This is a genomic window from Chitinophaga vietnamensis, assembly GCF_902167635.1.
GTDB lineage: Bacteria > Bacteroidota > Bacteroidia > Chitinophagales > Chitinophagaceae > Chitinophaga > Chitinophaga vietnamensis.
This window is the reverse complement of sequence record NZ_CABHMS010000003.1, coordinates 461,373-519,043: the sequence shown is the minus strand read 5'-3', so window position 1 is coordinate 519,043 and position 57,671 is coordinate 461,373. Positions and strand designations below refer to the sequence as shown.

Annotated in this window: 51 protein-coding genes and 1 other RNA gene (2 of these 52 cut by a window edge); 26 read left to right on the top strand and 26 right to left on the bottom strand. The window is 50.2% G+C overall.

Annotated features, from left to right (window positions below; translation table 11 throughout):
- On the top strand, positions 1 to 699 hold the 3' portion of the coding sequence (locus FPG75_RS10250) for a DUF1338 domain-containing protein (RefSeq protein ID WP_143306682.1). It extends 192 nt beyond the left edge of the window; only the last 699 of its 891 coding nucleotides appear in the window; the start codon falls outside the window, past its left edge; its stop codon occupies positions 697 to 699.
- A gap of 23 nt (positions 700 to 722) precedes the next feature.
- The gene (gene amaB / locus FPG75_RS10245) at positions 723 to 2,252 is read left to right on the top strand and encodes an L-piperidine-6-carboxylate dehydrogenase (RefSeq protein ID WP_143306681.1); all 1,530 of its coding nucleotides are present in this window, start codon (positions 723 to 725) and stop codon (positions 2,250 to 2,252) included.
- A gap of 313 nt (positions 2,253 to 2,565) precedes the next feature.
- Here amaB and FPG75_RS10240 read toward each other — a convergent pair whose 3' ends face one another.
- The gene (locus FPG75_RS10240) at positions 2,566 to 3,096 is read right to left on the bottom strand and encodes a histidine phosphatase family protein (RefSeq protein WP_143306680.1); all 531 of its coding nucleotides are present in this window, start codon (positions 3,094 to 3,096) and stop codon (positions 2,566 to 2,568) included.
- A 322-nt stretch (positions 3,097 to 3,418) separates the two neighbouring features.
- Here FPG75_RS10240 and FPG75_RS10235 point away from each other — a divergent pair, with 322 nt between their 5' ends.
- Entirely contained in the window at positions 3,419 to 5,092 is a 1,674-nt protein-coding gene (locus FPG75_RS10235; protein WP_201747930.1) for a S8 family peptidase, read from the top strand.
- A 95-nt stretch (positions 5,093 to 5,187) separates the two neighbouring features.
- On the opposite strand, the gene FPG75_RS10230 is transcribed toward FPG75_RS10235, so the two are convergent.
- From FPG75_RS10230 to bioD, 10 genes are all read right to left on the bottom strand, one after another.
- Positions 5,188 to 5,604, bottom strand: a complete 417-nt coding sequence (locus tag FPG75_RS10230) for a DUF4870 domain-containing protein (protein ID WP_143306679.1) — start codon at positions 5,602 to 5,604, stop codon at positions 5,188 to 5,190.
- Positions 5,605 to 5,670: 66 nt separating this feature from the next.
- Positions 5,671 to 6,048, bottom strand: an RNA gene (gene rnpB / locus FPG75_RS10225) — RNase P RNA component class A.
- 88 nt (positions 6,049 to 6,136) lie between these two features.
- Positions 6,137 to 7,189, bottom strand: coding sequence for a Smr/MutS family protein (locus tag FPG75_RS10220; protein ID WP_143306678.1), 1,053 nt, complete (start codon positions 7,187 to 7,189; stop codon positions 6,137 to 6,139).
- 135 nt (positions 7,190 to 7,324) lie between these two features.
- Positions 7,325 to 7,789: a DoxX family protein gene (locus FPG75_RS10215; RefSeq protein ID WP_143306677.1), complete on the bottom strand. Its 465-nt coding sequence runs from the start codon at positions 7,787 to 7,789 to the stop codon at positions 7,325 to 7,327.
- A 49-nt stretch (positions 7,790 to 7,838) separates the two neighbouring features.
- On the bottom strand, positions 7,839 to 9,425 hold the full coding sequence (locus FPG75_RS10210; RefSeq protein ID WP_236652757.1) for an amino acid permease: 1,587 nt from the start codon (positions 9,423 to 9,425) through the stop codon (positions 7,839 to 7,841).
- Between the two features lie 212 nt (positions 9,426 to 9,637).
- On the bottom strand, positions 9,638 to 10,609 hold the full coding sequence (locus FPG75_RS10205; protein WP_143306675.1) for a polyprenyl synthetase family protein: 972 nt from the start codon (positions 10,607 to 10,609) through the stop codon (positions 9,638 to 9,640).
- A 55-nt stretch (positions 10,610 to 10,664) separates the two neighbouring features.
- Positions 10,665 to 13,082 carry a ribonuclease R gene (rnr, locus tag FPG75_RS10195; RefSeq protein WP_201747929.1) on the bottom strand — a complete coding sequence of 806 codons (2,418 nt, stop codon included), beginning with the start codon at positions 13,080 to 13,082 and terminating at the stop codon, positions 10,665 to 10,667.
- Positions 13,083 to 13,097: 15 nt separating this feature from the next.
- Complete coding sequence (gene lpxK, locus FPG75_RS10190; protein WP_143306674.1) at positions 13,098 to 14,168, bottom strand: tetraacyldisaccharide 4'-kinase; 1,071 nt, start codon at positions 14,166 to 14,168, stop codon at positions 13,098 to 13,100.
- Positions 14,169 to 14,174: 6 nt separating this feature from the next.
- Positions 14,175 to 14,753 carry a 5-formyltetrahydrofolate cyclo-ligase gene (locus tag FPG75_RS10185; protein ID WP_143306673.1) on the bottom strand — a complete coding sequence of 193 codons (579 nt, stop codon included), beginning with the start codon at positions 14,751 to 14,753 and terminating at the stop codon, positions 14,175 to 14,177.
- Entirely contained in the window at positions 14,750 to 15,394 is a 645-nt protein-coding gene (gene bioD, locus FPG75_RS10180) for a dethiobiotin synthase (protein WP_143306672.1), read from the bottom strand. Before bioD ends, FPG75_RS10185 begins: the two co-directional genes overlap by 4 nt.
- Before the next feature lie 148 nt (positions 15,395 to 15,542).
- On the opposite strand from bioD, the gene FPG75_RS10175 reads away from it, so the two are divergent.
- From FPG75_RS10175 to FPG75_RS10145, 7 genes are all read left to right on the top strand, one after another.
- Positions 15,543 to 16,904 (top strand): pyridoxal-phosphate dependent enzyme, encoded by a 1,362-nt coding sequence (locus FPG75_RS10175; RefSeq protein WP_143306671.1) that lies wholly within the window; start codon positions 15,543 to 15,545, stop codon positions 16,902 to 16,904.
- Positions 16,905 to 16,906: 2 nt separating this feature from the next.
- The gene (locus FPG75_RS10170) at positions 16,907 to 17,689 is read left to right on the top strand and encodes a helical backbone metal receptor (RefSeq protein ID WP_143306670.1); all 783 of its coding nucleotides are present in this window, start codon (positions 16,907 to 16,909) and stop codon (positions 17,687 to 17,689) included.
- Between the two features lie 54 nt (positions 17,690 to 17,743).
- On the top strand, positions 17,744 to 18,178 hold the full coding sequence (locus tag FPG75_RS10165) for a QcrA and Rieske domain-containing protein (protein WP_143306669.1): 435 nt from the start codon (positions 17,744 to 17,746) through the stop codon (positions 18,176 to 18,178).
- Positions 18,179 to 18,430: 252 nt separating this feature from the next.
- On the top strand, positions 18,431 to 19,501 hold the full coding sequence (gene fbaA, locus FPG75_RS10160) for a class II fructose-bisphosphate aldolase (protein ID WP_143306668.1): 1,071 nt from the start codon (positions 18,431 to 18,433) through the stop codon (positions 19,499 to 19,501).
- 177 nt (positions 19,502 to 19,678) lie between these two features.
- Positions 19,679 to 20,527: an acetyl-CoA carboxylase, carboxyltransferase subunit beta gene (gene accD / locus FPG75_RS10155; RefSeq protein WP_143306667.1), complete on the top strand. Its 849-nt coding sequence runs from the start codon at positions 19,679 to 19,681 to the stop codon at positions 20,525 to 20,527.
- 61 nt (positions 20,528 to 20,588) lie between these two features.
- Positions 20,589 to 21,026 (top strand): SsrA-binding protein SmpB, encoded by a 438-nt coding sequence (smpB, locus tag FPG75_RS10150; RefSeq protein ID WP_143306666.1) that lies wholly within the window; start codon positions 20,589 to 20,591, stop codon positions 21,024 to 21,026.
- A gap of 27 nt (positions 21,027 to 21,053) precedes the next feature.
- A complete protein-coding gene (locus FPG75_RS10145) occupies positions 21,054 to 22,208 on the top strand; it encodes a tetratricopeptide repeat protein (RefSeq protein WP_143306665.1) in 1,155 nt (384 codons plus the stop codon).
- Here the strand turns inward: FPG75_RS10145 and trxA are convergent, their stop codons facing one another.
- Positions 22,209 to 22,511: a thioredoxin gene (gene trxA, locus FPG75_RS10140; RefSeq protein WP_143306664.1), complete on the bottom strand. Its 303-nt coding sequence runs from the start codon at positions 22,509 to 22,511 to the stop codon at positions 22,209 to 22,211.
- Positions 22,512 to 22,608: 97 nt separating this feature from the next.
- Between trxA and FPG75_RS10135 the strand changes: the two genes are divergently transcribed.
- Complete coding sequence (locus tag FPG75_RS10135; protein WP_161596747.1) at positions 22,609 to 23,175, top strand: methyltransferase family protein; 567 nt, start codon at positions 22,609 to 22,611, stop codon at positions 23,173 to 23,175.
- A 59-nt stretch (positions 23,176 to 23,234) separates the two neighbouring features.
- The gene (locus FPG75_RS10130) at positions 23,235 to 24,065 is read left to right on the top strand and encodes a hypothetical protein (RefSeq protein WP_143306662.1); all 831 of its coding nucleotides are present in this window, start codon (positions 23,235 to 23,237) and stop codon (positions 24,063 to 24,065) included.
- Positions 24,066 to 24,187: 122 nt separating this feature from the next.
- Here FPG75_RS10130 and FPG75_RS10125 read toward each other — a convergent pair whose 3' ends face one another.
- The 5 genes from FPG75_RS10125 to FPG75_RS10105 form a co-directional block, all read right to left on the bottom strand.
- A complete protein-coding gene (locus FPG75_RS10125; RefSeq protein ID WP_143306661.1) occupies positions 24,188 to 25,690 on the bottom strand; it encodes a RagB/SusD family nutrient uptake outer membrane protein in 1,503 nt (500 codons plus the stop codon).
- Positions 25,691 to 25,700: 10 nt separating this feature from the next.
- A complete protein-coding gene (locus FPG75_RS10120; RefSeq protein WP_143306660.1) occupies positions 25,701 to 28,784 on the bottom strand; it encodes a SusC/RagA family TonB-linked outer membrane protein in 3,084 nt (1,027 codons plus the stop codon).
- A gap of 325 nt (positions 28,785 to 29,109) precedes the next feature.
- A complete protein-coding gene (aspT, locus tag FPG75_RS10115) occupies positions 29,110 to 30,816 on the bottom strand; it encodes an aspartate-alanine antiporter (protein ID WP_143306659.1) in 1,707 nt (568 codons plus the stop codon).
- A 61-nt stretch (positions 30,817 to 30,877) separates the two neighbouring features.
- Positions 30,878 to 31,339, bottom strand: a complete 462-nt coding sequence (gene rnhA, locus FPG75_RS10110) for a ribonuclease HI (protein WP_143306658.1) — start codon at positions 31,337 to 31,339, stop codon at positions 30,878 to 30,880.
- Positions 31,340 to 31,484: 145 nt separating this feature from the next.
- Complete coding sequence (locus FPG75_RS10105) at positions 31,485 to 33,122, bottom strand: acyl-CoA carboxylase subunit beta (protein WP_143306657.1); 1,638 nt, start codon at positions 33,120 to 33,122, stop codon at positions 31,485 to 31,487.
- A 51-nt stretch (positions 33,123 to 33,173) separates the two neighbouring features.
- On the opposite strand from FPG75_RS10105, the gene FPG75_RS10100 reads away from it, so the two are divergent.
- Positions 33,174 to 33,632 carry a DinB family protein gene (locus FPG75_RS10100; protein WP_143306656.1) on the top strand — a complete coding sequence of 153 codons (459 nt, stop codon included), beginning with the start codon at positions 33,174 to 33,176 and terminating at the stop codon, positions 33,630 to 33,632.
- Here FPG75_RS10100 and FPG75_RS10095 read toward each other — a convergent pair.
- Positions 33,629 to 34,564: a bifunctional helix-turn-helix transcriptional regulator/GNAT family N-acetyltransferase gene (locus FPG75_RS10095; RefSeq protein WP_143306655.1), complete on the bottom strand. Its 936-nt coding sequence runs from the start codon at positions 34,562 to 34,564 to the stop codon at positions 33,629 to 33,631. The two genes, FPG75_RS10100 and FPG75_RS10095, sit on opposite strands and share 4 nt — an antisense overlap.
- A gap of 146 nt (positions 34,565 to 34,710) precedes the next feature.
- Between FPG75_RS10095 and FPG75_RS10090 the strand changes: the two genes are divergently transcribed.
- Positions 34,711 to 36,171 carry a sodium:solute symporter gene (locus FPG75_RS10090; RefSeq protein ID WP_143306654.1) on the top strand — a complete coding sequence of 487 codons (1,461 nt, stop codon included), beginning with the start codon at positions 34,711 to 34,713 and terminating at the stop codon, positions 36,169 to 36,171.
- Between the two features lie 3 nt (positions 36,172 to 36,174).
- On the opposite strand, the gene FPG75_RS10085 is transcribed toward FPG75_RS10090, so the two are convergent.
- Positions 36,175 to 37,131, bottom strand: coding sequence for an ion channel (locus tag FPG75_RS10085; RefSeq protein ID WP_143306653.1), 957 nt, complete (start codon positions 37,129 to 37,131; stop codon positions 36,175 to 36,177).
- 206 nt (positions 37,132 to 37,337) lie between these two features.
- Between FPG75_RS10085 and FPG75_RS10080 the strand changes: the two genes are divergently transcribed.
- The 7 genes from FPG75_RS10080 (at position 37,338) to FPG75_RS10050 (ending at position 42,914) form a co-directional block, all read left to right on the top strand.
- Complete coding sequence (locus FPG75_RS10080; RefSeq protein WP_143306652.1) at positions 37,338 to 38,669, top strand: DEAD/DEAH box helicase; 1,332 nt, start codon at positions 37,338 to 37,340, stop codon at positions 38,667 to 38,669.
- 136 nt (positions 38,670 to 38,805) lie between these two features.
- Positions 38,806 to 39,384, top strand: coding sequence for an isochorismatase family cysteine hydrolase (locus tag FPG75_RS10075; RefSeq protein WP_143306651.1), 579 nt, complete (start codon positions 38,806 to 38,808; stop codon positions 39,382 to 39,384).
- A gap of 3 nt (positions 39,385 to 39,387) precedes the next feature.
- Positions 39,388 to 40,653, top strand: coding sequence for an MFS transporter (locus tag FPG75_RS10070; protein ID WP_143306650.1), 1,266 nt, complete (start codon positions 39,388 to 39,390; stop codon positions 40,651 to 40,653).
- Positions 40,592 to 41,128 carry a DUF1697 domain-containing protein gene (locus tag FPG75_RS10065; protein ID WP_143306649.1) on the top strand — a complete coding sequence of 179 codons (537 nt, stop codon included), beginning with the start codon at positions 40,592 to 40,594 and terminating at the stop codon, positions 41,126 to 41,128. The genes FPG75_RS10070 and FPG75_RS10065 overlap by 62 nt, the downstream gene beginning before the upstream one ends.
- A gap of 72 nt (positions 41,129 to 41,200) precedes the next feature.
- Positions 41,201 to 41,626 (top strand): MauE/DoxX family redox-associated membrane protein, encoded by a 426-nt coding sequence (locus FPG75_RS10060; protein ID WP_143306648.1) that lies wholly within the window; start codon positions 41,201 to 41,203, stop codon positions 41,624 to 41,626.
- Between the two features lie 12 nt (positions 41,627 to 41,638).
- Complete coding sequence (locus FPG75_RS10055) at positions 41,639 to 41,926, top strand: hypothetical protein (protein ID WP_143306647.1); 288 nt, start codon at positions 41,639 to 41,641, stop codon at positions 41,924 to 41,926.
- A gap of 694 nt (positions 41,927 to 42,620) precedes the next feature.
- Positions 42,621 to 42,914 (top strand): hypothetical protein, encoded by a 294-nt coding sequence (locus FPG75_RS10050; RefSeq protein WP_143306646.1) that lies wholly within the window; start codon positions 42,621 to 42,623, stop codon positions 42,912 to 42,914.
- A gap of 4 nt (positions 42,915 to 42,918) precedes the next feature.
- On the opposite strand, the gene FPG75_RS10045 is transcribed toward FPG75_RS10050, so the two are convergent.
- The 3 genes from FPG75_RS10045 to FPG75_RS10035 are packed head-to-tail and all read right to left on the bottom strand — an operon-like array spanning position 42,919 to position 49,235.
- Positions 42,919 to 44,322: a TlpA family protein disulfide reductase gene (locus tag FPG75_RS10045; protein WP_143306645.1), complete on the bottom strand. Its 1,404-nt coding sequence runs from the start codon at positions 44,320 to 44,322 to the stop codon at positions 42,919 to 42,921.
- 18 nt (positions 44,323 to 44,340) lie between these two features.
- Complete coding sequence (locus FPG75_RS10040; RefSeq protein ID WP_143306644.1) at positions 44,341 to 45,705, bottom strand: RagB/SusD family nutrient uptake outer membrane protein; 1,365 nt, start codon at positions 45,703 to 45,705, stop codon at positions 44,341 to 44,343.
- 11 nt (positions 45,706 to 45,716) lie between these two features.
- A complete protein-coding gene (locus tag FPG75_RS10035; RefSeq protein WP_161596746.1) occupies positions 45,717 to 49,235 on the bottom strand; it encodes a SusC/RagA family TonB-linked outer membrane protein in 3,519 nt (1,172 codons plus the stop codon).
- A 428-nt stretch (positions 49,236 to 49,663) separates the two neighbouring features.
- Between FPG75_RS10035 and FPG75_RS10030 the strand changes: the two genes are divergently transcribed.
- The 3 genes from FPG75_RS10030 to FPG75_RS10020 are packed head-to-tail and all read left to right on the top strand — an operon-like array spanning position 49,664 to position 52,372.
- On the top strand, positions 49,664 to 50,224 hold the full coding sequence (locus FPG75_RS10030) for an RNA polymerase sigma factor (RefSeq protein ID WP_143306642.1): 561 nt from the start codon (positions 49,664 to 49,666) through the stop codon (positions 50,222 to 50,224).
- A 32-nt stretch (positions 50,225 to 50,256) separates the two neighbouring features.
- The gene (locus FPG75_RS10025) at positions 50,257 to 51,369 is read left to right on the top strand and encodes a FecR domain-containing protein (RefSeq protein WP_143306641.1); all 1,113 of its coding nucleotides are present in this window, start codon (positions 50,257 to 50,259) and stop codon (positions 51,367 to 51,369) included.
- Between the two features lie 25 nt (positions 51,370 to 51,394).
- Positions 51,395 to 52,372, top strand: coding sequence for a helix-turn-helix transcriptional regulator (locus FPG75_RS10020; RefSeq protein WP_143306640.1), 978 nt, complete (start codon positions 51,395 to 51,397; stop codon positions 52,370 to 52,372).
- 3 nt (positions 52,373 to 52,375) lie between these two features.
- On the opposite strand, the gene FPG75_RS10015 is transcribed toward FPG75_RS10020, so the two are convergent.
- Positions 52,376 to 53,257: a LysR substrate-binding domain-containing protein gene (locus tag FPG75_RS10015; RefSeq protein ID WP_143306639.1), complete on the bottom strand. Its 882-nt coding sequence runs from the start codon at positions 53,255 to 53,257 to the stop codon at positions 52,376 to 52,378.
- A 116-nt stretch (positions 53,258 to 53,373) separates the two neighbouring features.
- Here FPG75_RS10015 and FPG75_RS10010 point away from each other — a divergent pair, with 116 nt between their 5' ends.
- Together FPG75_RS10010 and FPG75_RS10005 are read left to right on the top strand one after the other, a co-directional pair.
- Positions 53,374 to 54,609: an MFS transporter gene (locus FPG75_RS10010; RefSeq protein WP_143306638.1), complete on the top strand. Its 1,236-nt coding sequence runs from the start codon at positions 53,374 to 53,376 to the stop codon at positions 54,607 to 54,609.
- Between the two features lie 30 nt (positions 54,610 to 54,639).
- Entirely contained in the window at positions 54,640 to 55,458 is an 819-nt protein-coding gene (locus tag FPG75_RS10005) for an SDR family oxidoreductase (RefSeq protein ID WP_143306637.1), read from the top strand.
- Between the two features lie 204 nt (positions 55,459 to 55,662).
- On the opposite strand, the gene FPG75_RS10000 is transcribed toward FPG75_RS10005, so the two are convergent.
- The 3 genes in view from FPG75_RS10000 to FPG75_RS09990 are tightly spaced (at most 40 nt apart) and all read right to left on the bottom strand, a layout consistent with a single transcriptional unit that may run on beyond the window.
- The gene (locus FPG75_RS10000; protein WP_143306636.1) at positions 55,663 to 56,430 is read right to left on the bottom strand and encodes an isocitrate lyase/PEP mutase family protein; all 768 of its coding nucleotides are present in this window, start codon (positions 56,428 to 56,430) and stop codon (positions 55,663 to 55,665) included.
- 8 nt (positions 56,431 to 56,438) lie between these two features.
- Positions 56,439 to 57,293: a DUF5829 family protein gene (locus FPG75_RS09995; RefSeq protein ID WP_143306635.1), complete on the bottom strand. Its 855-nt coding sequence runs from the start codon at positions 57,291 to 57,293 to the stop codon at positions 56,439 to 56,441.
- A 40-nt stretch (positions 57,294 to 57,333) separates the two neighbouring features.
- On the bottom strand, positions 57,334 to 57,671 hold the final stretch of the coding sequence (locus tag FPG75_RS09990) for a PhzF family phenazine biosynthesis protein (RefSeq protein WP_143306634.1). 442 nt of this gene lie beyond the right edge of the window; the window shows 338 of its 780 coding nt (coding positions 443-780); its start codon lies beyond the right edge, outside the window — the gene reads right to left on this strand; the stop codon is at positions 57,334 to 57,336.

Genomic DNA, 57,671 nt, shown 5'->3' with positions numbered 1-57,671 from the left:
CACTACGGCTATACGAAAAGAGACCATTACCATTTCGCTGCCAAAAAGCTGGATGCCTGGTGGTATGCACCGCCGGCGCCACAATATCCGCGTATCTTCATCAGCGAGCTGCGGGTGAACGATCTCAGCAAAGCCGCACAGGATATCATTCACAGCTATACCAACGAAGTAACGGCCGATCCGGTAGATCAACTTGCATTAGACGATGCTGCTGCGGTAGATACTTTCCTGCACAGCGGTTTATGGCGTACCCCTACCCTGGCGGATTACAAGACGCTGGCAGCAGAAAGCGAATACGCGGCCTGGGTAATCTATAACCGTTACTACCTGAATCACTTCACGGTGAGCGTACATAACTTGCCCGCAGGATACAATACAGTGGCGGATTTCAACGCTTTCCTCGAACGCAACGGCTTCCTGCTGAATGATGCGGGCGGCAAGATCAAGACCAGCCCCGATGGCAACCTGCTGCAAAGCGCCACCGTAGCGCGCATGATCGAAGCGGAATTTGCAGGCAACGAGCATTACAAGATCGCAGGTTCTTATGTTGAATTCGCAGAGCGCAAAGTATTACCGGCCTTCATCCATCTCCCCCCGGGCGAGATCAGGCGCGAACATCGCCGCGAAGGCTTCGAAGCCGGCAATGCCGACAAGATCTTCGAAAGCACCTACGCTGCCCAAACAAAAAAAAGTTCCTAATTTAGTCAGTTCAATACACCACCATGGTAGAAGATATCTTAAAAGTATTCGGCATCACCGCCACGCAGAGCGGTGTGAGCACCGGCAAACACTGGCTGCCAGCAGGCGGCGCGGATATTGTTTCAGTATCTCCGGTTAATAACAAAACCATCGCTACGATCAAAAGCGCTACCCGCGAAGATTACGATGCCGTGGTTGCCACAGCGCAGGAAGCCTTCAAAGAATGGCGCCTGTGGCCCGCTCCACGCCGCGGCGAAATCGTACGCCAGCTCGGTGAAGCGCTGCGCAAACATAAAAAAGACCTTGGCCGCCTGGTATCCTGGGAGATGGGAAAGAGCCTCCAGGAGGGCTTTGGCGAGGTGCAGGAGATGATCGACATCTGCGATTTTGCCGTAGGATTATCACGTCAGCTGCATGGCCTCACCATGCACTCTGAACGTCCGGGCCATCGCATGTATGAACAGTGGCACCCCCTGGGCATCACCGGTATCATTTCCGCTTTCAACTTCCCGGTAGCTGTATGGAGCTGGAACTCCATGCTGGCCTGGGTTTGCGGCAATGTCTGCATCTGGAAGCCATCAGAAAAAACGCCGGTAACAGCGGTTGCCTGTCAGCGTATAGTGGAAGAAGTATTCGCCGCCAATGGCGTACCGGAAGGCGTTTGCTGCCTGGTTACCGGCGCCCGCGATACCGGTGAATGGCTATCGCACGATACCCGCATACCGCTGGTATCCGCTACCGGTTCCACCCGTATGGGCAAGGCCGTAGGCGCCGCTGTGGGCGCACGTTTGGGCCGCTCCCTGCTGGAGCTGGGCGGTAACAACGCCATCATCATCTCGCAGGATGCCGACCTTGATATGTCCATCATCGGCGCGGTATTTGGCGCAGTGGGCACTGCCGGCCAGCGTTGCACCAGCACCCGCAGGCTGATCATTCACGAGAGCGTTTACGACAGCTTCACATCCAAGCTGGTAAAAGCTTACGGCCAGTTACGCATCGGCAACCCGCTCGATGAGAACAACCACGTAGGACCACTGATCGATAAAGATGCCGTGAAGGCTTACCTCCATTCCATCGAGCAGGTGAAACAGCAAGGCGGCGCCTTCCTCGTGGAAGGCGGCGTGCTGGAAGGCCCGGGCTTCGAATCCGGCTGCTACGTGAAACCTTGTATAGCGGCAGTGGAGAACGTTTACGATATCGTACAGCATGAAACTTTCGCGCCCATCCTGTACGTGATGAAATACCAGACCCTCACAGAAGCGATCGCGATGCAGAACGATGTGCCGCAGGGCCTCTCTTCCGCTATCATGACGCTGAACCTGCGCGAGGCAGAGCAATTCCTCTCCCATGCGGGTTCCGACTGTGGTATCGCCAACGTAAATATCGGCACTTCCGGCGCCGAGATCGGTGGCGCTTTCGGCGGCGAAAAGGAAACCGGCGGCGGCCGCGAAAGCGGCTCCGATGCCTGGAAAGCGTATATGCGCAGGCAAACGAATACCATCAACTACTCCACCAAGCTGCCATTGGCGCAGGGGATCAAGTTTGACCTGTAAAAAAGTGTGTGAACAGTTTTGAGACTTTCGTAGCTCCGAGGCCCTTGCCTCGGAGCTTTTAATTTTCGTTTCAGGTTACGTGTCCCGATCAGATTTTTAAAAGCGGTTGATAAAATTCCTGTGTTAAATCGTTATAGCTACTTACCGTTCTGTCTATTACGATCCCTTCTACATACACCGACGAACATGGTTTTAAAATTTCAAAAAGAGTAGCGAGGTTAGAGAACCCCGCTTTTCGTTAAACGGAAACCATGCTTATGAGAAAAATATCTGAAGCAAAGAGTGCTTTCAAATACTCTTCCAGCTATAAATATTAGACATTTTTTTGAATATTCATATTCAACTTTTGTGCTACTACCGTGTTACGACCGGATACCTTGACAACCAAACCCTGCCCATATCCTTTATCATAAAGGGTTTTCAGGTCTTTAGCCTTCACCCCGAGTTGCCTTAACATGGCCGGAATATTTTCCGGGTCCCCGCAAATAACGATGGTTTTGCCGGCATTTTGCTTTACAAGACTGCCCATCATGGCTTCCAGGGCTTCCGCATCGGGGGCGGGGCGGTAATATTCCAGGTGGCAGTTTTTAGCAGTGGAAAGCGGTGTAACCGTTTGTACGCCGCGGTTCTGGAAGATGGTGTAGATCGCGTCTACCGGAATATCCCGAAGGGCGGAGGTAAGCGCCGCGGCCTCCTGCTGGCCCTCTGTGCTCAATCCGGGATCAGGCGAGGGCGTGGCTTCCGTTTCCGCCGCATTCACAAAAATAATAGTGGTTTCCGGCTCTGCCGCAAAGGCCCGGATGCCAGCCAGCAGCAGCACAGATAAAATAGCTGTTTTCAACATGATAATTTAAAATTAAAGATGATGCAATAAGGTGATTGACATTAATCCCGTGTAGATAATGGCAGATGGTTTTCCTGGTATAGAAGGAAGATGGATGTACTGCGAATGTAGCAGATGCAGGCAGTACAGAGAAATATTTTATGACGGCTGGTAAAGGAACTGGTTAATTGGTACGAAAATCGATAACACATAACCACCAAACCGGAAAGTGGTGCGTTTATCATTAATATGATCCGTGTTATACCGCTTTTTCATACCTTTAACTTTATCATGATATTAAAATCTTATAATAAAACGAAACATGAAATTGTTTAGTCGAGAGATGGCAGTCTTGGCAGGATGTGTTGCATTGATGACTGCATTTACCACACAAACCGTTGCACAAGGAAAAACCCCGCTTCCAAAGAACTGGCACTTGTTAAGCTACGACACCGACAGTGTTTACGGCACTGCTACCGAAAAAGCTTATAAAGAACTGCTCAAGGGCAAGAAAAGCACGCCCGTGATCGTAGCTGTGATCGATTCCGGCATCGATACGCTGCATGAAGACCTCCGCGGCATCTTATGGACCAACCCGGGAGAGATCCCCGGCAATGGCAAAGATGATGATGGGAACGGCTATGTGGACGATATCCATGGCTGGAACTTTCTCGGTGGTAAAGACGGCGGCAGCGTAAAGGAAGACTCTGACGAAGCTACCCGCGAATACTACCGCTACAAGCACCTCTACGGCAATCCAGACTCCGCACTGAACAAGGATTCCAAAGAATACGCTACCTGGCAGCAGCTGCAAAAGAAAGTAGAGAAACCTACCTCGCAGGATAAGGTCACCTACAAGAACATGACCAAGCTACAGGAGAACCTGAACAAATGCGAAACCATCCTCAAAGGATATTTACATAAAGATGATTTCACAGTAGCACAGCTGGACAGCATCCAAACCACCAGCCAGGACGTGCTGCTGGCGCGCAATTTCATGAGCCGCCTGCTGAAGAGCACCGGCGATGAGCCGCTGTCGTTCAGCGACTTCAAAATGGAATTCGACGAATACATGAACAGCCTGAAACGCAAGGCAGAAAGCGGTGACGTGCTGCCCAATGCCAACCGTCAGCGCATCGTAGGCGATAACCTCGAAGATATCAACGACAAACATTACGGTAACAACGACGTGATGGGCCAGTTCGGTTTCCACGGCACCCACGTATCCGGTATCATTGCCGCCCTGCGCAATAATGGCATCGGTATGGATGGCGTGGCCGACAATGTTCGTATTATGTTTGTAAAGGCCGTTCCTGACGGCGACGAACGCGATAAGGATATTGCCCTCGCCATCCGTTATGCGGTCGATAATGGCGCGCAAATCATCAATATGAGCTTTGGCAAGCCCTACTCCCCTCATAAGGACTGGGTAGACGATGCCGTGCGCTATGCCGAGAAGAAAGGCGTATTGCTGATACATGCTGCCGGCAACGATGGCAACAACAACGACTCTATCCCCAACTATCCCAATCCCTTCTATCTCGATGGTACCCGCGCCACCAACTTCGTGACCGTGGGCGCCAGCAGCACTGGCAGAGGCAATGATAAAGTAGCCAACTTCTCCAACTACGGCAAAAAAGAAGTAGACCTCTTCGCTCCGGGCGTACAGATCTACTCTACTATTCCGGGCGGTAACAAATACGGCAGCGCCAGCGGCACCAGTATGGCTTCGCCGGTAGTGGCAGGCGTAGCTGCGCTCGTGCTCTCCTACTACCCCGACCTGAGTGCACGCCAGCTGAAATATGTATTGGAAAAAAGCGCGCAGCCATTACCGGATGGCACTACCATGGTCAATAAACCTGGCAGCAGCGATGTACAGGTGCCCTTCGCCGATCTGTCGGCCACCGGAGGCATCGTAAATGCTTATGAAGCGCTGAAAGTAGCTGCAACGATCAAAGGAGAGAACGTGAAGAAGAAGCAGCACAAAGCAAAGATGAAATCAGTAAAGAAGAACTAGAGATATTTAGGAATTTTTTGATTTAGGGATTTTTTGATTTAGGGATTTTTTGATTTGATCAAATCAAAAAATCCCCAAATCAAGAAATCCCTAAATTATTTTACGATCCGCAAACTGAAGGGATATCTGTAGCTAACCCCGTTGCTTGCCTTCACGGCTCCCACAATAGAGAATACCAGGTTCAGTATCCACAATATGCCGTGTAAGCCCATCCAGCTCCAGCCCCAGTGAAAATCGAACATGTCGTGACGGTTGCTCCAGAACGTACCGAGCGACCATAAGCCGAAAGAGATAAAGCCGATGATACCGAGCAGAACGGAAATCAGGCTGAGCGTGATCTGGAAATTGATAGCTTCCTTGCCCTGATCGTCTACAAATGCGGATTCGTTGCGTTTGATCAGCCAGAGGATCAGCACACCGATGATGTTGCCCACCCCTGGTATGATCATCATACCAACGATACCTCCCAGGTGTATGAACGTTCCCCAGGTTCTTTCATCTTTTTGATTCATAAAAATAGAGATTAAGGATATATTGTTACCAATAGCCCCGGAGGGCCGATAGCCTGGTAGAAAGAAAAAAACTACAAACCTGTAAGCCGGATTCTGTTTCCGCCTTGCGACGGAATGCTATCATTTATCTTCGATGACGTTCGCACGCCACCTGTATCTGCCTACCCTCGGTCATCGGGCGAGCAGCCCTCAAACGACCGTTTACATGGCATTTCAGCACGCAAGGTTTACCCGCATCAACAGTTACCTGCCTATGCCGTGGGCGCTTACCCCACATTTTCACCCTTACCCCGCAGGAGCATGCCCCTGCGCGGCGGTTATTTTCTGTGGCACTGGCTGTACTTCCCGAAGGAAGCCCCACCCGTTAGGTGGTGCGTTGCTCTGCGCTGTCCGGACTTTCCTTCCCTGCGCTCAAGTCACAGGAACGATAGCACGGTTTGTAGTTGAACGACAAAAATACCGGAAATACTTGAGAATACAAGGGTTGGAAGCCCCTGAAGCGCTCAAAGCGCTTCAAGGGCTTTGAGCCTTATTACCTAAACGTAATTTCAGTAGCGCCATAGCCATACTTGCCATGGTATTGATTGACGAAGTTAGCTACTTCCGGCGTGCGGCGCAGGATGCTGTGTATTTCATCGCGCAGCTTGCCTTTGCCTACTCCGTGGATCACCACCATGTTGTGCTGATGGTGGGTGATGGCCAGATCAAGGTAACGTTGGAAGGCATTGAGCTGGATGGCCAGTATGGCGATGTTGCTAAGGCCTTTCCAGTTCTTTTCCAATGCTTCGATATGCAGATCCACTTCCTGTTTGGGTTCGAGGGTGGTTTCCGGCTGCAGTTCTATTTTGCTCAGCAGACTGGCGAAGTTGCCGGAGCCCAGTTTGGTGATCGCTGGCTTTTTGGCCGCCTGCTGCTGTGGCGCGACCGGCGGTTCCGGCGCTTTCTCCGGAAATTTATCGAACAAAGGGATGGACAGCGTGGCTTCAGCTTTGGTGCGCAGCTCTTCCAATTGTGTAAACATCTGTTTGGGCTTGATCTTCCAGGTCTTCTGTACAGACGCGGCCAGCTTGGGTTGCGGTTCTTTCAGGAAGAAGGTGAACTCGAAGCGCGGATTATCATTCAGCGATTCAAACAGCAGGTCGGCGAGGTAAAAATGATTGTAAGGCTGTATTTCGTTTTTGATCTCAAGGTCCAGCTGGTTGTTGAGCCATATCTGGAAATAGAAGCGCATGGCATGCGGCGTATCGTTGAACAGGTGAAACTTCATGAGCCGCACCGTTTCGTCGAAACCATCAAACTGGTACACGGGCAGCACGGAAAGGAACATGCCTTTATCTGTCTTAAATACTTCGTATTTGCTGCGGTCTACTTTTATCTCATCGCCAGGAATCAGCCTGGGCTTGGGTTGCACCAGTTTCTCCTTGGAGAAACGATGAAAATAAGGGAAGTCTATCTGATCGAGGTACACGGGGAAAGCTGTACCTTTTATTTCGATCATCACCATATTATCATTCACAAGATCCACTACTGTACCTTCTTCTTTAGAGCTCAACAGTAGTATTTTGTCACCTATTTCGTATTTCATAATTGCATTCTTCAACCTGCAAAATTATAATTTTTTTTAACAGGGAAGAAGAGTCGGGCGGGCACGCAGCTCTCCTGTGCCATAAAAAATGGTGATACTCACAGGTACGGCTATATGAAAGCGCGTCGTTAGCGGTCAGGGCGCATAGCGGTCGCGGTCTTTCTTTTCAGGATGGCGGCGCATGTATTCATCAACAGAAATGGGGCCGCTGCCTTCGATCAGGAAAAAGATCAACAGGAACAGCACAAGGATAGAAAGGCCTAACATAGGATAAACATTGAACAGACCCGTACGGGAGTGCACAAAAAACACGGCTCCCAGCAAAATAGGTATGTTGGCCGCAGCCGCCAGCCTGGTATACAGGCCTGCCGCCATGAACAACCCGCCTACAATATGCGCGAAAACGATATAGTGCGCAAGAAAGAAAGACAGGGTAGTAAGTGCTGGATTTTCATTGATCATCGTGGTGAGCGCATCCCTGTTCTCTACGAACAGCACGCCTACCCACCCCAGGAAGCCTCCGAGACCAATACGCAACACACTTAGCCATTTGGGATGATGTGCATCACCCCAACTTTCAATTCGTTGTAGCATGTTCATAAAATATGATTTTAAGATCAAAGAGCTACCCTGAAGTTACGAAGAATAATTATTTCCGCAGCTTGCTGTGCGTATAGCTGTAGAGGAAGTAGATGGTAAGCCCGATCACCAGCCATACAGAGAACACGATCCAGTTTTTGAGGGCGATCTCTGTCATGAGGTAAAAGCAGCTCAGCAGGCCGAGCACTGGTATCAGCGACAGCTTGCGGGTAAAGGAAAGGAAGGTTACGATTACGGATACGATCACAAAGAAGAAGAAGGGAATATTGTGTTTCCATACCTCCCAGCCACCGCTGAAAGAGAGCCTGCTGGCCAGTTCTCCACGGAATACAAGGATCAGCAGGATCACAAGGCCCGGCACGATATAACGGCTATTGATATACGGCAGGCGGAAACGTTTGTCGCCGGTATTTTTCTCCTGCTCCGGCAACATCAGTACGCCGCCGCACACGAGGATGAAGGCAAAGAGGGTACCTATGCTGGTAAGGTCTGTTACGATGGTGAGGTTCAGGAACAGCGCCGGCACACCTACGATAATACCGGTGATGATAGTAGCAAAAGAAGGCGTTTTGAAGCGTGGGTGTATCTTGCTGAAACGCTTTGGCAGCAGGCCATCGCGGCTCATGCTCATCCAGATACGGGGCTGCCCGATCTGGAAGACGAGCAATACGCTGGTGGTGGCCACCACTGCGCTCACCGAGATGAGGTAGCTGATCCAGGGCATGTGCACTTCGTTGAATACGAATGCCAGCGGGTCTTCCACTTTCAATTTGTAAAACGGCACCATACCGGTAAGCACAAACGAAACGAGGATATAGAGCACGGTGCAGATGATCAGGGAATAGATCATGCCTTTGGGCAGATCTCGTTGCGGGTTGGCGCATTCTTCGGCAGTGGTACTTACCGCGTCAAAGCCAATATAGGCAAAGAATACAGCGGATACGCCTTTCAGCACACCGGAGAAACCATTCGGCATGAATGGCGACCAGTTACCGGGATTCACATAAAAGAAGCCTACGACGATCACAAAGAGGATCACCAGTATCTTCAGCGCTACCATGAGATTGGCGCTACGCTTGCTTTCGCGGATACCCACATAGGCGAGATAGGTGATCAGCACTACTACGATAAAGGCCGGCAGGTTGAGGATCACGGGGATATTGCCAATATGCGGCGCGTTGGCAATCACGCCGGGCGTAGCGCTGTCGTAATTGCTTTGCAGCCAGTCGGGCAAACTGAGCCCCAGGCCTTTCAAGAGGTTATTGAAGTAACCGCTCCACGAAATGGCGACGGCAATATTTCCGATAGCATATTCCAGGATGAGCGCCCAGCCGATGACCCAGGCCGCCAGCTCCCCGAAGGTAACGTAAGAATAAGTGTAGGCGCTGCCGGATACCGGCACGCGGGAGGCAAATTCAGCATAACACAGGGCAGAGAAGCCGCAGGTGATAGCGGTGATCACAAACAGCAAAGACACGCCCGGACCGCCGTGAAAAGAGGCTTCCCCGATGGTGGAGAAGATACCTGCGCCAATCACCGCTGCAATACCCATCGCGGTGAGGTCTCTCACTTTCAGTACCTTATGTAATCCGCCTGTTTCATGGCCATCCGCCAATCCATCATTGGCATCTTTCAAAATTGTGGACAGGGATTTTTTTCGAAACAGCGAATTGGACATAAGTGGATTTTTGGATTTATGGATTTACAGATTTGCGAATTGTATGGTTGTTTTGTTGTAAAGTTTGCGAAGATAAACAACAAAACATCAATACAATCCGTAAATCTGCAAATCCATAAATTCATCAATAATTTGTGGTATGCGAATATATGGGATTTTAGAAATAAAAACTATTGCTGGCGGTCTAAAAGATAGTCTGCAAGTTCCATCAGCGGCTTTTTGCGGGCCGAGAGCACCGCGATGCTATCCAGGCTCTGGAAGGCCTGCTGCTGGAATCTTTCCTTCTCTTTTTCGGCCCATACATCGGCCTTGCAATCGCGGAACAGTTGCAGCACGCGGGCTACTTTATCATCCGGAGAAGAGGCCAGGAGCCGCTTCAGCTCTGTGCGCTGGGCGGGGTTGCAGAGTTCCAGCGCTTTGAGGAGCAGGAAGGTCTTTTTATTTACGAGGATATCTCCCCCCTGTTGTTTCCCAAATTTTTCCGGATCGCCGAAGGCGTCGAGCACATCGTCCTGTATCTGGAAGGCGATGCCGATATTTTTGCCGAACTGGTAGATATGATCCTGGTTGCCATCGCTGCCGCCGCCGATGATGGCGCCGAGTTGCAGGCTGGCAGCCAGCAGCACGGAGGTTTTCAGGCCGATCATATTAACGTAGTCGTGATATTGCACACTTTCAGGCTCCATGCTTTCGAAGTCCATATCCAGTTGCTGGCCTTCACACACTTCGATGGCAGCTTTATTGAAAACGGAGATGACTCTTTGTTTGTAGCGCGATTGCACCTTATTGAGGCGGTCGTACACGGAGATCAGCATGACGTCGCCGGCCAGGATGGCCGCGGGTTCGCCATAGATCGTATGCACGGTAGGCTGGCTGCGGCGCAGGGGCGCCTTGTCCATGATATCGTCGTGAATGAGCGTGAAGTTGTGGAACAGCTCCACTGCATTGCCTACCTGGAATGCGTCGGGGTGCAGCTCATCAAATAATTCATTGCCCATCAGGCAAAGCACAGGCCTGATACGTTTGCCACCGATCTCGAGGATGTGGGTTGCGGCATTGTACAAACGCTGCGGCGTTGCCGGAAACTGCTGTGGTTCAAACTGCTGGCTAAACTGTACTATTAACTCTTTAAATGAATGCATCTCTGGTAGATGGTTTTATACTGCCCCGCACCGATGGCGCGGGCAGTTTTGTCGTTTATTTCTTTTTCTTTTTGGTGGCGGCCTTTTTGGGCGTGGCTTTTTTAGCGGGCGGCGCTTTCTTCACCGGCGCTTCTTTAGCGGCGGCTTTCTTCGGCTTTGCAGCTGCCTTCTTCGGCACGGCTGCTTTTTTAGCCGTTGCTTTTTTGGCGGGCGCTTTTTTCACCGGCGCTTTCTCTTCTGCCACTACTTCTTTTTCTTTTTTCACCGCCTTCCTGGTTTTCTTTACCGGTGCGGCAGGCGCTTCCGGTACGGGTTCCAGCGGCGCTACCGGTTTAGCGGTAACAGTGGAAATCGGCAAGGCTGCTTCGGGCACTTCGGCAGGCGTGATCACGGAATGCGACAGCTCCGGCTGATCGGCCGCGACGATAACATGTTCCCGCTCAGGGCGCCATTGCTTTTTCGGCATCTGCTGTGCGCCACGTTTTTCTTTTTTCTTCTTGTGCGGCTGAGCTGTTGGCGCTGCCTGCAATTCATCTTCCAGCTCATAATCCAGCTGGCGTTTGGCGAGGTTGGCGGCCACCACGCGGATATTCACCTTCTCGCCTATACGAAAACGGCGACCGCTGTGAAGCCCTACCAGCGCGTATTCCGACTCATTGAAAACGTATTCTTCTTTTTTATTGAGGTTATGTACGCTCACAAGGCCTTCGCATTTAGTATCCACGGTTTCTACCCAGAAGCCGAAATGCGCCACCCCGCTCACCACCCCTTCAAAGGTATGGCCAATGAACTGCTGCATATATTCCACCTGTTTGTATTTGTTGGCGGCCCGCTCCGCCTCCATGGCCTTGCGTTCCATCTCGGAGCAATGCTTGCATTTCTTCTCCATCTGTTTGTCGGGATGAATATCGTTGGCCAGGCATTCGGCCAGCACGCGGTGTACCAGCACATCGGGGTAACGGCGGATGGGCGATGTGAAGTGACAGTAGTCTTCAAATCCAAGCCCATAGTGCCCTACGTTATCTACCGTATAGACGGCCTTGGCCATGGTGCGGATCCCCAGGGTTTCCAGCACATGTTGCTCCGGCTTGCCCTGCACCAATTGCAACATTTTGTTGAAAGAGCGGGCAATGCCTTCCGGCGAGCTCAGGTCGAACTTGTAGCCGAATTTGGCAGCAAAGGAAGAGAATACTTTCAGCTTCTCTTCGTCCGGCGTATCGTGCACGCGGTACGGGAAAGGCACCGGCTGTTTGTTGACGCGCAGCTTGGCAACATACGTCGCAATGGTACGATTGGCCAGCAGCATGAACTCTTCGATGAGCTGGTGGGCTTCCTTGCTTTCTTTGATCACGATGCCTACAGGTTTGCCATCCTCGTCGAGCTTGAAGCGTACCTCTTGCGAGGAGAAGTTGATAGCGCCTTTGCTAAAACGCTCCTGGCGCAGGGTTTGGGCGATCTTGTTCAGCAGCAGGATCTCTTTTTCGTATAGTCCTTTCCGTTGTTCAATGATCTCCTGTACATCTTCATACGTAAAACGGTGATCGGAGTGGATCACGGTGCGGCCTATCCAGTGTTGTTTTACTTCTCCCTTCTCATTCATCTGGAACATGGCGGAGAAGGTATATTTATCTTCATGCGGGCGGAGTGAGCAGAGCTCATTCGATATTTTCTCCGGCAGCATCGGCAGTACGCGGTCGGGCAGGTACACGGAGGTAGCGCGTTTATCGGCCTCTTTGTCCAGCTCGGTGCCGGGCAGCACATAATGGCTTACATCGGCGATGTGCACGCCGATCTCATACAGGCCGTTTTTGAGCGGACGTATGGAGATGGCGTCGTCAAAGTCTTTCGCATCAACGGGGTCGATGGTGAAGGTGAGTATCTTGCGGCAGTCTTTTCTTTTTCGTACTTCCGTATCCGTTATCTTTTCTTCGAGGTGGGCAAGTTCATCGGTCACTTCCTTGGGGAAGTTGAGCGGGAAGCCGGCTTCGATGAGGATCTCTTTCATGGCCAGGTCGTTGGTATCGCTGGCGTCGAGAATTTCGATGATCTCCCCTACCGGTTTGCGGGATTTTTCGCCCCAGGCCACGATCTTCACAACGGCTTTATCGCCTGTTTTGGCGCCGTTGAGCGAGTTGGCGGGGATATAGATGTCAGGCATGAACATGCCTTTTTCCGGGATGAGAAAGCCGAAACTTTTGCTCACCTGGAGAGTGCCGGTAAATTCGGTTTTATTTCGTTTAAGGATCTCCGTTATAACGCCTTCCATCCGGCCCTGGTTGCGGGCCTGCTTGATCACATCCACCAGTACTTCGTCTTTATCGAGGGCGGTATGCAGGTTTTTCTGCTTTACCATGATGTCTTTGGTGAGACCGGGCACGATCACGAAAGCCATACCGGAGCGGGTTACTTCCACAACGCCTCTGAAGGTTTTCTTCTGGCTGCCGTGTTTTTTATCTTTCTTTTTTTTACTCATGACACATTGGAGTTATCATTGATTGAAGGTGGGCAGTGATCTGCCTACATAATCAAAAATAAAGTTATTAAATGAACTTGCTTCCCCGAACAGGAAAGAGACTTCAACAGGCATAACAGCCACGCGGAGGTTTTGTTCTGTCAGTGTTTTTTGCAGGAGGTGCAGTCTGACAGCGTCTTTCTCGGTGGTGATGACCATCTTTTCGTGTCCGGGCAGGTCGTTCAGTTCTTTTTTAATTTTAGCCACGTCCTTTTCTGAATAGTAATAATGATCCGGGAAAGGCAGGAGGAATACCTCCTGGTAGCGCGTTCTCAATTCATTCAGCAATGGCTCCGGCCTGGCGATGCCGCAGGCCAGCAGTACGGTGGCGTTGGCGGGCAGTGCTACGGGTTCGTGACTGACCATATCATACAACGCACCATATTGCAAGGTAGTGAAAAAGAGCCGCTGATGCGGCAGCGGGCGAATTTCTTTTTCTATGGCTTCCTTTTCCGCAAGGGAAAGGTTGGGGGGGCACTTGGAAACGATGATGCAGCCGGCGCGCTCATAGCCTTTGCGGCCTTCACGGAGGCGGCCAAAAGGCACCACATGATCGCGGGTGAAGCGGCGCTTATAATCCGTGATGAGGATATTCATGCCGGGTTTGATAGACCGGTGCTGGAAGGCATCATCCAGCAGCACCACCTGCGTTTCGGGCTCATCGCCCAACAGTTGCGGGATGGCGAGCATCCGCTCCTCTCCCACACATACTTTAATATCCGGAAATTTCTCATGGAACTGCATGGGTTCATCGCCGATATCGGCGGCGGTGCTGTGTTCATCGGCCAGGATATAGCCGCTGGTGCGGCGGTTGTAGCCGCGACTGAGGGTAGCCACCTTGTATTCCTCTTTGAGCAGGCGGATGAGGTATTCCACGTGCGGCGTTTTGCCGGTGCCGCCTACGGAGAGGTTGCCGGCGGCGATGGTAGGGATATCAAATTCCACAGCGGTGAGCAGGCCACGGTCGTATAGTTTGTTACGGATCCACATCACCAGTCCGTATAGCAATGAGAAGGGATATAGGAGAAAATTCAGGTATCTCAGCACTTGTTCTTATTTTGTAAAATGATAAATATGATCGGGCGTGATAGCGGTTTTCAGCATCACGTCCTGTTCGCCGGCATCCGCGATGAGCGTTACCGGCTCAAACAGGGAAAGGCCTATGGTCCGTACATCTGCGCGGCACTGTTGCAGGAAGCGGTCGTACATGCCTTTACCATAGCCCACGCGGTGCCCCTGGCGGTCGAATGCCAGCAAAGGTACAAATACCAGGTCGATGTCTGCCGGCTGGATACGAATGCCGCCTGCCGGTTCCGGGATGCCGTATTTGTTATTTACGAGCACGGTGGTATCGTCCCAGAGGTAGTGTGTCATTTCGCCGGAAGCCATGTCAGACTTTGAGAGCGTCCATTGCAGGTGCGGGTACTTTTCTTTCATCCAGCGGATGAGGGGCCAGGTATCGGCCTCCCTTTTTTCCGTGATGGGCAGGAAGACGTGCACACAGTGGATATCCGAATAGTTGAGCAGCCTGCAATTGGCCAGCAGCGCGGCATTCATGCTGGCGATAGCTTCCGTGGAAAGCTGCATGCGCAACTCCAGGAAGCGTTTTCGTATATCCTTTTTCGTGGTCATGACAGCGAACTGTTGAGCGAAGCCGACAACAACTGTGCCTGTTCGCGTACAAATGCCTTATCGACAGCCGCGGCCTGCGGCACCCTGCCTATCCGCGGAATGCCGCTCCATTGCACGATCTCCTCTTCATTGCTATGATGCGCGCCGCTGAACACCCATCCTATAACGGGCACGCCTGTATGTTGCAGCATGCGGGCGGTGAGCATGGAATGATTGATACTGCCGAGATAATTTTGCGAGACGATGATCACGCGGGCTTCCAATTCCCTGATCAGGTCGATGGTGAACTGCTGATCGTTCACCGGCGCCATCAATCCGCCGGCGCCTTCGATCACAAGCATCCGGTTGCGGGGCTGCAAAGCCGCCGCCCGGGCAACGATGCGGCTGGTATCGATCACCACATTTTCCATCCGTGCCGCCAGGTGCGGCGATGCCGGCTCCTGCAGGCGGTAAGCCTCTTCATGACATACACTCAAAGGGTTGCTCAGCAAAGCCTGTACGGTGGCCGTATCAGTTCCATCCACCAGCCCGGATTGTATCGGCTTCCAGTAGTCGGCCTGCAGCGCTTCGGTCACAATGGCCGACACCAGCGTTTTGCCCACACCGGTGCCAATACCGGTAATAAAGATGTAGTTGTTCATCGGGGCAAATATAAAGGCAATAATCGTTTTTACAGATAGTTATGGGCTTGCTGTATGGATAAAGGCAGGTTCAAGCCAGTTTAAAGCCAGTATAAAGCCTGTCATGATATTTGGGAAATCCCTTACTTTCGTAGACAACCTTTTTATTATGAAATATTGCCAAAACATACTCGAAACGATCGGACATACCCCATTAGTAAAACTGAACCGTGTGGCTGCTTCCCTGCCCTGCCCCGTATTTGCCAAAGTGGAGTTCTTTAACCCGGGCAACTCCATCAAAGACCGTATGGCATTGAAGATGGTGGAAGAAGCGGAAAAGAAAGGGCTGCTCAAACCCGGCGGCACCATCATTGAAGGCACTTCCGGCAATACCGGCATGGGCCTCGCCATCACCGCGGTGATCAAAGGCTATAAATGTATCTTCACCACCACCGATAAACAATCCAAAGAAAAAGTAGATATCCTCAAGGCTGTAGGCGCCGAAGTGATTGTATGCCCTACCAACGTAGAGCCTGAAGATCCGCGCTCCTACTACTCTGTATCGAAAAGACTGGCCACCGAGATACCCAATTCTTTCTACGTAAACCAGTACGATAACCTCGCCAACCGCGATGCGCACTACGAACAAACCGGCCCCGAGATCTGGGAACAGACCGATGGCAAAATCACGCACCTCGTAGTAGCCACAGGCACCGGCGGTACCATAACCGGTACCGGTAAATACCTGAAAGAGAAAAACCCGAATATAAAAGTGTGGGCCATCGACAGCTATGGATCATTGCTGAAGAAATATTTCGAGACCGGAGAAATCGATATGAGCGAGGTATATCCTTATATCACAGAAGGCATCGGTGAAGATTTTGTGCCGCAGAACTACGATATGAGCGTGATCGATCACTTCGAGAAAGTGACCGATAAAGACGGCGCCGTGATGGCCCGCCGCATCACCAAGGAAGAAGGCATTTTTGTAGGCTACTCCGCAGGATCCGCGCTGGCAGGGCTGATACAGCTGAAAGCGCAGCTCAAACCGGACGACCTGGTAGTGGTGATCTTCCACGATCATGGCAGCCGCTATGTAGGCAAAGTATACAACGACCAATGGATGATGGAACGCGGATTCCTGGATGTGAAAACGGTAAGAGACGTGGTGAACGGCCGCCGCAACCAGCCACTGGTAACGATCGGCGCCGACGAGAAAGTGAGCGAAGCCATTGCGCGCATGAAGAAATTCGACATCGAACATATTCCCGTGAAGAATGGTAACGAGATCATTGGCTCCGTATCAGAAAGCGGCTTGTTCAACAAACTCATTGATGATGCCAACCTGAAAGATGCCCTCATCAGGCAGGTCATGCAGGCGCCCTTCCCGCTGGTAAAAGAAGATACGCCGATTGAAAAACTCGCAGTTTATATCAACAAGGAAAATGGTGCGGTGCTTACCCGCGATGAAAGCGGCGATCATCACATCATCACCAAATACGATATTATCCAGGCACTGGGAAGACAATAAACATGCATTATACCGATCAGTTACAACGTAGTGTGGTGCTGGAGAAGGCGCCACGGCGGATCATTTCGCTGGTGCCTTCCCAGACCGAACTGCTGTATAGTCTCGGGCTGGATGCAGCAGTGGTGGGCATCACCAAATTCTGCGTACATCCGTTGACGTGGTTCCGCAGCAAAACCCGTGTAGGCGGCACCAAAAACGTGCATGCCGATGTGATCCGCGAACTGCAACCCGACCTCATCATCGCCAATAAAGAAGAGAACACCCAACAGGATATCACCGCGCTGATGGCGCACTACCCTGTGTGGGTGAGCAATGTACAATCATTGGAAGATGCTTACGGTATGATCGCCGGCGTAGGTGCGATTACACAGCGCTCCTCCGCAGCAGCAGCATTGATCAGTGAAATAGAAAGTAATTTCACCCGGCTGAAACCCTTGCCGGCGCCGGTTCCTGCGGCCTACTTCATCTGGCGCGAACCCTGGATGGTAGCCGGCGGCGATACCTTCATCCACCAGATGATGGGAGCCTGCGGCCTGCAAAATGTTTTCGGCGCGCAATTGCGTTATCCTGCCGTTAGCGCTGCCAGCCTGGCTTCCAGCGGATGCAAACTGGTTTTGTTATCGTCAGAGCCTTATCCTTTCAAAGAAAAACATATCGCTGAATTGCAGGCCATAGTGCCGGAAGCCGCCATCCGCCTGGTCGACGGCGAGATGTTCTCCTGGTATGGCAGCCGGCTGCTCGAAGCGCCCGCCTATTTTAATTCCCTGCTGGAAAATATTTTTTGATACAGGCAACCTCTCCGCCTGATGCTCCGTAAAAATGAATAAACAATCATCTTTATGGAAAGAAGAGACTTTGTCACTAACATTGGTCTTACCCTGGCATTGGCCTGTACAGCGGGTTTGGCGGCCTGCAGCAAAGGAAGCGATAATAATCCTAATCCGAATCCGAACCCTGGCGGCGGCAGCAATGCAAAGCTCACCGCTAATCTCACCAGCGATCTACCTAACGTAGGAGATTATAAAATTTCCGGTGGCGTGATCCTGATCCGCACCGGCACAGGCAATACCACAGCGGATTTCGTGGCATTGTCCAGTACGTGTACCCATCAGGGTTGTACCGTTGCCGACTACAATAAAACATCCCACCTGATCGAATGCAATTGCCATGGCAGCCGCTTCACCACCACAGGCGCCGTGAGCAACGGCCCGGCCACTACGCCTTTGGCGGCCTATGCTATCAACATCAATGGAAATACATTGACCGTCTCCTGACCAGGATTAAACGGATTTATAAGATTACCCTGATTTAACACGAAGATCAACTAGGTTCCAGCCCTTGAAGCGCTCGAAGCGCTTCAAGGGCTTCTTCGCTTAAATCCGCTATCATTAATCTTCGCTTTGATCTCGTAGCTTAAATCAGGAAAATCTTATTAATCCGTTTAATCCTGGTCTAAAAATCGTTATAAATCTTGTTTTTAAGTCCTTATATTTGCTTTCCTAAAAATTAAAATACATATCAAGCGTATGGGAAAATACAGAGCTGGCGTATTATTCGGCGAAGAGCTGGATGCGCTGTATAACGATGCCAAAGACAACGGATTTGCTATGCCTGCCGTGAACGTAGTGGGTACTAACTCCGTAAACGCAGTACTGGAAACAGCGGCTAAAGTAAATTCACCGGTGATTATACAGTTTTCCAACGGTGGCGCCCAGTTCTTTGCTGGTAAAGGCATGCCTAATGACAAGCTGCAGGCGAACATTGCCGGTGGTATCTCCGGTGCGAAGCACGTACATGAAGTAGCTAAATACTATGGTGTGCCCGTAGTGCTGCATACAGACCATGCCGCCAAAAAATGGCTGCCCTGGATCGATGGCCTGCTCACCGCTGGTGAAGAGTATTTCAAGCTGCATGGCCAGCCCCTGTATAGCTCTCACATGCTGGACCTCTCTGAAGAGCCGCTGCACGAAAATATTGAGATCTCTCACAAATATTACGAGCGTATGAGCAAACTGGGCATGTCCATCGAAATCGAGCTGGGCGTGACTGGTGGCGAAGAAGATGGCGTGGACAATTCCGGTGTAGACAACTCCAAACTGTACACCCAGCCTGAAGATGTAGCGTTTGCGTATGAAACACTGTCGAAAGTGGGCAGTCGTTTCACCGTAGCTGCTGCTTTCGGTAACGTACACGGCGTTTACAGCCCGGGCAATGTGGAACTGCGCCCGGTGATCCTGCACAACAGCCAGGAATATATCCAACAGAAATTTGGTACCAAAGCCAAACCGGTATACTATGTATTCCACGGCGGTAGCGGCTCTCCGAAACATCAGATCGCTGAAGCCCTCACCTACGGCGTGATCAAGATGAACATCGATACCGACATGCAATGGGCATTCTGGGAAGGCGTACACGATTACTACGAAGCGAAAAAAGCATACCTGCAAGGTCAGCTCGGCAACCCTGAAGGTGCTGACAAGCCCAACAAAAAATACTACGATCCTCGCGTATGGCTGCGCAAAGGCGAAGAAACCTTTGTAAAGCGTCTGGAAGAAGCCTTCCAGGACCTGAACTGCATCAACAGGAACGCATATTAATTAGGATTACATTGAACAATTAGGGGGAGGATATTCGCGAAGAAGCCCTGAAGCGCTCAAAGTGCTCCAAGGGCTTCTTCGCGAATATCCTCCCACAAATCCGTAATTTTAATTCGTAATCCGTAATTAATTATAATTCGTATCTTGCACCACTATTTTCTAATCTAATAGCAAAATATGTCTAGCTGGTTTAAGCGAATTAAACAAGGCATCTCCACCTCTACCAGTGAAAAGAAAGAAGCACCGGACGGGTTGTGGCATAAATGTCCTAACTGTAAGAAAACCACCACTGTAAAGGATCTGAGGGAGCATTACTACGTATGTGACAAATGTAATTATCACAATCGTATCAACTCCGCCGAGTATTTTGAGATCATATTTGACAACAACCAGTTCGAAGAACTGTTCCCCAATATTTATCCCACCGATTTCCTGGGCTTCAAAGACCTGAAACCTTATAGCGAAAGGCTGCAAGAAGCACAGAAAAAGTCAGGCCTGAAAGATGCCATGACAGTAGGCGCGGGTAAAGTATCGGGTAATGACCTGGTAGTAGCCTGTATGGATTTCAACTTCATCGGAGGCTCCATGGGCTCTGTGGTGGGTGAAAAGATCGCCCGTTCCATCGACTATTGCATTGTACACAAGATGCCGCTGATGATCATTTCCAAATCCGGCGGCGCCCGTATGATGGAAAGTGCATTTTCACTGATGCAGATGGCTAAAACATCCGCCAAGCTCACGCAGCTGGCCAATGCAAGGCTGCCTTACATCTCTATGATGACCGACCCTACCACCGGTGGAGTAACAGCATCTTACGCGATGCTCGGCGACCTCAACATCGCTGAACCCGGCGCCCTCATTGGTTTTGCAGGTCCCAGGATCATCAAGGAAACAATCAAAAAAGACCTCCCTGCGGGATTCCAGAGCGCAGAGTTCCTGCTGGAAAAAGGCTTCCTGGATTTCATCATGGATAGAAAAGAATTAAAGACCAGGCTCGCCTCCGTGCTGAGCCTGTTCAAGCATTAATAAATTAGTGTCATGCCCCTGAAGTGCTACCGGCGCTTCAGGGGCTGTCCATCTAAAAGAAATGGCAGAATTAAAAAACAGATCGGCATATTACGAATACGCAATAGAAGATAAATATATTGCCGGACTGGTATTGACAGGAACAGAGATCAAATCCATACGTGCAGGCAAGGTGAGTTTCAACGATGCGTTCTGCTATTTTTCCAAAGGAGAATTGTTTGTTAAGAGCCTGCACATTGCCGAATATTCCCACGGCACCTACGCCAACCACGATCCCCTCCGCGAAAGGAAGCTGTTGCTGACTAAACGCGAACTGAAGAAGATAGAGAACAAGATCAAAGAGAAAGGCTATACCATCATCCCGCTGAGAATGTTCATCAACGAAAAAAGCCTGGCCAAAATGGAAATCGGCGTGGGCAAGGGTAAGAAGTTACACGACAAGCGCGACACTATCAAACAGCGTGAATCCGAGCGTGAGCTGAGAAGGCAGTTTAAATAATACACCACATATTTAAAAAGATCCCCTTTGAAAACTTTGTCCAGTTTCAGCAAGCACCTGACCGTACTGTGCCTGGCCGCCTGTACCCTGCTACTCTCCTGCCGTTCCGGGGAGAAGCTCTACAACAAAGGCCGCTACGATGAAGCCGTGGCCGCCTTCGTAAAGAAATTACAGCGCCGCCCGCACGATGCCACCGCCCTGCAACTATTGCCGCAGGCCTACAACCACGCTGTTCAACAACATGAAGACCGCGTGAATGGATACCTGCGTTCCAACAATCCGCTCAAATGGGAATCTGTACGCAATGAATATCGCGTACTGCAAAATCTCTATAACACCATTCACAGCGCTCCTGCCGCCCTCACTGTGGTACAACCCAAAGACTACCGCAATGCCATCATAGGCGCACAGGAAAATGCCGCTGAAGTCCGCTACAATATGGGCGTATCGCTGCTCAACAAAGGCGATAAAGCCGACGCACGCCGCGCCTACGACGAGTTCTACGCCGCGCTCAAAATTGTGCCCAGCTACCGCGACGCCAATAACCTGATGAGCGAAGCCTATCAGCAAGGCGTGGAAAACGTTGTGATCAGCCAGATAGATGTAGCCTCCGCCTACTATCAGTTCAGCGCCGACCAGTTCCGCGACTATCTCGTACGCAGCCTGCAACAACGCAATATCAACCGCTTTGTACAGTTCTTCGACGAACGCGTAGCCCGCAATGAAAATGTACGCGCCGATCAATACCTCGAACTGCGCTTCTACGATTTCATTGTAGGCCAGACCTATGTAGACCACTACCAGCGCGATGTTTCAAAGGAGATCGTTGTAAATACCTACAAGGATACTACCGGAAGAGAGATCAATGTATATGAAACAGTAAGGGCTACACTGTTCATCACCAAGAAAACCGTGGTGTCTAAAGGCTTGCTCGATTACCGCATCTCCGACACCAATAACGGCCAGGTGCTGCGCCAGGACCGCATTCCAGGCAGCTATACCTGGCTGAACCAGTTTGGTACCTATCGCGGCGATTCACGTGCGCTCAGCAATGAAGACCGTGCTCTGATCGGCGGTATAGACCAGCCACCGCCACCACCGCAAACATTGTTCATGGAGTTTACACGGCCCATCTATGACCAATTAGAGCGCGACCTGCGCAGCTTTTACAGCAATCTTTGATCAGGATTGAATATAACTGTTTAACAGCGGAATGAGCTGATGAGCAGGCACTACCCCGCTCTGGCGCCACAGGAGCTTGCCTTCGCGGTATAACAAGAGCGTGGGCACGCTGGCGATCTGCCATTGCGCAGCCAGCTTGGGATTTTTATCGATATCTATCTGAACGATCCTGAGCGTATCGCCCAGCCTGGCTTTCACATCTTTGAGTATCGGCGGCACCATCTTGCAAGGCCCGCACCAGGTAGCGAAGCAATCGATCAGTACGGGAGTAGCCGACTGCAGGATAGTTTGCAGATTTTCCATAGCGCACGGTTTTAGTCCGCCTGCAAAGTAAACACTTTTCAGCAACTTGCATATATCCCTGAAAATGCGTAAATCTGCTTGCAAAACTTGCACCCCTATGAGCCTTATCTCCTATATTGTGTATTTCGCCTGGCTACTGTCGGAAATATTGTTACATCGCCTGCTGCGCGGCGGCAAGAGCAGCGACAAGAAAAAGCAGGACCGTGGCAGCCTCGCACTGATCTGGATCGTCCTCATCATCTGCCTGAATATAGCGGTCGTGATCACACAATTCAGCTCCTACCCGATTGTACACGATGGACGCACGATGCATTATATTGGCCTCGCCATCATCATCGCCGGCATGCTATTCCGTTATGCTGCCATCGCTTCGCTGGGAAGGCTTTTCACGGTGGTAGTCACCATCCGCGAAGGACATACCATTAAAAAAGATGGTCTCTACAAATTGATCAGGCATCCCGCGTATGCCGGCTCCCTGCTGTCTTTCCTCGGATTCGGTCTTTCCCTCAACAACTGGATTGGCCTGCTGGTAGCATTTGTACCGGTATTGTTTTCTTTTATTTACCGGATGAATATAGAAGAGAAAATGTTGCTGGAGCAGTTTGGGGAAGCGTACAGTGATTATATGAGGACAACCAAACGTGTATTGCCATGGATATATTAGGAAATTGGATCCCATCGCCTACTTTTGCACTTTCCTATATTTTTTAAATTACTTTTTTAATGAGACTAAACCTGACCTTCTTGTTAATCGTCATCCTATGTACGACTGCATGCAAGAAAGACTCTGCTATATCGGAAAATGATCCCAATGCCAATTTACCGATAAGCACTGTTTCTCAAACATCCGCAACGGATACCATCACCTGGTATCTAAAAAGCGATGGCCACTGCGACTCTATCCGTAACACATATCTATTAAGCGGTAATCGTGTAATGTCTGTGATAAAGAACATCTGGGATACTAATAGCAGAATATCCAAACAGACAAATTATGATATTGAGAACGGCGCTATGAAAGAAACGTCATCTATTCAATATGAGTATGACAAGGGCACTGGGCTTCTGTCAAAAGTTTACAGGTATAATAATGGTCAATATACCGGATTTGATACACTGTTCTATCAAGGCAACAGGCTCAATAAATTAATGAGGGCTAAAAAAATACAAGACACCTCGACCGTGTATACAGAGATAAGTGAATATGATTGGAGCGGAGATAATCTTATAGAGCAACGACGATTGAATTACGTCAGGCAAGGAACGGCAACTTCATTAACGAATAAATATAAATATACCTTTGAGGCAGGTACCAACCCACTATTCCTCAAAACCGGACTATCAGGCATTAACGATGGAGGCTCTCTTTCCCAGAACATGATATCCAAACAAGTGGAAGAAGATGCAAAAGGTAATACGGTAGTCAATTTAGATTACAACCGAACCTATAATAAGCGGGGATACCCTGTACAGGAAATGCTCAAGTATACTGACTATAACGGAAATGTAATTACAGCTACTTATAATTACACATATACCTATCGACCATATTAAATATTTAGGGATTTTTTGATTTACGGATTTATTGATTTAATTGAGGCGGAGATAATAACATTGTTCATCTCCGCTTCAATTAAATCAATAAATCCGTAAATCAAAAAATCCCTAAATATTTATTACTTGTTCAAATTCGGATTATTCTGTTGTTCGCTGACTGGAATACTAAAAAGATAGTATGGGCTCTGTGGCTTGAAAGCCGTACCATCAGGGAATTTGAGGGTACGATGACCGCGTATCCTGATCCTTTTACCGCCGGCGCCATTCGGGATTACGATAGTGCTATCGCCGCCATTCCAGGAAGTGAATGGCTTGCGTACCACGGTGCCGTTGGTGCGGATGATATCTGAAAGCGAAAATCCTTCTCCCCATAATTCTTTTCTTCTTTCAACGAGGATGGTATCAACAAGACTGCCGCTGCCTTGTACATAAGGATAGGCGCCACGCGCCTGCCGGAGCGTGTTGAGACTGGTTACCGCAGCGGCGGTGTTGCCCGCGCGGGCATTGCCTTCCGCCTCGATGAGGTACATCTCCGCTGTTCTCATCAACACAAAATCACCGATCAATGCCTGCTGGTCGCGGAAGCGGAACTTCTGGTAACGCAGGTAACCTTCCCTGGATGGCAAGGTATCCCACTGGAATAATTTCGTACGTACGTCGCCGTTAGTAAAGAAATCTTTGAAGAAAGGATCGGCCATGAAGCTGTAGTAGTAAGAGCCGGGAGATGACACATCCAGGAAGTGGAAGTTGTAGCTCGCGGTGCTCTGGTTGGGCGTTTGCGCATGCCCCCAGATCCATTCTACATTGTTCACATCGTTGAATCCTTTGAGGTAGTCGTCCTGCGACATGAGCGGATAGCCGGCGCGGGCCAGTACAGCCTTCTCCGCCGCTTTGCTCCAGTTCTGTGTTTGCAGGTAAGCTCTTGCCAGCAGGCCTTCCACTACATTGATATCGATCTTATGCTTTTTGCCGGGATCGCGCTGATAGCCTTGCAGCAGCGGTTCTGCGGCCAGCAGGTCGGCGATCACCTGATCGTACACCTGTTTGATAGTAGCTCTGGGCTTGCCTGGCGTGTTAGCCGTAGCAGGCTCGGTGTAGATGGGCACTGCCTTCGCATTCGGATCTACGATGGTACCGAACTGATAGAAGGACGCCAGCACCAGGTAGCTGTTGGCGCGTAAGGCCAGGGCCTGGCCTTTGAGGCGCTGCTTGCGGCTTTCATCGCCGGTAGCTTTATCTACGTTGGCGATGATGCCATTGCAGTTATCGATCGTTTTGTAGAGGATGGTCCAGTAAGCGTTCACACGGTTTTTAGTAGGGTCTGCCATCTCCACAAATGTATAAGCATCCCGCAAACCGTATTTGGTGGTCACTGCCACATCGCTGCCCATCGCATCGCTGGCGCGGGCGATGGAGGTATATCCTGGTACGGAGTAGGTGAAAAATGTTTCCATCATATAAGCCCAGGTACCGTTGATCACCGTTTCTACGTTATCTGCGGTAGCATATGCCTGATCCTGCGTAACGGCGTTGGTAGGCTTCTGGTCAAGGAAGTCCTTGCTGCACGCCGACAACAGCGTAGCAGAAAGTATCGTGAGTATGATTGATCTGTTCTTTTTCATGATATTATTTTTAGAAGCTCAGGTTAATACCGGCAGATAAAGATTTGATAGCCGGGTAACGATAATAGGTAACACCATCGATCGACTGCTCAGGGTCCATCCCTTTGTGTTTATACAGGGTGATAAGGTTTTCTCCCTGTACGTACACCACGAGATTGTGGATGTGCGCGCGTTGCATCAGTGATTTCGGGAAGGTGTAGCTCAGGTTCAGGTTCTTGAGACGGGCATAGGTAGCGTCGTAGAGCCAGCGGGTAGACGCGCTGGTCCAGGTGCTGGTATTAGTGCTGAGCGCGGGAACATTGGTGACATCGCCCGGTTTCTGCCAGCGGTCGAGTATTTCGGTAGACCATGCACGGCCGGTTGCAGAGCCAAGGTGCATCAGCCAGGGGTAATCGTTGTCAAGTATTTTACCACCCAGGCTGTAAGCCCAGAGGAACGACAACGACACGCCTTTATAGCTGAAGGTATTGGTCAAACCTCCGATCGCATCGGGCAATGCAGAGCCGGAATAGTACTGTGTAGCAGAGCTGTAAGTGCCGGTGGTAGTGCGTTTGCCGTCAGCGCCGGTGGTGTACCAGCGTGGTGCGCCCGTTTGCGGATCCACACCTGCCCAGTCGCGCAGGTAGAAATCATAGATAGAATGACCGACAGATAATTTCTTGGTACCTACGATGATATCACCCTGTGGCAGCGAGGTCACTTTGTTTTTGTAATGAGAGATATTGAAATCCACTACCCAGCTGAAATCCTTCGTCTGTACAGGAACGCCGCGGAGCGTGAGGTCCACGCCGGTATTTCTCAGTGCGCCGATGTTGGCATCGATGGCGCCGTAACCGGTAGATGGCGGCTTAGGCAGGGAGAACAGCAGATCGCGGGAGCTGCGCTGGAAAAATTCCACGGTACCGCTCAAGCGGTTATTCAGTATGGCGAAATCCACGCCCACATTGAGGTTGAGGTTCGTTTCCCATTTCAGGTCTTTGTTGTAGATCTTGTTACGGTATACGCCGCCTTCGCCCAGGTTGCTGTTCACTACAAACAGCGGCATGTAATAATAGTAACTGCCGAGGTTGTCGTTACCTTGTGCGCCGTAGCTGGCTTTCAGCGTGAGGAGATTAAAGAAAGAAGAATTTTTGAGGAAGTCTTCTTCTGTAATTTTCCAGGAAGCGCCGAGCGACCAGAAGGTTCCCCAGCGCCTGTTTGGTGCGAAGCGTGAAGAGCCGTCAGTACGCAATGATCCGGAGAAGAAATATTTTCCTTTGTAATCATATTCTGCTCTGGCGAGATAACTGGAAAGCGTATAGTTATCGGAGTAGCCTGTGAAATCCTGCAGCAGGGAGGCATCTGCAGGTTCATCCACGCCGATCACGGGGAAGCCGGAGCGGCTGCCATCTGTGAAAGTGTAGGTGAATTTATAGGCTTCCTGTCCGGCCAGCACGCTGATGTGATGTTTCTCATTGAAGAGCTGCTCATAGGTGAGCAGGTTGTTGAAAGTCCAGCTGAAAGTGCGGTAGTTGGCACGGTCTACAGTACCGCCCACAGCGGCGTCGAAGCCGAGCAGCGGATTCGTATAGTCGTGTGTAAGGCGGGCCGCATAATCTGCATTATAGCTGGATTTAAATTTCAGACCGCGCCAGATGGTAGCTTCGCCGTATGCACGTACGGAGATATCATCGCGGGTCTGGTTATGTTTATCAATACCGGAAGTTTGTACCAGGTTGGTTCTGGGATTGATCGCATCGGGGCGGTAAGCACCGTAGTCGAAGATCCTGTTCCCGCTGGCATCCAGCAAATATGCGCCAGTGGCGGGATCGCGCTGGTACACCGGGTAGAATGAAGGTGTGAAACGACCGTAGTTAATATAGTTATCGGAGCGGCTATCTTCAGATGGAGGCGCTTGTTGATCAGAGTGAGCGCCGCCCAGGTTGAGGCCTACTTTCAGCCATTTCTTTGCATCCACATCAAAGTTGGCGCGCACGTTATAACGTTTGAAGCCGGAGCCGAGATAGATGCCCTGATCATTGAGATAACCACCGGAGAGATAGTAGCGTGTTTTTTCAGTGGAGCCACTGATGGCTACATCTGCTTCGGTACGTTGACCGGTACGTTGCATGGCTTTGTTCCAGTCGTCGTTCCAGAGCGCATGTGCGCCGGATACCAGTTTGCCGTCGGTGCCCACCGGTTGTGGAAAAGCGGTGCCATAAGGGTTGATGCCAAGGTCGCTCACTACGTTGCTGCTGGCGGATGCCGCAGCTGCAGAGGCGGAGAGGCCATTGAGCAAGGCGGTGTTACGCAGCGATTCCCAATAGAGGCGGAAGTAATCGTCGGTACTAACCTGTGCATAGTCTTTCACGGCTCTTTTGGAAAAGCCCTGGCTTACGCGCACATCAATGTTGGTGCCATTGATCTTTCCTTTTTTAGTGGTGATGATGATCACGCCATTAGCGCCGCGGGAGCCGTATAATGCGCTGGAAGAGGCGTCTTTGAGGATACTGATAGACTCAATATCAAAGGGGCTGATGGCATTGATATTACCGCCATAGGGCACGCCGTCTACCACATACAGCGGATCAGATGAGGCATTCACAGAGCCGATACCACGGATGCGGATCGTAGCGTCTGTACCTGGCTGGCCGCTGGCAGAGGAGCTCTGCACGCCGGCTGCAAGGCCTTGCAAGCCTTTCGATACGCTGGAGATCTGGCGGTTGGCCAGCTCCTCTCCTTTGATCTGCGATACCGAACCGGTGTAGGAATTTTTCTTCGCGGTGCCATATGCGACGATCACTACTTCATCGATATCTTTTCCGGAAGAAGATAATAAGATGGTCAACGGCGCCGTGCTGATGGGCAGCTCCTGCGATTGCATGCCGATGTAACTTACCACCAGCGTAGTGGCGGCGGGATCGGTGATCTCTAAGTGGAACTTGCCATCAGCGCCGGATACAACGCCTTTGGTGGTTCCCTTTACTACCACAGATGCGCCGGGCAGCGGTTCTTTTTCTTTGGCGGATAAAATGGTGCCGGTTACCGTGCGGGTCTGCGCGAATGCAGCCAGCGGCCCGAACAGCCATAAGAGGATAATAAATCTCTGTAACATAAGATGGTGTTGAAGATGATTGGTTTATTCTGAAAATGGCAAAACGAAACAGGTACCTGCTGATGCAGGTATTTAGCGATGATTCCCATTAATACTTTTCTTGTTCCTGGTGACAGTACGCAGTAAAATCAGCAGCTACACATTCGGATGAAGCTACAACAACAAAGCTGCTGGCAGATGTGGACTGGTTGGTAAAAACATGTCATAAAACGGCTTCCTTTCATGTGATTCAATTATACTCTAGTATTCCTATAGACTAATGGGACGCAAAGCTAGTGGATAGGATTCAATCTACAAAAGAAAAGTTAAAAATTTAATCGATTTGTTATGAACGGGACATGAGCAGGACAATGATAACGCCGCTCGTGGTGAGCGTAATATTGGCCACGGCATACGCCACCGTATAGCCCAGCGCGGGCACTTTACTATTCAAGGCATCTTGTACCGCAAGCAATGGCGCCGACTCGTCATGCGCGCCTGCGCAGGCGCCCAATCCAATTGCCGGATGGAATTTGAAAACATACTTCGCCAGGAAAAGCGCCACCACCATGGGTAATAAGCTCAGGACCGCGCCCGCCAGGAAAAGTGTCAGGCCTTTTTCTCTCAGCCCTGTCAGGAAGCCTTCACTGGAGGTAAGTCCTACCATCGCGATGAACACATGCAGGCCCAGTTTGGTCAGCACCCATTGCGATGCGGGCGGGATATATCCAAACGTGGGCCGCAAACCGCGCAGCCATCCAAAGAAAAGGCCCGCCAGCAGCGCGCCGCCGCTGGTGCTTAATTCTATCGGCACATTGCCGGCGTGAAAGGTCAAGGCGCCCACCAAGGTACCGGCAACAATACCTCCGGCGAGATAAACGATATCTGTTTCCACTCCCGAGCGTTCTTTGTAACCCAGCAGCGATACGGCTTTGTCCAGCTCCTCCTGGATGCCCACCAGTTGCAATACATCTCCTTTTTGCAGCACGGTGAGATAAGACAAAGGAATTTCAATGCCGGCCCTCGTGAGCTTACGTACGCTGATGCCATGAAAATCCGGATGTTTGACCAGGGTATGAATGGGCCGGCCTCTCAGCGCTTTATTAGTGACCACCACGGTAATATCCTGCACCGGGAAAGTAAGGAGTCCTACATCTGCTACTTCCTTTCCCAGCAGGTTGTCGGACCCGATAGCAGAGATGCGCTGCCCTCCTACCGCGATGATATCGCCGGTTTGCAAAATGAAGTCCGGACTGGTTTCCATGAGGGCGCCGGCTCGGCGTATCCGCAAAATATAAAGCGCTCTTTTTTTATCGTGCAACATCTGCTCTACGTTGCGCACCGTGCGGCCGGCCAACTCTCCATTGATCAGGTAAGCCCGGAAAGCCGCCTGGTCGTAGGCATTGCTGATGCTCGTCTCTTCCTCTGCGGCATTATCATTCATCTGCGCTTCCATTTCTTTTGTTTGCTCGATCAGCTTTGCACGGCTGCCCGACATAAACCAGGGACCTATCACCGACAGGAACCAGCTGGTGCCCGCAGTACCAAAAATATAGGTGACGGCATAGGCCACGGGTATCTGGTCTATCAGCCTTGTCTTTTCATCTGCGGCCAGGTTGAGATCATTGATGGTATTGGATGCCACGCCGATGATGGCGGAGCAGGTATTGGCGCCGGACATCAGTCCGGCGGAAGTGCCTACATCAAAACGCAGCAGCGACGCGATGCCCCAGCAAAAGAGCAGGCTGCTGCAACAGACGATGAAAGAGAACAATGCCAGTGGCAGGCCATCTTTCCGCAGGGCCTGGAAAAACTGCGGCCCGATACCGTAGCCGGTACAAAAGAGGAAGAAAAGAAAGAAGATAGATTTGGCACTACCGGGAATGGCTATATGAAAACTGCCGATGGCGATACCCACCAGCAGCACGCCCGTAACGGTGCCCAATGTAAATCCTTTGATATGCACCTTGCCGATCAGGAATCCGATCATGAGGGTGAGCATCACGGCTATTTCCGGATATTTCTGTAATGTAGCGATCAACCAGGTGAGCATAAGCGAGCAATAAGGTTTCGCATATACTACAAATATCCGGGTGGAATGGTTCTGTAAAATTTCAGGCGTTACCGCTTTCGAAACCTTCGTCGATCAGCCAGTTGCCGCTGTCGGCGGCTGCAGTGGCCAGTTCATCACAGCGGTTATTGAAAGGGTTGCTGGCATGTCCTTTCACCCATTTCATGGTCACGCGGTGCTTGCGGTATAATGGTATGAAACGTAACCAGAGGTCTTTGTTCTTTTTGTCTTTGAAATTGGTTTTCACCCAGCTCCACAGCCATCCTTTTTCGATGCTGTCCACTACATATTTACTATCGGTATAGATGGTGAGAGGCACGCCATCTTTTTTAAGCGCTTCCAGCCCCACAATCACGGCCAGCAGCTCCATACGGTTATTAGTAGTTTTACGGTAGCCTTGCGAGAGTTCCTTCCTGATGTTCCCCCAGATGAGCACAACGCCATATCCGCCCGGGCCGGGGTTTCCACGGGAGGCCCCATCTGTGTATATGATTAGTTCCGACAAAATATTTATGAATTTATTGATTTACAGATTTATGGATTGTATTGGTGTTTTATTGTTTAAGGGTGTGAAGATAAAAAACAAAACGACAAAACAACAAAACACCAATACAATCCATAAATCCGTAAATCAATAAATCCATAAATATTTACACCTGAAATACGCCTACATTAAATGCGCTTTCTATGGGTGCGTTGTTGGCGGCTTTGATACTTTCGGATATGCGTGAGCGTGTGTCTGCCGGGTCGATGATGTCATCTACCCAGAGCCTGGCGGCGGCGTAATAAGGGGTGGTTTGCGCGTTGTATCTTTCTGTGATCTCGGCCAGCAGCTTGCTTTCTGCTTCGGGCGTGATGGTTTCTCCTTTGGCTTTGAGAGAGGCCACCTGGATCTGTAATAATGTTTTGGCGGCTTGTTCGCCACCCATCACCGCGATCTTGGCCGTAGGCCAGGCATAGATGAAACGCGGATCATAGGCCTTGCCACACATGGCGTAGTTGCCCGCCCCATAAGAGTTACCGATGATGATCGTGATCTTCGGCACTACCGAGTTGGATACGGCATTCACCAGTTTGGCGCCGTCTTTAATGATGCCGGCATGTTCGCTGCGACTGCCCACCATGAAGCCGGTAACATCCTGTAAAAATACCAAGGGTATCTTTTTCTGGTTGCAGTTCATGATGAAGCGCGCGGCCTTGTCGGCGCTGTCGTTGTAGATCACGCCACCCATCTGCATTTCGCCTTTGCGGCTCTTCACGATCTTGCGTTGGTTGGCAACGATACCTACTGCCCACCCATCGATGCGGGCATAGCCACAGAGGATACTCTTGCCATAATCTTGCTTGTATTGATCAAAAACAGAATCATCAACGATACGTGTGATTACTTCCAGCATATCATAAGGACGGGAACTATCGGCAGGCAGCACGCTGTACAGCTCTTCTACCGGCTTCTGTGGCGGCGCCGGCTTGATACGGTCGAAACCCGCTGTGGCGGCATGTCCTATCTTCGATACGATCTGTTTGATGCGATCAAGACACTCTTCATCGGTCTTGAATTTATAATCCGCGATGCCGGATATTTCGGTATGCGTAACGGCGCCACCGAGTGTTTCAGCATCTACGTCCTCTCCTATGGCGGCTTTCACGAGGTAAGGGCCGGCGAGGAAGATAGAGCCGTTACCTTCTACCATCAGCACTTCATCGCTCATAATAGGCAGGTAGGCGCCGCCGGCTACACAGCTGCCCATCACGGCGGCGATCTGTGTGATGCCCATGGCGCTCATGCGGGCATTGTTGCGGAATATGCGGCCAAAGTGTTCTTTGTCGGGGAAGATCTCATCCTGCATGGGCAGGAATACGCCGGCACTGTCTACCAGGTAGATCACGGGCAATTTATTTTCCATGGCGATCTCCTGCAGGCGCAGGTTCTTTTTGCCCGTGAGCGGGAACCAGGCCCCGGCCTTTACAGTCATGTCATTGGCAACGATCATGCACTGGCGGCCGCTTACATAGCCGATGCCGCCAACGGTGCCACCGGCGGGGCATCCGCCGTATTCGGGGTACATATCATAGGCGGTGAAGGCGCCAATTTCGGTGAAGGTGCTGTCCTTATCAATGAGGTAGTTGATACGCTCCCTTGCGGTGAGCTTGCCCCGCTGTCTTACTTTCTCGAGGCTCTTCTTTCCGCCGCCCTGCTCTATCACTCCCAGGCGCTGCTTCATTGTACTGATAGCCATCCGGATGGCATCTTCATTTTTATTGTTTTCCAGTTCCTGTTGATTCATAACGATGTTTATTTTGTAAATTACGAATAACGTAATTCCAAACCTCAATTTATGTCATTTACAAACCATATCGCTGATTCACTGGAAAGTCTTTATAACGGGGAGCCCTGGATCGGCGTGACTTACAAGGAGCATCTCACGCGTATTAATTCCTTCCAGGCTGTGCAACGCGTCAAAGGGTCGAATTGTATCTGGCAGATCGTGAACCATGTTGTTTACTGGCATCAGCGCGTGCAGCGCTATATTTATAATGAGGCGCCGGAGCAGGATGGCGACCTGCCGGATTTCTACATGCCCGATAATCATGGAGAGGAGAACTGGAAGGCTACGTTGCACCGCCTGGATCACTCTTTTAAAACGGTGACAGACACCATCCGGAAATTCCCGGAGGATAAGCTGTTCGAGACCTTCCCCGGCACCGATAACCGCGCGATCTATTACCTGCAGGGCCTTTGCGAGCATGATGCCTATCATCTCGGTCAGATCGTGCTATTGCATAAATATTATTAAGCGCCGCTGAGATCCATATCATAACGCTGCTCATAGAGCTGCTGTCCCCATAACTGCATATACTTTTCGCCGCTGCGGCGGAAGCCCGCCTGTTTGTACAGCGCGATGGCCCTGGCTTGCAGGCTGGTGGTCATGAGATAGATATGCTGGTAGTTTTTTTCTTTACAGAAAGAGATGGCTTCCGACAGCAAACGTTTGCCCAGTCCCTGTCCCCGGAAATCGGGATGTACCAGCAGCCACTTCAGCTGCGCCAGGTGGCGCGAGGATGCCAGCACGGCTACGGTGCCGACTATACGACCTTCGGCTACTGCCAGGATGATACGGTCTTTCGCGGGGGAATAGCTCGACAGGAACTCATGTACCGTTTTGCAGGTATCTGTTTCAAAGGCAAGATTGTAGCCGGTTTCAGCGGCATAGAGCGATCCATGCAGATGGATCAGGAAACCGGCATCGCCGGGTTGCAACTGGTAACGGAAGTGTACTTCAGGCAGGGCGGCCGTTTCCGGCGAGAGCAATTGTCTCACGGCTTTCATGGAGGCAGCCAGCTGTTGTTGCTTTGGTTCGGGCAAGGGCTCCAGCAGGCGGCGTATGCCGGCGCCGGTGGCCTGTTCCGCGATGGCCAGTTGCTGCCGCCCTTCCGCTGTGATCTGTAAAAAGAAGCTGCGCGCATCCATCCGTGATTGCTGCCGTGAGATCAACCCTTGTTTTTCCATCGCCCGCGTTACACGGGTAAGGTACCCGCCATCGGTACGGGTGGCAGCCGCCAGTTGACCCGCCGTACACTTTTCAATGGCCGATAATTCTTTCAACACCCGCATTTCTGTCAGTGATAATTTAACGGAGGCAAGATGATCATCCAGCCGTTCGGCTACCTCCGCATAAAACCGGTTGAAATGGTGGATCTCTCCCGCCACATCGTGAAAGGAATTCATAGGTATTTGTTTATCAACAAAAATTGTAATATAATTTGACAAAAGCAAATTATTTGTTTGACCACAGCAAATACTTTACTGGCGGGAAGAATGATAGAAAAGATAAATCCTATTCCATATATTTGGTGCTTCATTAAATTGGATATATGTCGCCAGCCTTGTTATTTTCATTTGTAGTCGCCTATTTTGTCATACTGCTGATAGTGGCCTGGTACACCGGCCGCAATGCCAACAATGAGTCCTTTTTCATTGGCAACCGTAACAGTAACTGGATGCTGGTTGCCTTCGGGATGATCGGTACTTCTTTGAGCGGCGTTACCTTTGTAAGCGTTCCAGGCGACGTAGGCACCAAGGCCTTTACGTATTTCCAGATCACCCTGGGATATTGTATCGGTTATCTCACCATTGCTTTTGTGCTGATACCATTGTATTACCGTTTGCAATTAACCTCTATCTATAATTATCTCAACACCCGTTTCGGGATGACCTCCTACAAAACGGGCGCCTCTTTCTTTATCCTCTCCCGCACGCTGGGCGCCACTGCCAGGCTGTTCCTCGTGGTGAGAATATTACAGGAAGCGATCCTCCAGAATTTTCATGTGCCGTTTGTAGTCACCACCCTGATCATCCTCCTGATGATCCTCGTGTATACCTACGAGGGCGGCGTAAAAACAATCGTATATACGGACACGTTACAGACCACCTGTATGCTGGCCGGGCTGGTGATCTGTGTATTTTATATCCTGCATACCATGCATCTCAGCTTTGGCGAGAGCATCAGCGCGATGCAGGAAAAGGGCCTCACCAAAATATTTGTGACAGATCCCAACAGCAGCCTGTTCTTCGTGAAACAGATACTGGCCGGGGCTTTCGTGACCATCACGATGACGGGCCTCGACCAGGAGATGATGCAAAAGAACATCTCCGTAAAAACATTGCGTGATTCCAAAAAGAATATGGTATCGCTGGCCTTCATTATGATGGCGGTGATCGGGCTGTTCCTCTTCCTCGGCGGTTTGCTGCACCTGTACGGTGCGCAGCAGCAGGTGACCGCCAAAGGTGATAAGCTCTTCCCGGAGCTGGCGCTTCATCATATGCCGCCGGTGATCGCCGTGATCTTCATTATTGCGCTCATCTCTGCGCTGTTCCCCAGCGCTGATGGCGCCATGACGGCCCTCACCTCTTCTTTCTGTATTGATATCCTGGGTATGCAGCGCCGGAAAGACTGGACGCCGGCGCAACAGAAACGCATCCGCCAGCGCATACACTTAGGTATGGCTTTCGTGTTCCTGCTTTTTGTGATGGTGTTTGAATGGATCGATAACCAGAGCATGATCGGGGTGATCCTGAAAGTGGCCGCGTATACTTATGGTCCGCTGCTCGGCTTATTTGCATTTGGTATACTTACGAAGCGGCAGGTCAAGGACCGGCTGGTGCCGGTGGTATGCGTGATATCGCCGATCCTCTGCTTTATCCTCGATAAATACCAATCGGTATTTTTTGGGCAGTTCCAGATCGGACTGGAGCTGCTGATCATTAACGGGGTATTTACGTATATCGGTTTATTGATCATCAGTGCTGACGGCCGTTTGGACCGTCAGCACTAATGATTATTCCACGGGCCGGGAGAGACTGATTTTGTCCAGCTCGAGGATGGTGGTACGGCCATTATCGCTTTCGCGGTACATCGGTACAAACTTGCGGTTGTGGCGGATCTCGTGGTAGGTATAGGAGGTCCGTTGCTGCACGATATTGGAATAGATATCATTGAATCCTCTTACCGTTACATATACTTCCACGTCTGCGTTCCTCATATCTTCTTCTGAAAGCCCGAGCAGCGGGCTTTCTTCGTTAATAGGATGCACCACGGTCCAGTTCATGGAGAGGCTTTCCACCTTTCTTCTTTCCAGGGGAAGATCATAATAGCGATATACGAAATTGCCGTCTTCTTCCACGAGCAGGGCGAGATTGACTTGTATCGTTACATCTGTGAGCGTGTGATGCTCTTTGTAGGAGGCCACGCGGAACATCAGTGCTGTAGCGCCTTTGAAGGGCGCGATGAGGGCGTCTTCACTAAAGAGCAGGTGTGCGCGGGGTTTGGAAAAACGCCCGTAGATAAGACCCGTGGCGATTGCAAAAGAGAGGAAGCCGGTCATGGCTTCGATCGACGCTACGAAGTTGGCGCCGTCGCCCACGGGGTTAACACGTCCGTAACCCACGGTGGTAAAGGTTTCCGTGCTGAAGAAGTACAGCTCTTTGAATTTCTCCCAGGTGGTTTTGCCGATCACCCCTTGCAGCTGTTCCGGCCCGATAAGCCAGTAGATGCCGGTGTAGAACAGGTTGATAGAAAAATAAAAGGCCAGTATCATACAGGCGAATTGCCAGGCCGGCAGCGACAGCAGCATGTGGTATACGCTGAAACGGTCCCAGAACGGGCGCCCTTCGCGGCGCAGGTTAAAAGTGCCATCGCGGTTGATGAAGCGGCCGCCATAGCCGGTAGCATTCACACCGAAGCCGGTATCATTGTTCTGTTTGGAAAAAGGGTTAATGTGTTTCAGGAGCGCCATATGAGATATTTATGCTGTAAAAATAATTATGAATTACGAATTAAGAATTACGGATTTGTGGGGAGATATTTGCGGAAGAAGCCCTTGAAGCGCTCGAAGCGCTTCAAGGGCGGTAGCCTTAACATGCTTCACTTATTGCTTCTTCCGCAAAATATCTCCCCACAAATCCGTAATTCTTAATTCGTAATTCGTAACTACCTTTGCGTATGAGTTTTCGTGAATTAAATCTGAATACACCTTTATTGAATGCGCTGGACGACCTGGGCATTCAACAGCCTACCACCATCCAGCAGCGCGCCTTTTCTGTGATTATGTCCGGCCAGGATGTGTGCGGCATAGCGCAAACCGGTACCGGTAAAACCTTTGCTTACCTGCTGCCATTGCTGCGGTTGTGGAAATTTACCAAAGAGAAACATCCCCAGATACTGATCATGGTGCCTACCCGCGAGCTGGTGGTGCAGGTGGTGGAGGCAGTGAAGCAACTGACCACCTATATGAATGTGGAAGTGCTGGGCGTTTACGGCGGCGTGAACATGAACCCGCAGATGGCCGCTGTGCAAAATAAAACAGACGTGTTGGTGGCCACACCCGGACGCCTATACGATATTATCCTCAGCGGCGCACTGAAAGTGAAATCTATCAAGCGGCTGGTAATAGATGAGGTAGATGAGATGCTGAACCTGGGCTTCCGCACACAGATCACCAATATACTTGATCTGCTGCCCGAGCGCCGGCAGAACCTCCTCTTTTCCGCTACTATTACGGAAGAAGTGGAACAGCTCATCAACACGCATTTCAATCATCCTGCACGCATAGAAGCTGCGCCGGCGGGCACCCCGCTGGAAAACATCGACCAGCGCATCTATCGCGTGCCGAACTTCAATACCAAGATCAATCTGCTGGAACAGCTTATCTCGACTGATGAGAGCATGACCAAAACTTTGATCTTTGCCAGCACCAAGCAATTGGCCGACGACCTCTATGAGCCGCTCAGCGCGCGCTTTCCGGAGAAGGTGGGCATCATCCATTCAAACAAGGAACAGAATCACCGATTCAATACGGTGAACCAGTTCCAGAGCGGCGCTTACCGTTTCCTCATTGCAACGGATATCATCGCGAGAGGTCTGGACATCGCTGAAGTAACCCATGTGATCAACTTCGATACGCCGGAGGCGCCGGAAAATTATATCCACCGCATTGGCCGTACCGGTCGTGCTGATAAGAAAGGTATCGCCATCCTGCTTACCAAAGATTCCGAAATACCGCAATTGGAGGCTATCGAGTCGCTGATGAATTACAATATCCCGGAAGCCCCGCTGCCGGAAGGCCTGGTGATCTCTGATGTGCTCACCGCAGACGAGCAACCGAAAGTGCATATGCGCAACACGCTCGTAAAGGCGCCCAAGCGCGAAGACGCAGGCCCCGCCTTCCATGAGAAGCTCGCTAAAAATAAAAAGGTGAACCGCAAGATCAGCCATAAAGAAAAGATGCAGCTGAAATATGGTAAGCCGAAAAAGCGTAAACCAAAGAAAAGATAAGGATATAAATCGGTCCCTTTAAAAAAAGCGGATGTATCAAAAGATACATCCGCTTTTTTATTTTCTCATCTAAAAAAGAAGTTATAATTTTGTAAGGCAAACTTAGTAGTTTACTTTATCAAATAATTATAACAAGATGATCACCACAATTGACAGCACCAGCGCCCTGGTATTGATAGACCTGCAGGCGCCGATATTAGGCCTGCCTGCCCTACACCCAATTGAAGGTATCCTGGACCGCGCCGCCGCCCTGGTGGCCGCATTCCGTCGCAAGCAACGCCCGGTAGTATTTGTAAGTGTGAACAGCGCCGGCGCTCCCTGGGTCCAGGCGCGCACGCAGGAGCCGCGCCAGCCGCTGCCACCGCAGATGATACAGATGATGCAGGATGGTTCCTTCGTTAAGATAGCGCCCCAGCTGGACCCTCGGCCGGACGATATTTATGTTACCAAACAGGCCTGGAGCGCCTTTTACAAGACCCCTCTCGAGGAAATATTAAGCGCAAAAGGCATCACGCAGATCGTGCTTGGCGGCGTAGCCACCAGCATGGGCGTGGAAGGCACAGCGCGCGATGCGCACATGCGCGCCTTCCATGTGAGCTTTGCCACAGACGCTATCACAGACCGTTCCGCGCAGGCGCACGAGAGCAGCATGCAGGTTATATTTCCCAAACTCGGCGAGTTGGGCACTGCCGCCGATATCATTGCCAAACTTTAGGTCATGCGCCGTCCGGAAGCCACTACCCTGCGTTTCATGACGCCGCTGGTGTTGGGCAATATGATGAACCCGCTCAACTCCACCATGCTGGCCACTGCCCTCACCACCATCTGCAATGCCTTTGCCCGGAATGTTGCCGATGGCGCGTTGTTGGTAACGCCGCTGTATATTACTGCTATGATCGGACAGCCAGTCATGGGCTGGCTGGCCGATCTATATTCTCCCAAACGTATCAACACACTGGGTTTTGTGTTAGTGCTGGCGGCCGCTGTTGTTGGTATGGCGGCCCCTTCTTTCGGATGGCTGGTGGTGTCGAGAGTGATATTGGGCCTGGGCACTTCTGCTGCCTACCCTTCTGCCATGGCCATTCTTCACCGCCGTTATGCCGCCGAAGGGCGGGGCGTGCCCGGTAATGTATTGGGCGTTATTGCCGTATCCAGCCAGGTATGCATGGTGCTGGGGCCTGTGCTGGGAGGCCTTCTCTCGCAGTACATGGGCTGGAAAGGCATCTTCTTTATTAATATCCCCTGGGTGCTGGCTGGCTTGTACAGTTCCCGTTTTATTCCGGAAGATAACGGTAACGGCTCTACGTTATTTCCCGTGCCGCCCGGGGAAACCGGCGGTGTGCTCACATTGTTCCGGCAGCGGCCGGGCATCTTGCTCGTTTATCTGCGCACCGCGGCAACCAACTATGTATTATATCAGCTGTTATATGCGCTGCCGCAATGGATACAGACCATGCGCCATGTGAAACCCGCCAATACCGGTTTGATGCTGTTGCCGATGTCGCTCACTTCGGCCGTGGTGGCCATGGTGATATCGCGCAGCGCCAATACTACCCGGCAAACCTTGTGGGGGCTGTGCACCATTATTCCGGGCAGTCTGGCCCTCGTATGGCTGCACAGCAGCACGCCCCTGTATTTATTAATGATCGTGATCGTATGGCTGGGCCTTGCCATCGGTACCAATATCATTGCCAACCAGGCGGCTTTGAATGAAGCTGCGCCGGCCGGGCAGAAAGGCATCTCCTTCGGGCTCTACCGTACTTTTGGCTATATAGGCGCAATCGTGGCGGGCGCGCAGCTGCACAGTGTTTTTCGTACAGGCGTGAACGATAGGAGTCTGCACACCCTCGGATATTTTGCCCTGATCTCCTGTGGCATTCTAATGGTTTTGTTTATTTTTAGCCTCGTAAAAAGTACATCCTATGACGACGAGGTACATCGCGCTGTTGAGAGGTATCAATGTGAGCGGGCAGAAGATCATTAAAATGGAGGACCTGCGCGGCATGTTCGAGGCCCTTAAATTCAAGCAGGTAAAGACCTATATCCAAAGCGGCAACGTGATTTTTGAGTCGCCGGAGGCAGATGAACAGCTGCTTCTGAAAAAGATACATGCGCGCCTGGAGCGCGACCTGGGATATGCGGTGAACGTATTTCTGCGCAGCACAGCCGAAATGGAGGCGGTAGTGGCGCATCATCCTTATGGTACTATCCAGCCCTCGGAAGATCGTAAACTTTATATTGCCTTTCTGCATGAGGCGCCGTCAAAGGCGCTGCAGGAAGCCTTCCTGGCGTTTCAATCAGAGCAGGAACGCTTTTATTTCCACAACCGGGAAGTATACATTGCCAGTCATAAGGAGATGGAGAAGCCGGTATTTACCAATATGTTTTTAGAAAAGAAACTGAAAACGGTGGCTACCACCCGCAACTGGGCTACTGTTAATAAGGTACTGCATATATAACGCAGTGGGGTCGCAGTCGATGCGATTACCTTGCGGAAAAAAGCGGTATGTACGCAATTTGAAGGAAACTCTATGAAGAAATACTATGCCAAGGGCATCGCTGTATTGATCGCGCTCTTTTTCGTATATGCCTGCTTCAGCAGGTGGTTTGAGTGGGAGATATACCAACACGATATGTATGCGCAACCAGTGCCTAAATTACTATCATCCGTGCTCATCTGGGTATTGCCGCCGGCGGGGTTGATCATCGCCTTTTTTCTTACCAACGACAGGTTCCGCAAATCCGCCCTGCTGGCGGCTGCCGGCCTCTTATTCCTGTATGCGGCTTATGCCGCTGCGATATTATTACATCTCTTTCCGAGAACGCCTTGCTCTTGTAGTGGTATCATTAAACTGGAGTCGTGGCCGAAACAGTTGCTGCTGAGCGGAGGGGGATGTGTGGCGGCGTTGGTGGGGTATTTTATTGAGAGGAAGAAGGAATTTATTATTCACCCATAAAACCTTTGATCCATGAAAAATGTAAAACCCGGATTATTTTTGCTGGTATTGCTGATTGGCGTTGGGGCGGCGTTTGCGAAGGCGAGGCCTGGTGCACGTGGCACGCTTTACTATGGCACTGCTACTGGCGGCGGTTTGAAATGGCAACTCGCACCTCCCAGTGGAAAATCCTGTAATACCGCATCTGCTCTTGCCTGTATTATCTTCTCAAATGAGCCGCAGGCAACGGTCCTGGCCTTGACCAACTCATTTCCGGCCACTTATACCATCGTTAGTGGCAATGCTTTTATTTACAACTAACACATTAAAACCATTACCACAGCAGTGCTGTGGTAATGGTTTTTACAGAATACCAACTTTGCCAACTTAGAGTATCTGAATGAAAACCGGTCATCTAGCAAATGCCACATTCTCCGTGGTGCCCCTATGCATATGTCTCATCTGCTTTTGCAGGTGCCAGTTTGTTTTTACCCACCATGAACTTCCAGGGCCTTTCATCCGATGGCCTGTTACTCTCCTTACGCGGGAAAAGCGTGATTATTCTTTAATCTAATAAATTATAACCATGACAAAGACAAATCTTTCAATGTTTTGCCTCATAATGCTCATTGGCATTGGCGGGGCTTTTGCAGATGCAAAAAAAGCGCGTGCGGCATCATTTTACTATGGCGTATGGACTACTTCTGGAGTTAAATGGCAGCTCACTGCACCCTCCGGGAAAAGTTGCAGTACCAGTTCCTCGTTTGCATGCCTTATCTCATCCAGTGAACCGCAGTCGACAGTATTGGCTCTGACCAATTCATTTCCGGCTACTTATACGATCATAAGCGGTAACGCCTTCATCTATAATTAGTCGTACTTATGTGCCGGAATGCTTCTACGATAGTATTCCGGCATCTTATTTATCTATGCAACGTTATTGCAGTAGTTATCTCTAACTTCCTTTCTCTTTAAGTGAAACCCGCTTCTATTTGTAACCCATAACTATACCATTATGAGAAAGAATTTCCTTCGACAACATGGCTTATTTATGTTAATATTATTGTGTGGTGTTATTTTTGCTTTTCGTAAGCCAACAGATACCGCCTATATTTACTTTGGTGAACTGACAACAGACGGTATGAAATGGCGTTTAAGCCTACCTTCAGGAAAGTCTTGCTTGCCGGCAGATCCAAAATATACCTGTATTATTGCATCCAACGAACCTCCGTCTATTGTTCTTCCCCTTACCGATCAATACCCTGCGACTTATGTAGCGGTGAAAAATCCAGGTTCAATATTTCGATGAGAATTTATTTCAATAATGCCTGGTTGATCATGTTGATCATTCCCACACCGTTATCAGAGCGAGGATCTTTAGGAATACCACCTAGTTTCCCATTTTTATCTATTATTAACAACGTTGGGTAACCGGTAATGTTATATTGTGTGATCACTTCATGCTCTCCCCCCATGCCTGCCGTGAAAAGATGTAAAGCGTTCGATGGTCCATACCTACCATCCTGAACGCTGCATATCCATTTATTTCGATCTGCGTCAATGCTAATACTTACAAAGACAACCTCTCCATTATTAAATTTATCCATGACTATTTTCAGGTAAGGGACCAACTCCTGACAAGAGTAACAGCCTGTAAACCAAAAATCCAACACCACCACTTTGTTACGCAGGCTTTCCAGATGATGGAACACGCCAGCTGTATCGGGTAGGGAGAAGCTGAAAGCCGGCTCACCTCTAACCCTGGTTCGCTTGATGTTCTCAATCAACGTTCGGCAATTATCGGTAGTAATATAGGAAAGCGCATCATTGACAAGGTTGCTAACATCCTGCCCCACATCTTTCAACTGATATATGTATGAACTGAGAAGGCGGCTCCTTAAGCCGCCTTCTGCATAGTGTACCAAGCTATCGTAAATAGTTTGCACCGAAGGTGATGAATGGCCCATTATCTTGTTATTCAACTGGAAGTACTGAATAATACCAGGCCCCAAAAGGCTACTATACTGTAATACAGCCGGTTGGGGATAAGGATAGGTGCGCAACAGGATGCCATTATCATTACTATATCCGTTTAACCACTGATACAAACTGTCATTTGGTATATCACGGAAAGAAACATAGATACCTTTATCCACTTCAGCTGCACCTAACAAGTCCGCAATCAGCATGGTAAATGCGGCCTCACTAAAGTCCGCACGATGACTTTCCAAATACCGCAGGAGCACCCGATTAGTACTATCCATCTTTTCAAATCCATAGCGCATCTCTTTTGCATCTCCCCAAAAAAGATAATACTTAGCATGGTACATTTGAGCATATCTAAATTTTGCAGCACCCCGGCCTGAATACGTATATCCGTTGGCGTTAGTTGTCACAACAATACTATCACCACTTTCCAGCAAAGCTTGGATCGTTTTATCGGACGTTAATGATGCAACTGATGGAATCACTTGTATATAATGCGGATATGACAGGTTTAAGATATCGAAAGAGAAATAGCCATCATTCTTTACCACAGCAGTAAAGGTTTGTTGAAGAAACCTCAACTCATAATATCCATAGTCATAAACTTTCAACTGCACAGTATCTCCAATTTTCAAGCCGTCAATCCGTCCGGATATTTTCGCATGCTTTTGAGCATTTGCTGATAGATGCTGCATCAACAACAAAAGTAAAAAACATGACAACCATCTCATAAAAGAAAATTATATGCTTTATCTCACATTCTGTGGAATACCGCTCAATTTGATCTCCTCCGGTGGGAATGGCATTGCATATCTGGGGTCTCCTGGCGGCAATGTGTATGTTTGTCCGGACGCCACTCGTACCAAAGTTGTCTTAAACCGTCCTTCGCGGTTCAGGCGACGCAGGTCTGTCCAGCGAAGCCCGCGGCACACCAGTTCCTTTCTTCTCTCCTGTAATATGCTAGCCAATGCATCATCTCCATTCGCAGCGGCGTATGGTACAAATGTATTTCTAACAAAGCGTTGCTTCAATAAAGTATTTAGGTCGGCCATGGCATTGGCAACATCCCCATTGCGTGCAAAGCACTCCGCCCGTATCAGATATATTTCATCATTAGCCAGACCAGAGTATATCATACCCCTATAATCATAAGTACCCCTATACACCGGTCCATTTATATCCTTGTAAAAAAGCTGTTTACGCAGGTCGTTATCAGTATAAAGATTAAACAGTGAAGAGTCGACTAATGTAACTTGTACCTGTAATACTTCTGCGGGAACGGACGTAGTATGAAAGATATCCTCAGAAAGCAATGTACCTGAAATGCTATTATCAAGTGGTTGAATATTGTTGTAGTCATCCAGTTTATTATTGAGCTGAAGGCTGCTATCTGCGTACAACAAGGCATTCTGGTAATCTGCCATACCCAAGTAAACTCTTGCCAACAGAGCATAGGCACACACTTTTGAGGGTTTTGTCTGGATAGATACAGTAAGTGGCAAAAGCAATTTTGCTCGCATAAGGTCCGCCAATATCTGTTTATAACATTCCGCTACAGTAGCCCTGGTAGAATGAGCAGCTGGATCGGAAGTCAGCCGCAGCGGAATTCCAAGGTTTATGTTTGCTGTTGCCGGGTCGTAGGGCAATGAGAAGTTCTCCAACAGGCAGTAAGAAAAATAGGCACGCAGGAACAAAGCTGCGCCGCGAATATTGTCGCGCACTACCTGTTGATTGGCGACAGGTTGGAAATTATCCAGGAAATCAAGCACAACATTAGTATAATAAATTGCCTGGTAAGGATTGTTCCAGTTGCCATTGTCGGATTGCGCTTGATAGATGTCCTGTGCGAACAGGTAGGTATTTCGGGCAATAGCTGAAACTGTGAGTAAATTGGCATCCTGTACATGAAACTCATCTGCCGTAATTGTGCCGAAGTTTGTTGTTGACAGGAAATTGAAGACAAATTCGTTATTTAGTAACCCTTGACAATCGGCTAATGTCGATACCGTAGAAAGGCTATGATCAGGTTTTTCATTCAGATATTCTTTCTCCTTGCTACATGCTGCCACCATGCATAATAGTGCTATCAAACTAACTGAAAAATGCATCTTCATTATCCAACAATTTAAAAATTAGCTCTCATACCCAGCGAATAACTACGAGACGAAGGTAAACTTCCCATATAGATATCCGGATCCAACCCCGCATGATTGGCTTTCCAGATGATACCTAAATTATTGATATATGCGTATACCTGCAAATGGGAGAAGGGTAGCCCATTGAAACGCACACGGTCCAGATCATAAACAAGGCTTATATCTTGTAAGCGGATATGATCTCCTTTTTCAACCAGCGGTGTGGCATTTTGATAGAAGGTTTCTCTAGCCATGTTTGCAATTGGGGGCCAGCTAATGGAAGGAACATTAGTAAATTGCTCATCACCAGGATGTTGCCATCTGCTATAATAATCCTTGTGCATACCCCATGCGCTAAAGAGGCTATAATAACTTATAGTGGGACGCCTGAAATAATAGTTAAACTTGTAGATAATATTTACAGACAGTGAAAACCCTTTCCAGGTAAATGTATTTCTTAATGATCCAAATATCGTAGGCCTTGCGGGACCATTGTAAACAAGACTGTCACCTGATGTATTGCCAATAATACCTACCCAATCATTACTTGGTTTGCCATTAAGGTATCCAAGCGGATCACCTGTATTGTGATCTAGCCCTGCCCATCTGTAACTGTAAACCGAAAACAAAGGCTTGCCGACCATTGGCAGAATATTAAAATTATTACTATTGACGTAACCAGGTCCTGCTATGATCGCATCATATTTGGTGACTTTGTCAGTGGCATAGGAGAAAACAAAATTGGTTTGCCACACCCATTGTTTATTGTGTACATTGACGGATGACAAGTTGATATCTACACCATGTACTTTATTCGATGCTGTGTTACCAAAATAGGTCGTCATCCCTGAAGAGCCGGGCAGAGGAGAATTTCCGAAAAGGTCCAACCCTTTTTTGTTATAGTATTCAATAGTACCGGATAACCTATTATTACGCAGCGCGAAGTCCAATGCTGTATTAAGCACCCTTACCTTCTCCCACCTTAGCCCGGGATTACCAGGATTGTTCACCACATTGAAGACATCTGCAGAATAAGGTGTAATGCCTGCTCCTGCGGTAGAGAGTGTAGTATATGCGGATACATTCTTGTTTATGTTACCATTATAACCGTAAGTAGTTCTTACCCTGAATAATGGCAGCCAATTAATATGATAGAAACTCTCTTTGCTAACATCCCATGAAAAGCCAGCAGAATAAAGTGGCAGTGATTTCTGATTAGTTCGTACACCGAACAGATTGGATTTATCTACCCTTACACTCCCTGTAAGTACATAGCGCTTTTTGTAGACATAGCTCGCATTGCCATAATAAGCGAGATAACGGTCTGTAAAGTGCGACCTGGTTGTGGGATGATAGATTACATCATAACCAATCGGTCTGATCTGATAATACTGCTGCGTACTCACCGGTTGGTCCTGGTTGGTCTCCTTGCTGTAGCCGAAAAGTGTACGGCCATCATTATTAATTTCGGCCTGACTGATTTCTGCACCTGCCAGCGCATAAAATTCGTGATCGCTATACCAACTATGGCTATAATTCAGCTGCAAACGGCCCCGATGCGCTACCAGCGCATTGTCGTCTTCCTTCTCTATTCCCCCTAATGGCACTACGTAATCAACTGTTCCATCATTGGTGTTGATCTGCGCAAACCGGTTGATGTAGTCACGGGTATAGTAAGTGGTAGTATCATAAAAATTTCTTTGGGCAACATCTTGTTTCTCGTACTGATAATACACTTCCGCATTGAGATCATTAAAGAATTTATAACGCAAATTGAGATCAACACGCGTATCATTGAGGCGGCCTATATTATCTGCATACTTTATTTCATCCAGCGGATTATATTGCCAATTGAGCAGCTTGCCCTGCCCTACGGTATCGAGATAATCTCTTGCATATCCCCGGGGTAATATCAATCCATTGCCTTTGTTATCTACTAATTGGGCATAGGGATAAATATTACCAACCCTGAACGGGTCAGTCACAATCTGATTCGCCTGCCCGTTCGTCACCTGTTTAGATTGCACCAGGTTGATGCCTGCATTAAAATCGAGTTTCTTCGTGAGATTAACATTATAACGGGAATCAAGTGTAACGCGGTTGCCGCGGTCGCCTTTGTTGCTGCCGCGGTTGCGGTCGTAGCCGAAAGAGAGATAGTAGTCGCTGGTTTCGCTGCCGCCATGCACGCTTACAGCGTATTGTTGCGATACGGAAGGCTGATAAAAATATTTACTGATATCGTGCCTTACATCATTGTTGCGCCAGGCATTGATGCGGTTATCCGCATCTGTGGCGGAGATGAGGCCATTGCGCTGGTCGAGCAATGTTTGTACTACGGGGGAGAGATATTTGTAGCCGGTTTGTATATCGGCATCATAGTATCCCATGCCGAAGAGTTTTTTTTCTATATCGATGAAATCGGTGGATTTGATCACCCGGGGATCATAGTAGATATCAGGTTTTTCGCCGATGGTGAGGTTGGCGTTCACATCTACGTGTGGTGGCTGGTTGCGGGCGCCTTTCCGGGTGGTGATCACGATCACGCCGTTGCCGGAGCGGGCGCCCCAGATCGAGGCGGCCGCTGCATCTTTTAATATCGTGATGCTGGCAACGTCATTGGGGTTGATATTGTTCAGGTCACCTTCGTAAGGAAAATTATCCACGACGATGAGCGGTTTGGCATTGGCAAATAACGTGCTGCGGCCCCGGATGCTGATATCGAGCTGACCGAGGCTGTTGGTTTGCGTATTACGGTTAAAGAGCACGCCAGGCACCAGGCCTTCCAGGCGGCTCAACACATCCATGCTCACGCGGCGGTTCACCAGTTTGGCGTCTATATAAGAAAAGGAACCGGTGGCCCTTTCAGGCGGCACCCACTCATAACCGGTGGACATTACCTTCACGCCACCGAGCGAAGAGATGGCAGGCTTCAGCCGGATGAGGACCGGCGCCGGACCGTTGAGCTTTAATTCCTCCTGCTGGAAACCCAGGCTGCTGGCCACTATTACGGCATCCTTGCGCACTTCCGCGAGGGAGAAGGCGCCATTGGCATCAGTAGTGGTGCCCCGGTTGCTGCCTGTTACAAGAATAGTGGCGCCCGGCACCGGTGCGCCACTTTCATCTGTTACATTGCCTCTCAACGTGATCAGTGATATAGCTTCTACGGGATATGGTGGTATTTGATTGGAGATAGCATCATTTTTTTTTTGCCGCAGCACAATGGCCTTATCGCGGTACTCCCAGGTAAGACCGCGCTGGTCGAGCAACTGGTGGAGCACCTTGTCCAGACTCACTTTGCTGAGGTGCAGGGTTACCTTGTCTTCTTCCTGCACCTGGCGGGTGTTATACATAAAATAGTAACCGGTCTGTTCTTCGATAGCTTTGAACACCCTACCCAGCGGCATACCGTTTACTTTCAGTGTAACGTCCGGCAGGGCGGGTGTTTGCGCGAATGAGGAATAGGCAATGAGGGAGAAAAGAAGGAGCAACAGCCACCTGCTGTATGCCATAGGAAAGCCCCTTTTACGGGTTGATATCATAAGTTGATCTGGTTGACGCATTACCTGTATTTGTACCTAACTATATACTAGCTATTCCTAATAACCGGATTTCCGGACCGGCGGGTTATTCTCCAGCGTAATTTTTTTTAAAGAGATATTTCCCCGATCATTTTGATATAGAAAATAAAAAAATCTGTCTTAAAGCCTTACCTGTACGCACAATTGAGCTAATTAACAAGCGATTAACAAAATATGAAAACTTTTTCCAGCTGCCATCCGAATATACCCATTAGAATGTTCGCTGAGAACTTACACACCCGACATCTACTGACCGCGCCACAACTGACAAAGGTATGATCCATATCTTCGAGTGAGCCACTATAGGTGTTGCCTGAAATGCCGATTTTTAACAACGATATACCAGCTCTTCAAACAGCATGAATGCCGCTCACAACGATATTGAATTACTGGAACAGCTGAAAACTGGCAGCCTGCAGGCATTCAGGCACTTCTATCTCCTCTATCGCCACTGGCTGATACTAACGGCAGCGACTATATTAAATGACGAAGAAGAAGCCAAGGAACTGGTACAAGAATTTTTTATCGATTGGTGGCAAAATGCCCTCTACCAGAAAATTGATCTCAACAGCACCTCTTCTCTCAAAAATTATCTCTTCATTACCATCAAAAACCGCTGCCTTAACAGGATCGCCAAAAACGAGACATTAAAAAAGCGCTACAAAAGCATGGTACTCCCGGACGACTATACCCTTCCCAGTAACCACCTCGAGAACAACGAACTCCGGCAGCAGCTGGATTCCGCCATCAGCAAACTCCCCACTAAACAGTCCCAGGTATTTAAAATGGCCTACGAACAACAGCATTCCCGCAAGGAAATAGCCATCGCCATGAGCATCAGCGAGGAAACCGTCAAGAAACAACTGGCCAGCGCATTGAAAAGTTTAAGAACTTCTTTAAAATATCTTTTTGTTAAGTAACCCGCCGTCTCAAAAAATCTGTTTTATAGTTGATGAACGACTCATACGACATACATCAATTAATAACGGAAAAGCTGGAGGGCCTTATCACTTCTGAGCAGGAACGCTGGCTGGACGCATTGATCGCGCAAGACCCCGTCGTTCGCGCAATGTGGGAAAAGCAACGCCATGACTGGGAAGAAAAAGCTGCCCGGCTCGCCGCAAAGCCCGACCTGGAGGATATTACAACAATGTTCAGCCAAGGCGAAGCGGCGCGCATACGCCGCTTCCCTACACGCTGGGTAGCCGCCGCGGCCGCCATAACCGGCATCAGCCTCGGCGCCTGGTGGTTCCTCTCCATGCGGCAACACAGCCCTGCACTGGCCGCGGTTAACAGCCATGAGATCAGCCTGCAACTGGCCAATGGCCAAGAGGTGAACCTCTCCCGCAATACCGGCGATGTGAGCGCAGAACAGCTGCTGCTCCATAATCATAACAATACCCTCACCTTCGATAGCAAAGACAAACAAGCCGGTATCAACACCCTCCGGGTACCCGCCGGCATCGATTATAAGCTCCAGTTGCCAGACGGCTCCGAAATATGGCTCAATGCCGCCACCACCGTACAGTTCCCGTCCACCTTCAACGGCAATACCCGCGAAGTGACGGTTAACGGTGAAGCCTATATGAAAATAGCCACCGACGCCGCCAGGCCCTTCCTCGTACATACCGCCGGCACCACGGTAAAAGTACTTGGCACCGCCTTTAATATTAACAGCTATGACTCCGCCGCCCTTCGCGTATCGCTGGTAGAAGGCGCCGTAAGCGTAGCCACCGCCAAACAATCAATCAAACTCAGCCCCGGCATGCAGGCCATCTGCAACCATCAGGGCGCCATCCGCCAGCGCCCCTTCGATGCCGCCCGCGAACTCAGCTGGCAACAAGGGCTGCAATATTTTGAAAATGCCAGTCTCGGAGAGATCTGCCAGCAAATCCCCCACTGGTACAATATCCACGTAGTGATAGACAATCCGGCCATCGCCCAGGAAGCCTTCACCGGTCGCCTCGACAGGAAAAAACCGCTCAACACTTTCCTGGACGACCTCAAAGCCACTACCACCATCAATTACTATTACTCAGCTGATAGCGTTTTACACTTCAAATGAACCAATAACCATAAATCTGATAACCATGAGCAATAACACCAGAACACTGTTCATCGAACGTAACGGTGACGACTGTACGCAATTTGGTGATATACCCCGCGAGTTACAAGACGCTCTCATCCCTCATGCCCGCTACTACTATTATGAGGACAGGGATGGCTTTATCCTCGACCAGCACATACAGGCCGGCGAGTTCTCCATCTGGCAACACCAGGTTAAAATGATGCCAGGCGTGCAATTGCAGCCGTATGCCCCGCACCAGGTATATGCCCTGCACGTTTCCAATAATATTCCAGTTGAAACATATGAAGGAGATACTGTAGCCCTTCGTCATAAAGAACTCAGTCTCTTCAATGTGATGCCGGTACCGCATCAGGCCATGCTCATGGACGATTATGCCGACAGCTTCCACATCAACATAGAACCTTCTTCCCTCCCGCTGCTGGCCCGCGAGTTCCCCGTGTTCCGCTGCCTGATGGGCTCTCCGGCCAAAACCGTCACCGGCCCCCTGAACGATTTTCCGTTCCAGCTCAACGAGGTAAGCGCCATGGTCAAAGACAGGATACTGCAATGCAACTATATCGGCCATGCCGCCAATGCATGGTTCCGCCGCAATGCCGTGGATTATTTCACCAATTATTTGCACCAGCTCTCCTGCCCCCGCACCATCATGATGAGCAGCGACGAACAGGAACTGTTTGGCCGCATCCTGGCGTACATCCTCGAAAACCTGCACCAGCAGGACCTCACAGACGCCGTGATCCATCATTTTAATATCAGTGGCGAATTGTTACAGGCGCCTTTTTCACAGGTGTTCAATATCAGTTTACCAGCATTGATTTTACAGGAGAGAATGGCGCGTGCCTTTGTACTTCTGATGGAAACCGCCGACAGCTACAGCGATATTATGCAAGGGGTAGGCTATACGCAGCTCGACGCTTTCACGGCGGCATTCAAACAATATTTTGGCTGTGATCCGATAGAACTGCGCAATGCGCAATAGTGGCTATTCTGCCGCCACCTGCCGCAACAGTTCTTTCACAAACAGCGCCGCCGCCTTTTTCCGGTAAGTTCCTTTTTGCCATAAGATGTAGGAGCGGCGCAGCCACTCGCGGCCTTCCACCGGGATCGCCACGATGTTGCGCCACCCCGTAAGCGCCCGCTCATTCAGGAGCGTGGCCCAATGCCCTTTTTCTATCAGCGACAGTAAAGAGTGTACATCATTCAATTCTATTTTTACGGAGAGCGCCATTTTATGTTTGTGGAAGATCTCGTCGAGAAAATCGCGGGAACTGAAACCTCTCGTAGCCAGGATCATCTCCGTACTTTCCAGCTCCTTTAAAGATACCACCTTGCGCTGCGCCAGCGGATGCCGCTTGGATACCACCATCACGATCCTCGAAGTGACCAGCGGCTGCATCACCAGGTCTTTTTCTTCACTGGTGGTATGAAAGGCCAGTACAAAATCCAGCTCGGCCGCCCGCAGCTTGCGTTCCAGCTCCTCCGGCGAGCCGTAGTCGATATTGATATGAATGCCCGGATACTTTGCGGTGAAAGCAGCAAGCACCGGCAGCAACAAAGAAGTAAAGGCATACGTAACGCCTATACGAAGATCGCCGGTGAGCAGCTGTTGCAAATCCTGGATGGCTTGTTTGCTTTTATCTACCTCCAGCAATACCTGGCGCGCATGGTCCAGGAATACGCGTCCTGCCTCGGTTAACCTGACCTGCTTCCCTACGCGGTCGAACAATAACATGCCCAGCTCCTCTTCGAGCTGCTTCACCTGCTGCGACAAGGTGGACTGTGTAATGTACAATGCCGCCGCGGCAGCGGTGAAATGCGCCATCTCGGCAGCTTTCACGAAGTAGGACAATTGACGGAGCTCCATTTGATCAATCGTTTTTTCTAATCGAAATCATTAAAACAATCTATTTTACAAATATACCGGATATTGCGAAATTTGCACCGTGATTAATTAAAGGCTGTGTTTAAAGATTTTTTCAGATGGATGTTTTTCGCTCGTTGAAGTCACGCAATTTCCGCTTGTTTTTCTCTGGCCAATCCGTATCGCTGGTAGGCACCTGGATGCAGAAAACGGCTGTATGCTGGCTGGTTTACCGTCTTACCAATTCGGCGCTGCTCCTCGGCGTGGTGAGCTTCGCCAGTTTAATTCCCTCGCTGATCCTCTCTCCTTATGCGGGCAGTTATATCGACCGTCATAACCGTTACCGTATCCTGGTGATCACGCAGGTGATCTCGATGTTGCAGGCCGGCGCGCTGGCCTTGCTGATACTGCTGCGCATCTACCATATTCCGGCTATCATCTTCCTGACCCTCGTACAAGGTATCATCAACGCCTTTGACGTAACGTGCCGGCAATCGCTCATGGTAGAAATGGTAACGCATAAAGACGACCTGCCGAACGCCATCGCGCTGAACTCCACCATGGCCAATTTCGCGCGTATCGCCGGCCCGGCGCTGGCGGGCATTATCCTCAGCGCCTTTGGCGAGGATATCTGTTTTGCCAGCAATTTCCTGAGTTATATACCTGTATTGATTTCGCTGTGGATGATGAAACTGGATACGCCGGCAACAAGAAAAACAGAGGGCAGCATCTGGACGGAGCTGCGGGCGGGCTTTGACTATATTTCCAGCGACAAAGACCTCTCCTCTTTGTTACTGATGCTGACGGTAAGCAGCATGTTTGTGATCCCCTTCAACACCCTGATGCCGGTATTCGCTAAAGATATCTTTAACGGTGACGCACGTACGTTCAGCTGGTTCGAAAGCGCTGCCGGACTGGGTTCTATCGCTTCGGCGATCTATATGGCCCGCCTCAAAGGAGGCCGCGACCTGGTGAAGATACTGATCACCGCCAGCCTGATCTTTTCTTTGAGTCTCATTTTATTGTCGTACGCCGGATGGCTGCCGGTAGCCTTGCTGTTCATGGCTTTTTCCGGCGTGGGTATGATGGCGCAAACTTCTGCCATCAACACTTACATACAAACGCATGCGCTGCCCGAGATGCGGGCGCGCGCCATCAGTTATTACATCATGGCTTACCAGGGTATCATCCCGGTGGGCAGCTTGCTGGCGGGCCTGATGTCGCACTACCTGGGGCCGCGCCTCACGGTATGTATTGAGGGCGTAGTGGGTATAGCCGCCACCGTTATATTTGTGTCGTATCGCCGCAAGTTGCCGGAGGACCCGGCTTTTGGCCGTCATAGAAAGTTTGCTTAAATTACTCTATCACCAAAAAAGCAGCGAGCTATGACATTTCAGCAACGTACTATCTTCATTACCGGCGCGAGCCGCGGCATAGGAAAGGCGATCGCCCTGCGCCTGGCTGCATCGGGCGCCAATATTGTAATCGCCGCTAAAAGCGTGGAAGAAGACCCGCGACTGGGCGGCACCATCTATTCCGCCGCCAAAGAGGTGGAAGCCGCCGGTGGCAAGGCTTTGGCCGTACAGGTAGATATACGTGAAGAAGAACAGATCGCTGCTGCCGTGCAACAAGCCGTTGACACTTTCGGCGGCATCGACGCAGTGATCAACAACGCCTCCGCCATCCAGCTCACCAACACAGAACAGACACCGGCCAAGCGCTTCGACCTGATGCATGATATCAATGTACGCGGTACTTTCCTCGTTACACAACATTGCATCCCCCACCTGAAGAAAGGCCAGAACCCGCATATACTCACGCTCTCGCCGCCAGTGACCCTTAACCCGAAATGGTTAGGGCCTCACGTAGCGTACACGATCAGTAAATACAACATGAGCATGCTGGCCCTCGGATGGGCTGCCGAGCTGGCCCCTTACAAGATCGCCGCCAACGCGCTCTGGCCAGCCACCACCATCGCCACCGCAGCCGTGAAAAACCTGCTCGGCGGTGATGCCCTCATCCGCATGAGCCGCACCCCCGACATCCTCGCAGATGCCGTCCACTACATCCTCCGCCAACCCTCCGACACTTACAGCGGCCACACCCTGCTGGACGAAGAAGTGCTGCAATCCGCCGGCATCACAGATTTAGACAAATACGCGGTAACACCGGGCGGGAAATTGTATCCGGATTTATTTCTTTAAGCGCGAAGGTTGTCTGGCTCAGGATTATACTGATTTAAAGGATTACCAGGATTTTTTTTACAGGATTAAAAAAGGATTCTCGAAGATCGTCTCGAATGTATGATTTGATCTTCGAGAATCCCTTTTTAATCCTTATTAATCCTGTAAAAAAAATCCTGATAATCCTTTAAATCAGTATAATCCTGAGCCAGACAACCTTCGCGTTCAAAACAAACCGCTCACTGACTGGGCGGACTGTATCGAGGTGATTACCTGCGACAGGTGTGCGTAGGTGGCGCGGTATACGCTGCCGCCAACGCTGATGCGCTTTACGCCGAGGGCGGCGAGTTCGGGGAAGTCGGGCAGGCCAGCCATGGCCAGCACGTTAACGGGGCGTGTAGCCGTGGACGTTACCTGGCGGATATGTTCAGGCTCCTTAATGAAGGGAACGAAAAGGCCGTCGGCGCCGGCCTTGGCAAAGGCTTCCAGCCGGGGCAGCGTTTCGGCCAGCGGATCGGCTACTTTCGCGAGGAAAGGATCGATGCGGGCATTGATGAAGAGCTGCAGATTTTTTTTGTCGATGTGGTTCCTGATGGCGGCCAGCTTCTGACTGAAATCCGCTACCGGCAATAGTTTTAGCGTACCATCCATATACGAGTCCTCGATATTGAAACCCACTACGCCGAGGTCGTGCAGCTGTTCAAGGTGGAGCAATACCTGGTTGATGTCATTACTGTAGCCTCTTTCGATATCGGCGGAGAGTGGCACTTTGATACTTTTGGCGATGCGGCCTACCACATACAGCAGTTCTGAAAAAGGGATATTCTCTCCATCTTCATACCCTAAAGATTCCGCGATGGCCGAGCTGGTGGTGGCCACCGCTTGTAATCCCTGTTCTTCGTAAAGCTGTGCTGCGCGCACATTCCAGGCGTTGCCGATCAGCAGCGGAGTATCCTGCGCATGCAATTGTTTGAATTTTTCGTAATTGTTCATAAGCTATGCTATTGAAAAACGATGTTGCCGTGTTTCTTGTTAAATACAATTTTTACATGGTCGGATAAGGGTACCACTTCCTTGCGCGGCTCACTGCTTTCAAAGGCGATGGCGGCAATGCTGTAGCGGTCTTCCGGTTTCCGTTCGCGGAAACGGATGGAGAAATTATCAGGCGACAACAACTCGTTGTTGCCGATCTTTTTATATCCGCAGGCGGTGAAGAGTTTCGTGAAATATTCTTTCTCTGCTGGCGTTACCCGCAACAGTACGCCGGTAAAGTGTTTCAGCAGTTTGCCGCTACGCTCGCCGCTGACGTGCCGCAGGTAATCATTGCGGGTAAGGCCATTGCCATTATGTTCCCAGTGGTTATAGTCGAAATAAGCGGGCAGGTATTCCATCACCCACCAGGTGATGTGCGATTGAGAAAAAAAAGTAGAGTCGTCAATACTCAGCACATTGAACCAGGGTATGGTAGTTTCGTTCATCTTCCTTTGCCGGACGCTGTTGGATGTTTTGTATTGCGTGTGCAGTGAGCCGTCGAGCGATTTCAGTTCTCCGGCGCCGTCTACACTGAGGCCAAAGCCTGACATGCCTATTGGCAGCTTGATGCCGCTGCTATCGAACAGTTCGATGTAGTTGTCTGAACCGTAGAGATAGGTGCCTGTCCAGGTTTCGCCGCTGTCGGCGGTAGTGGTGTGGCTGTTGACGGCAGCCAGTTCCTTGTTCACGAATCCAGCGTTCTTGATAGCGGCGAGGTCGGCGGTATCAAGCACCAGGAAGAGGTGATTCACATGCACTTTGGGCAGTTGCTGGCCCAGGGCCTGCAGCGAGCAGATGCTGAGCAGGAAGATAAGGCGTTTCATATGAGACTTTGTACGCCGAATTTACGTAATCCCTGACACCTCAGCAATGAAAATAACCATCGATGACGGTAACGGCCTGGCCGCGCAGCAGCACACGGTCGCCTTGCAGCTCTACCTGTAGCTCGCCTCCTCTGGGCGAGGCCTGGTAAGCGAAAAATTCATTTTTACCGAGGTGGGCGGCCCAGTAGGTAGCCAGGCTGCAATGCGCCGTTCCTGTTACGGGATCTTCGCTAATGCCCACCGGGCCTGCAAAGTAGCGGGATACAAAATCGTAGGGCGCTTTGCCCCGGGCGGTGATCACGGTACGGTAAGGCTTCAGGGCGTTGAAGTCGGGCTGATAGTTGCGTACCGCGGCATCGTCCGGCAGCTCGATGATAT

Excerpts from the sequence above, each read along its gene's own strand:
- amaB (WP_143306681.1), top strand. The coding sequence starts at position 723 with ATGGTAGAAGATATCTTAAAAGTATTCGGCATCACCGCCACGCAGAGC.
- FPG75_RS10240 (WP_143306680.1), bottom strand. The coding sequence starts at position 3,096 with ATGTTGAAAACAGCTATTTTATCTGTGCTGCTGCTGGCTGGCATCCGG.
- FPG75_RS10235 (WP_201747930.1), top strand. The coding sequence starts at position 3,419 with ATGGCAGTCTTGGCAGGATGTGTTGCATTGATGACTGCATTTACCACA.
- FPG75_RS10230 (WP_143306679.1), bottom strand. The coding sequence starts at position 5,604 with ATGAATCAAAAAGATGAAAGAACCTGGGGAACGTTCATACACCTGGGA.
- FPG75_RS10220 (WP_143306678.1), bottom strand. The coding sequence starts at position 7,189 with ATGAAATACGAAATAGGTGACAAAATACTACTGTTGAGCTCTAAAGAA.
- FPG75_RS10215 (WP_143306677.1), bottom strand. The coding sequence starts at position 7,789 with ATGAACATGCTACAACGAATTGAAAGTTGGGGTGATGCACATCATCCC.
- FPG75_RS10205 (WP_143306675.1), bottom strand. The coding sequence starts at position 10,609 with ATGCATTCATTTAAAGAGTTAATAGTACAGTTTAGCCAGCAGTTTGAA.
- rnr (WP_201747929.1), bottom strand. The coding sequence starts at position 13,082 with ATGAGTAAAAAAAAGAAAGATAAAAAACACGGCAGCCAGAAGAAAACC.
- FPG75_RS10185 (WP_143306673.1), bottom strand. The coding sequence starts at position 14,753 with ATGACCACGAAAAAGGATATACGAAAACGCTTCCTGGAGTTGCGCATG.
- bioD (WP_143306672.1), bottom strand. The coding sequence starts at position 15,394 with ATGAACAACTACATCTTTATTACCGGTATTGGCACCGGTGTGGGCAAA.
- FPG75_RS10175 (WP_143306671.1), top strand. The coding sequence starts at position 15,543 with ATGAAATATTGCCAAAACATACTCGAAACGATCGGACATACCCCATTA.
- FPG75_RS10170 (WP_143306670.1), top strand. The coding sequence starts at position 16,907 with ATGCATTATACCGATCAGTTACAACGTAGTGTGGTGCTGGAGAAGGCG.
- FPG75_RS10165 (WP_143306669.1), top strand. The coding sequence starts at position 17,744 with ATGGAAAGAAGAGACTTTGTCACTAACATTGGTCTTACCCTGGCATTG.
- fbaA (WP_143306668.1), top strand. The coding sequence starts at position 18,431 with ATGGGAAAATACAGAGCTGGCGTATTATTCGGCGAAGAGCTGGATGCG.
- accD (WP_143306667.1), top strand. The coding sequence starts at position 19,679 with ATGTCTAGCTGGTTTAAGCGAATTAAACAAGGCATCTCCACCTCTACC.
- smpB (WP_143306666.1), top strand. The coding sequence starts at position 20,589 with ATGGCAGAATTAAAAAACAGATCGGCATATTACGAATACGCAATAGAA.
- trxA (WP_143306664.1), bottom strand. The coding sequence starts at position 22,511 with ATGGAAAATCTGCAAACTATCCTGCAGTCGGCTACTCCCGTACTGATC.
- FPG75_RS10135 (WP_161596747.1), top strand. The coding sequence starts at position 22,609 with ATGAGCCTTATCTCCTATATTGTGTATTTCGCCTGGCTACTGTCGGAA.
- FPG75_RS10130 (WP_143306662.1), top strand. The coding sequence starts at position 23,235 with ATGAGACTAAACCTGACCTTCTTGTTAATCGTCATCCTATGTACGACT.
- FPG75_RS10125 (WP_143306661.1), bottom strand. The coding sequence starts at position 25,690 with ATGAAAAAGAACAGATCAATCATACTCACGATACTTTCTGCTACGCTG.
- FPG75_RS10120 (WP_143306660.1), bottom strand. The coding sequence starts at position 28,784 with ATGTTACAGAGATTTATTATCCTCTTATGGCTGTTCGGGCCGCTGGCT.
- aspT (WP_143306659.1), bottom strand. The coding sequence starts at position 30,816 with ATGCTCACCTGGTTGATCGCTACATTACAGAAATATCCGGAAATAGCC.
- FPG75_RS10105 (WP_143306657.1), bottom strand. The coding sequence starts at position 33,122 with ATGAATCAACAGGAACTGGAAAACAATAAAAATGAAGATGCCATCCGG.
- FPG75_RS10100 (WP_143306656.1), top strand. The coding sequence starts at position 33,174 with ATGTCATTTACAAACCATATCGCTGATTCACTGGAAAGTCTTTATAAC.
- FPG75_RS10095 (WP_143306655.1), bottom strand. The coding sequence starts at position 34,564 with ATGAATTCCTTTCACGATGTGGCGGGAGAGATCCACCATTTCAACCGG.
- FPG75_RS10090 (WP_143306654.1), top strand. The coding sequence starts at position 34,711 with ATGTCGCCAGCCTTGTTATTTTCATTTGTAGTCGCCTATTTTGTCATA.
- FPG75_RS10085 (WP_143306653.1), bottom strand. The coding sequence starts at position 37,131 with ATGGCGCTCCTGAAACACATTAACCCTTTTTCCAAACAGAACAATGAT.
- FPG75_RS10080 (WP_143306652.1), top strand. The coding sequence starts at position 37,338 with ATGAGTTTTCGTGAATTAAATCTGAATACACCTTTATTGAATGCGCTG.
- FPG75_RS10075 (WP_143306651.1), top strand. The coding sequence starts at position 38,806 with ATGATCACCACAATTGACAGCACCAGCGCCCTGGTATTGATAGACCTG.
- FPG75_RS10070 (WP_143306650.1), top strand. The coding sequence starts at position 39,388 with ATGCGCCGTCCGGAAGCCACTACCCTGCGTTTCATGACGCCGCTGGTG.
- FPG75_RS10065 (WP_143306649.1), top strand. The coding sequence starts at position 40,592 with ATGACGACGAGGTACATCGCGCTGTTGAGAGGTATCAATGTGAGCGGG.
- FPG75_RS10060 (WP_143306648.1), top strand. The coding sequence starts at position 41,201 with ATGAAGAAATACTATGCCAAGGGCATCGCTGTATTGATCGCGCTCTTT.
- FPG75_RS10055 (WP_143306647.1), top strand. The coding sequence starts at position 41,639 with ATGAAAAATGTAAAACCCGGATTATTTTTGCTGGTATTGCTGATTGGC.
- FPG75_RS10050 (WP_143306646.1), top strand. The coding sequence starts at position 42,621 with ATGAGAAAGAATTTCCTTCGACAACATGGCTTATTTATGTTAATATTA.
- FPG75_RS10045 (WP_143306645.1), bottom strand. The coding sequence starts at position 44,322 with ATGAGATGGTTGTCATGTTTTTTACTTTTGTTGTTGATGCAGCATCTA.
- FPG75_RS10040 (WP_143306644.1), bottom strand. The coding sequence starts at position 45,705 with ATGAAGATGCATTTTTCAGTTAGTTTGATAGCACTATTATGCATGGTG.
- FPG75_RS10035 (WP_161596746.1), bottom strand. The coding sequence starts at position 49,235 with ATGGCATACAGCAGGTGGCTGTTGCTCCTTCTTTTCTCCCTCATTGCC.
- FPG75_RS10030 (WP_143306642.1), top strand. The coding sequence starts at position 49,664 with ATGAATGCCGCTCACAACGATATTGAATTACTGGAACAGCTGAAAACT.
- FPG75_RS10025 (WP_143306641.1), top strand. The coding sequence starts at position 50,257 with ATGAACGACTCATACGACATACATCAATTAATAACGGAAAAGCTGGAG.
- FPG75_RS10020 (WP_143306640.1), top strand. The coding sequence starts at position 51,395 with ATGAGCAATAACACCAGAACACTGTTCATCGAACGTAACGGTGACGAC.
- FPG75_RS10015 (WP_143306639.1), bottom strand. The coding sequence starts at position 53,257 with ATGGAGCTCCGTCAATTGTCCTACTTCGTGAAAGCTGCCGAGATGGCG.
- FPG75_RS10010 (WP_143306638.1), top strand. The coding sequence starts at position 53,374 with ATGGATGTTTTTCGCTCGTTGAAGTCACGCAATTTCCGCTTGTTTTTC.
- FPG75_RS10005 (WP_143306637.1), top strand. The coding sequence starts at position 54,640 with ATGACATTTCAGCAACGTACTATCTTCATTACCGGCGCGAGCCGCGGC.
- FPG75_RS10000 (WP_143306636.1), bottom strand. The coding sequence starts at position 56,430 with ATGAACAATTACGAAAAATTCAAACAATTGCATGCGCAGGATACTCCG.
- FPG75_RS09995 (WP_143306635.1), bottom strand. The coding sequence starts at position 57,293 with ATGAAACGCCTTATCTTCCTGCTCAGCATCTGCTCGCTGCAGGCCCTG.